Here is a 40,839-nt window from a genome sequence, read left to right on the forward strand (position 1 = left end):
GCCTCGGCGGCGGCGGCACGGTGGGCGACCTCGGACCGGCGCCGCGCCTCGGCGGTGGTTCCCGGGGGGACCATCTCGACCAGCATCGGCGGCGCGGGCGCGGGCATCACCTCGCGCCCGGTGTAGAGCGCGCTTTCCTTGTACTGCTCGGCCATGAAGCGGACGATGACGCCCACCGCGGCCCCGACCGGCACCGCGATCAGCAGGCCGAGAAACCCGAACATCACCCCGAACACCGACAGCGAGAGCATCAGCCAGACCGGGTGCAGCCCGACATGGCCGCCGACGATCTTGGGTTGCAGCACGTTGCTTTCGAGCATCTGGCCGGCGGCAAAGATCGCCGCCACCCCGCCGATCCGCGGCCAGTCGCCCCAGAAGGTGGCCACCGCCACCCCGATCGACAGCACGCCCCCGACCAGCGTGCCGACATAGGGGATGAAGGACAAGAGCGCCGCCGCCACCCCGATGACGATCCCGAAGGGCAGCCCGATCAGCATCAGCCCGGTCGAATAGAGCGTGGCGAGGATCAGGATCACCAGCGCTTCGCCGCGCACGAAGCCGGCCACGCTGTCGTCGATCTGGGCGAAGATGCGGCGGATCGTCGGCGCGTGCTGGCGCGGCAGCAGGTTGTCGATGCGCTCGATCATCCGGTCCCAGTCGAGCAGCATGTAGAAGGCCACGACCGGGGCGATGATCAGCACCATGAACACGCCCACCACGCTGCGCAGCGAGCCCATGAGCGTGCCCATCAGACCGCCCAGCGAGTTGGTCAGCGTCGTGCGGATCTGCTCGACCGCGGTGTCGATCATGCCGCCGTCGGGCATGAACTCGGGGAAGCGGTTGCGCACGATCGACTGGACGCTGTTGAGCAGGTCGGGGGTCGACTCGACCAGTTGCCCCGCCTGCCGCACCAGCAGCGGGCCGAGCCACAAGAGCAGCGCGGCCAGCGCCAGCACCACGATCAGCGTGATGAACACCACCGCCAGCGTGCGCGAGAGCCCCGCCCGCTCGAGCCGGTCGGCCACCGGGTCGAGCATGTAGGCGATCCCCATGCCGAGCACGAAGGGCAGGATCGCCCCGCCCAGAAGCCACAGCGCCAACAGCAGCACCGCCGCCGCGCCGCCCCACCAGAGCGCCTGTTTCGTCGCCGACATCTGCATCTGCGTCCCCGCCCTCGATCCCGTCCCGTGGGCCCTCGCCCAGATGCCTGCGGTGATGCAGTCCCCGCCCCCCGCGCGCAAGGGTCTTGGGCAACGCCCCCGCGCATCCGACCCCGGGCCGTCCCTTGCCGTTGCCGGGGCGGCCCCGATCCGCTAACGCAGGCGGGCAATCATCCAAGGTGCTGCCCCATGCGTCTCACGCGCTATTTCCTGCCTGTCCTGAAAGAGAACCCCTCCGAGGCGCAGATCGTCAGCCACCGGCTGATGCTCAGGGCGGGGATGATCAAGCAGCAGGCGGCGGGCATCTATTCCTGGCCCCCGCTCGGCCTCAAGGTGCTGCGCCGGATCGAGCAGATCGTGCACGAGGAACAGGGCCGCGCCGGGCACATCCCGGTGCTGATGCCCACCATGCAGTCGGCCGACCTGTGGCGCGAAAGCGGCCGCTATGACGACTACGGGCAGGAGATGCTGCGCATCAAGGACCGCCACGACCGCGACATGCTGTTCGGGCCGACCAACGAAGAGATGATCACCGACATCTTCCGCGCCCATGTGAACAGCTACAAGGACCTGCCGCTGACGCTCTACCAGATCCAGTGGAAGTTCCGCGACGAGGTCCGCCCCCGCTTCGGCGTCATGCGGGGCCGCGAGTTCCTGATGAAGGACGGCTACAACTTCGACCTGACCAAAGAGGACGCGCTGCACGCCTATAACCGCCACCTGGTGAGCTACCTGCGCACCTACGAGCGGATGGGCCTGCAGGCGATCCCGATGCGCGCCGACTCGGGGCCCATCGGCGGCGAGGACACGCACGAGTTCCTGGTCCTCGCCGAGACCGGCGAATCCGAGGTCTTCTATGACAGCGAGATCACCGATCTGCGCTTCGGCGACCGCGCCATCGACTATGACGACGCCGCCGCCTGCCGCGCGGTGCTGGACGAGTTCACCAGCCGCTACGCCCGCACCGACGAGACCCACGATCCGGCGGTGTTCGAGACCATCCCCGAGGACCGCCGCCGCTCGGCCCGCGGGATCGAGGTCGGGCAGATCTTCTATTTCGGCACCAAGTATTCCGAGCCGATGGGCGCGACCGTCGTCGGCCCGGACGGCGCGCGGGTGCCGGTCCACATGGGCAGCCACGGGATCGGCGTCAGCCGCCTGCTGGGCGCGATCATCGAGGCGAGCCACGACGACCGCGGCATCATCTGGCCCGAGGGCGTCACGCCGTTCCACGTCGGGCTGGTGAACCTCAAGCAGGGCGACGCCTCGACCGACAACGCGTGCGAGGCGCTGGAGCGCGAGCTGACCGCGCGCGGGCTCGAGGTGCTCTACGACGACCGCGACGAGCGCGCGGGCGCCAAGTTCGCCACGATGGACCTGATCGGCCTGCCGTGGCGGATCACCGTGGGCCCGCGCGGCCTGGCCGCGAACGTGGTCGAGCTGACCAGCCGCAAGACCGGCGAGTCGGTCGAGGTCTCGGCCAGCGAGGCCGTAGCCCGGCTCGCCGACATCTACGCCCCGGTGTTCGCGGCGGCGTATCGGGGCTGAGGCGACGGACCGAATGAGGGCCGGCCTGTCGACCCCCGTCGACGGGCCGGGTTGACGGGTCGCGCCGCCATGCGCATTCTCGATACACATTCCGTCCCCCGCGGGGGCGGCCAAGCCGAGGACCAAGCCCATGCGCGCCCGCGTCAACCTGACCGTTGAGGAAGACCTTGTCCGCGAGGCCCGCGACTACGACATGAACCTCTCGCGCATCGCCGAAGACGCGCTGCGCCACGCCGTCAAGCTGGAACGCAATCGGCGCTGGAACGAGGAAAACCGCGCCGCGCTCGAGGCCTATGCGCAAGAGGTGCGCGAGCACGGGCTTCCGCTCGAGAAATACCGGATGTTCTGACCTTTGGCGCAGTTCGACATCCACCGGCTCAGCGACGGGATGCACGTCGTTGTGCTGCAGTCAGACCTCATCGACCTGCGCGAATCATGTCTCGTCGCGCCCATGTTCCGGAAGGGTGCACGGGCCGAACTCGGTCGGCTGACGCCGCTCATCACTCATGACGACAAAAGCTGGCTGGTGCGCGTCCCCCAGCTGACGGCGATGCGGCCCGCGACGCTCGGCCCGCCCCGCGGGTCAGCCGCCGCATTCCGCGACGAGCTGTTCCGCGCCATCGACCTGCTGACCCACGGCTTCTAGGCCAGCACCCCCTCCAGCGAGTTCGGCGCGCTGGCGATGATGCGCACCTCCACCAGATCGCCCACCGCCGCCTCGGGCGCCTGGACGAAGACCGAATGCAGATAGTCCGACTTGCCGACCATCTGCCCGGGCATCCGCCCCGGCTTCTCGAACAGCACCCCGAGCGTGCGCCCGACCATCCCCTCCTGCGCCGCCTTCTGCTGGCGGGTGAGCAGCGCCTGCATCTCGTGCAGCCGCGCATCCGCCACCGCCTCAGGCACCAGCGCCCGCCCGGCCGCGGGCGTGCCCGGGCGCGGCGAATACTTGAAGGAGAACGCAGTGCCGAACCCCACCTCCTCGATCAGCCGCAGCGTGTCGGCGTGGTCGGCATCCGTCTCACCCGGGAAGCCCGCGATGAAATCCGAGGTCAGCAGGATGTCCGGCCGCGCCGCCCGGATGCGGTCGACGAGCCGCAGATAGTCGTCGCGCGTGTGCTTGCGGTTCATCGCCTTGAGCACCCGGTCCGACCCCGACTGCACCGGCAGATGCAGATAGGGCATGAGCTGCGGCACGTCCCGGTGCGCGGCGATCAGGTCGTCGGCCATGTCGTTGGGATGGCTGGTCGTATAGCGGATGCGGTCGAGCCCTTCGATCCCAGCGAGCTGCCGGATCAGCTCGCCCAGACCCTCGGCGCCGTCGCCATGCCAGCCGTTGACGTTCTGGCCCAACAGCGTGATCTCGCGCACCCCGCGGGCCACGAGGTCCCGCGCCTCGGACAGGATGCGCGCGGCCGGGCGGCTGACCTCGGCCCCGCGGGTATAGGGGACGACGCAGAAGGCGCAGAACTTGTCGCAGCCCTCCTGCACGGTCAGGAAGGCGGCCGGATGGCGGCGGGTCGCGCGGCGCTCGGGCAGGTGGTCGAACTTGTCCTCGGCCGGGAACTCGGTGTCCACCGCGGGCGCCTCGCCCCGCGCCATCGCAGGCAGGCGATGATAGGCCTGCGGGCCCACGACCAGATCGACGAGCGGCATCCGGCGGATGATCTCGTCGCCCTCGGCCTGCGCCACGCAGCCCGCCACGCCGATCTTGAGGTCCGGTCGCTCGGCCTTGAGCGGCTTGAGCCGCCCGAGGTCGGAATAGAGCTTCTCGGCCGCCTTCTCGCGGATGTGGCAGGTGTTGAGCAGCACCATGTCGGCGTCATCGGCGCGGTCGGTCTCGACATAGCCCTCGGCCCCCAGCGCCTCGGCCATGCGCTGGCTGTCATAGACGTTCATCTGGCACCCGTAGGTCTTGATGAACAGGCGTTTGGGGCTCTGGTCGGTCATGGGCTGACTTTCGGCAATTCTGGGTCGGACGAAACTTAGATCACGCGATGCGTTGACCGCAGAGCATAGCGGCTCGGCACTCTGCAGACCCGGCAATCGCTGGGCCAAGACGTTGGCGCCGACCCGATATCCTCTTATCGTCACCGGGTCAAAACGGACAGGCACCCGGGCCGACCATTTGCCTGACGTAAGAAGCAACGCCCCCGAAGTCCACGCTCCGCTCTCAAGGCCGGTCACGGCCGGGGAACGGCCCTTGCCCCCTGCCCCGCGGCGGGTTACGCAGCCGGGCCGCGGGAGGCGTGGCAGAGTGGTTGAATGCACCGGTCTTGAAAACCGACGTGGGGGCAACCCCACCGTGGGTTCGAATCCCACCGCCTCCGCCAGCAAGCTTGTCCCCCGCCCGCCCGGGGAGTCCCTCACCCCTCGCCCAGCCGGTCCAGCACCCCGGTCAGCCGGGCCAGCGTGCCCTCCACGTCCTTCAGCTTGTCGAGCCCGAAGAGCCCCAGCCGGAAGGTGCGGAAATCCGGCCCCTCGCCGACCTGCAGGGGCACGCCCGCGGCGATCTGCATCCCCAGCGCGGCGAAGCGGCGGCCGCTCTGGATCTCGGGGTCGGTCGTGTGGCTCACCACCACCCCCGGGGCCGCAAAGCCCGGCGCCGCGACCGAGGCGAAGCCGCGCTCGGCCAGCGCCGCGCGCACCCGCTCGCCCAGGTCCCACTGGGCCGCGCGGGCCGCCTCGAACCCCATCTCGCGCGTCTCGACCATCGCGTCGCGCAAGACCAGCAGCGAGTCGGTCGGCAGCGTGGCGTGATAGGCGTGTCCGCCGTCCTCGTAGGCCTTCATGATCGCGCGCCACTTCTTCAGGTCCAGCGCGAAGCTGTCGCTCGTCGTCGCCTCGAGCCGCGCGAGGCCTTCGGGCGAGAACATCACCAGCCCCGCGGCGGGCGGCGCGCTCCACCCCTTCTGCGGGGCCGAGATCAGCACGTCGACGCCCGTGGCGCGCATGTCGACCCAGATCGCCCCCGAGGCGATGCAGTCGAGCACCATGAGCGCGCCGACCTCGTGCGCCGCGGCCGCCAGCGCGGTGATGTAGTCGTCGGGCAGGATCAGCCCGGCCGAGGTCTCGACGTGGGGGGCGAACACCACCGCCGGGCGGCTGTCGCGGATCTCGGCCACCACGTCCTCGATCGGCGGGGGGGCGAAGGCCGGCTGGGGGTCATTGCCGGCGGGGCGGGCCATCTCGACGGCGGCCTCGCCCTCCATCGCGGCGGCCTCGTGAATCTGGGTCCAGCGGAAGCTGAACCAGCCGTTGCGCACGATCAGCGCGTCGGCGTGGCGGGCGAACTGGCGGGCCACCGCCTCCATCGCGAAGGTGCCGCCGCCGGGGACCACGGCCACCGCCTCGGCGCCGTAAGCCTCGCGCGCGATGGCCGAGATGTCGCGCATCACCGCCTGGAACTTCTGCGACATGTGGTTGAGGCTGCGGTCGGTGAAGACGACCGAGAACTCCATCAGACCGTCGGGGTCCACCACGCTCTTGCCGTCGGGGCGCAATCCGTCCATCGCCTGCTCCTCTGCTCGCCTGTGGGGCGAGACTAGACCCCCCGGCCCGGCAAGGCCAGCCGCCGCGAGAGCACCCCGGCCCCACCCCGCGGCCCCCTTGCGGCACCCCCTGCCCCGTGCCTAGGTTGGCGGTAACGGCAGACACCCCCATGCAGAGGCAATTCCCGATGCGGATCGGCATCCTCAAGACCGGCCAGTCGCCCGAGGTCATCCGCGGCGCGCTCGGCGACTATGACCAGATGTTCGAGCGGCTGCTCGGCGGGCGCGGCTTCGACTTCGACAGCTACCATGTCGAGGCGATGCAGTTCCCCCCCGACATCCACGCCGCCGACGGCTGGCTGATCACCGGCTCGCGCCACGGCGTCTACGAGGACCACCCGTTCATCCCCCCGCTCGAGGATTTCATCCGCGCGGCCTATGCCGCCGGGGTGCCGGTGGTGGGCATCTGCTTCGGCCACCAGATCATCGCCCAGGCCCTCGGCGGGCGGGTCGAGAAACACAAGGGCGGCTGGGCCGTGGGGGCACAGGACTACGACTTCGCCGGCCAGACGGTGACGCTGAACGCCTGGCACCAGGACCAGGTCGTGACCGCGCCCGAGGGGGCCGAGGTGGTCGCCACCAGCCCCTTCTGCGCCAACGCCGCGCTGCTCTACGGCAACCGCGCCTATTCGGTGCAGGCCCACCCCGAGTTTCCCGACGCCTTCATCGACGGGCTGATCGAGCATCGCGGCGGCAGCGTCCCCGAGCCGCTGATCGAGGCCGCGCGCGCCCGCCGCGGCAGCGCCGACGCGCGGCTCGTGGCCGACCGGATCGAGGCGTTCTTCCGCACCCCCCGCGCGCGGGCGCCGGTCCCGGCCGCCGAACCGGACGCAGGCGCCCGTCCCGATCGCGAGACGGCCGCCTGATGTACACGCCCCCCGCCTTCGACGAGACGCGCCCCGAGGTGCTGTTGGCGCTGATCGCCGCGCATCCGCTGGCGCTGCTGGTCACGACGGGGGACGACACCGGGCCGACCGCCAACCTCATCCCGATGACCGCCGAGGACGGCGTCCTGCGCGCCCATCTGGCCCGCGCCAACCCCCAGCTGGCCGAGCTGCGCGCGGCGCAGGCCGCCGGTCGCCCGGTCCTCGCGGTGTTTCAGGGGCCGCAGGCCTATGTCTCGCCCGGCTGGTACGCCAGCAAGGCCGAACATGGCCGGGTGGTGCCGACCTGGAACTTCCTCATGGTGCAGGTCCGGGGCGTGCCGCAGGTGATCGACGAACCCGACTGGCTCGCGGCTCAAGTCACCGACCTGACCGACCGGCTCGAGGCCGAGCGCCCCGACCCGTGGTCGGTCGCCGACGCGCCCGCCCCTTTCGTCGCGGCGCAGTTGCGCGGGATCGTCGGGCTGGAATTGCCGATGACCGCGCTGGCCGGCAAGTGGAAGGCCAGCCAGAACCGCAGCGCCGCGGACCGCGCGGGGGTGGCGCACGGCCTCGCCCGCGCCGGCCACGCGATGGCCGACCACATCCCCCTGACACCATGAACCCGATCAAGCCGGCAGCCCCGGCGGAAAGTCCCCGATGTCAGACTGGCTGACCCGATTGCCCCGCGCCGCGCAGACCTATATCGACGGCCGCCGCCTCGATGAGGTCGAGTGCATCGTCTCGGACATCGCCGGCGTCGCCCGCGGCAAGGCCATGCCCGCGTCCAAGTTCGCGCGGCAGGAAAGCTTCTACCTGCCGAACTCGATCTTCCTGCAGACCATCACCGGCGAATGGGCCGACAACCCCTCGGGCGCCTTCACCGAGCCCGACATGATCCTTGTCCCCGACTTCGAGACCGCGACCGCGGCGCCGTGGACGGCGGACGTGACGCTGCAGGTGATCCACGACGCCTATGACCAGCAGGGCAACCCGGTGCCGGTCGCGCCCCGCAACGTCCTGCGGCGCGTGGTCCAGCTTTACGCCGACAAGGGCTGGAAGCCGCTGGTCGCGCCCGAGATGGAGTTCTTCCTCGTCGCCCGCAACATCGACCCGAACCAGCCGATCCAGCCGCCGATGGGCCGCTCGGGGCGGCGGGCGGCGGCCAAGCAGGCCTATTCGCTGTCGGCGGTGGACGAATACGGCCGGGTGATCGACGACATCTACGACTTCGCCGAGGCGCAGGGATTCGAGATCGACGGCATCCTGCAAGAGGGCGGCGCGGGCCAGGTCGAGATCAACCTCGCCCACGGCGACCCGGTCAAGCTGGCCGACGAGATCTTCTTCTTCAAGCGCCTGATCCGCGAGGCGGCGCTGCGCCACGACTGTTTCGCCACCTTCATGGCCAAGCCCATCGAGGGCGAGCCGGGCAGCGCCATGCACATCCACCACTCGGTGGTCGAGGCCGAGACCGGCCGCAACATCTTTTCGGACGAGAAGGGCCGCGAGACGCCCGCCTTCCTGCATTTCATCGCCGGGATGCAGCGCCACCTGCCGGCCGCGGTCGCGCTGCTCGCACCCTACGTCAACAGCTACCGCCGCTACGTCCCCGACTTCGCGGCGCCGATCAACCTTGAGTGGGGGCGCGACAACCGCACCACCGGGCTCAGGGTGCCGATCTCGGGCCCCGACGCGCGGCGGGTGGAGAACCGCCTCGCCGGGATGGACTGCAACCCCTATCTCGGGATCGCGGCGTCGCTCGCCACCGGCTATCTGGGGCTGGTCGAGTCCGACAACCCGCGCGCCGAATGCCTGGGCGACGCCTACATGGGCGACGACGAGCTGCCCACGAACCTCGGCGACGCGCTCGACGAGATGGTCGAAAGCGCGCCGATGCGCGAGGTGCTCGGCTCCGAGTTCGTGGCCGTCTACGAATCGGTCAAGCGCAACGAATACAAGGAGTTCCTGCAGGTCATCAGCCCGTGGGAGCGTGAGCACCTGTTGCTGAACGTCTGACCCGGCGGCGCCGGGCGCGGCCCGAGCGGGCGGGGTCTTGCGGCGCGCGCCGCGCGGTGGCAAGCCCCCCGGGCAAAGAGGGGTGCCCGCCATGTCCGACCAGAAGCTTGCCATCGTCACCGGCGCCTCGCGCGGCCTCGGCGCCGCCCTCGCCGAGCGGCTCGGCGGCCGCGGCCACCACGTCGTCGCCGTCGCCCGCACCACCGGCGCGCTCGAGGAGCTCGACGACCGCATCCGCGCCCGCGGCGGCGAGGCGACGCTGGCGCCGATGGACGTGGCCAGCCCCGAGGCGATGATCCAGCTGACCCGCGCCGTGCTCGACCGCTGGGGCGGCATCGACCTGTGGGTCCACGCGGCGATCCACGCGGCCCCGCTCGCCCCCGCCCCCCATGTCGATCCGAAGGACATGGAGAAATCCATCGCCGTCAACCTTGCCGCGACCCACGGGCTGATCGCGCTGTTCGAGCCGCTGCTGCGCGCCCGCGGCGGCACCGCGCTGTTCTTCGAGGACGCCCGCGGCGGCCAGCCGTTCTTCGGCGCCTACGGCGCCACCAAGGCCGCGCAGATGGCGCTGGCGCGCAGCTGGCAGGCGGAGACCGCGCGGCTCGGCCCGCGCGTGGTCATCGCCGCGCCCGCGCCGATGCCGACCGGGGTGCGCGCCCGCTTCTACCCCGGCGAGGACCGCGCCGCGCTGACCCCCTGCGGCACCGAGGCCGACCGCATCCTCGGCGAACTCGGTCTCTGACCCCACCCCCCGCGCGGGGTGGCGGGCTGGGGAGCCTCCGGCGGGGATATTTAAGTCCAGCCCGAGGGGGGGGCGCTGCGTGCCGCCCCCGCCTCGGTGGCGTTTACAGGCCGTAGATGGCCCCGAACTTCTCTTCCAGATAGTCGAGCAGCGGCTCGGGGCTGACCGCGGCGCCGGTCGCCGTCTCGACCAGCTCGCGCGGCGGCAGCAGGCCGCCGTGGCGCTGCAGGTTCTCGCGCAGCCACTCGACCCCTGGCCCCGCCTCGCCCCGGGCCAGGCTCTCGTCGAGGTCCGGCACCGCCGCCCGCATCGCCTCGTTCAGACAGCCGGCGTAGACGTTCCCCAGCGCATAGGTCGGGAAATAGCCGAAGAGCCCGACCGACCAGTGCACGTCCTGCAGCATCCCGTTCGCCGGCCGGTCCACCGCCACGCCGAAATCCTTGAGGAAGCGCGCGTTCCACGCCTCGGGCAGGTCATCGACCGCCAGCCGCCCCGAGATCAGGTCGCGCTCGAGGTCGAAGCGCATCATGATGTGCAGGTTGTACTGCACCTCGTCGGCCTCGGTGCGGATGTAGCCCGGCTGGACCCGGTTGACGGTGCGGTAGAACGCATCCGCGTCCGCGACCGACAGCCCCCCCATCATGTCCGACATCCGCTGGTAGAGCCAGCCGGTGAAGGCCCGGCCCCGCCCCATCTGGTTCTCGTAGATGCGCGACTGGCTTTCGTGCACCCCCATCGACACCCCCCGCCCGAGCGGCGTGAAGGCGTGGTCGGGGTCGATCCCCAGCTCGTAGCTGGAATGGCCGACCTCGTGGATGGTCGAGTAGATGCAGTTGAACGGGTCCGCCTCGACCACCCTTGTCGAGATCCGGCTGTCCTGCCAGCGTCCCGACGAGAACGGATGCACCGCCATGTCCAGCCGGCCGCGGTTCCAGTCGTAGCCGAAGGCCGTGGCGCAGGCCCGCGCGAGCCGCAGCTGCATCTCCTGCGGGAACCGCCCCTCGAGCGCCGCGGGCGGGTTCTCGGCCCCCAGCACGTCCTCGCGCAGGCTGACCAGCCGCGGCCGCATCTCGCCGTAAAGCGCCTCTAGCTCGGCCTGCGTCATCCCCGGCTCGTAGTCGTCCAGCAGCGCGTCATAGGCGTCGCCGCCGCCGAACCCCGCCGCGACCAGCGCCGCCGCCTCGTCCTGCTTCAGCACCACGATCTGGTCGAGCGTCGGCAGGAAATCCCCCGGCGCGTCGTTGGCCCGCGCCTGCGCCCAGATCCCCTGCGCGAGGCTGGTCAGCCGCGCCATCTCGGTGGCGAGATCGACCGGGATCGCGCTCGCCCGCGCGAACTCGCGCCCGATCAGCTCGAGGATGCGGGCCTCGCGGTCGCTCTCGGGGGTCGCCGCGTCCAGCCATTCGCCCAGCCGCGGGTCGGTGCGGCGCTCGTGCAGCACCGCCTCCATCGCCGCCATTTCCTCGGACCGCTGTTCGGCGGCGCCGCGCGGCATCACCGTCTCCTGGTCCCAGGCCAGCCGTTCGGCCACCGCCGACAGCGCCTCGGTCTGGCGCTGAAACGCCATCAGCTCGACCATCGCAGAGGTGGAGTTGCTCATCGGATGGTCCCCCGGACACTGGTTTCAAATGGATAGCGCGCATGGTGGCGGGCGCGGATGATCAGCACGAACAGCGCCACCGCGCCAAGCTGGTGGGCCAGCGCCTCGGGCAGGGGCGCGCCATGCATGATGGTGACGATGCCCAGCACCACCTGGAACGCCACCGCGGCGAGCATCACCGTGAACGCCCCCCGCGTCACCGGATGCGGCGAGCGGCGGGCGCGCAGCCACACCACCACCGCGAAGATCGTCAGCAGATAGGCCACCATCCGGTGGGTGAATTGCACCGTCGCGGCGTTCTCGAAGAAGTTGCGCCAGCCGAGCGCGCTGTCCCAGATCGCCGCCGGCACCCACTCGCCGCCCATCTTCGGCCAGCCGGTGTATTGCCGCCCCGCGTCGATCCCCGCCACCAGCGCGCCGAGCAGGATCTGTACGAAGGCGAGGTGCATCAGCCCGGTGGACATGGAAAAGAGCTTCGGCTCGCCCGCCCGCCGCGCCCGCATCAGCGCCGCCTCGGGCCGCGACAGCTGCAGCACGTACCAGGCGATCAGCCCGAGGATGGCGAAGGCGAGCCCGAGGTGCACCGCCAGCCGGTACGAGGCGACCGAGGTCATCCCCGCCACCAGCCCCGAGCTGACCATCCACCAGCCGACGAGCCCCTGCAGCCCGCCGAGCGCCCCCAGCGTCAGCAGCCGCGGGGTCCAGCCCGGCGGGATGCGCTTCGTGAGCCAGAACCCGAGGAACCCAAGCGCCCAGACCGCGCCGACCGCGCGCCCGAGCAGCCGGTGCGCCCACTCCCACCAGTAGATGCGCTTGAACCCGGCGAGGTCCATCGTCGGGTTCTCCTGATGGAACTGCGGGATCTGCTGGTATTTCTCGAACTCGGCCGTCCAGGCGGCCTCGCCCTGCGGCGGCAGGACGCCGGTCACGGGTTTCCACTCGGTGATCGACAGGCCCGAGCCGGTCAGCCGCGTCGCGCCGCCGAGGGCGATCATCGCCGCGACCATGACGAAGAGCACCACGAGCCAGGCCCGGATGGCGCCGCGCGCGCCCTTGGGGGCGGCGTCGATCATCCCGCCTTGGGGAAGCTGCGCCGCCGGGGCGAGGTCCGAGACCTCCTGAAAGATCGGGCGCTTGGCCATGTTGAGGGTGTTCCTGGGCAGGTGTGGGGGGTCGAATTGCGGGCGCACAGTGGCCTTGGCGGGGGGAAAGGTCAATCGGAGGGGGTGAGGGCGGCTGCCGGGGCGGCGCGGCGGATAGCGTCCGGGCGGCCTCGCTTAGCGCGTCGTTCGCGTCGGGGTGGCGCGGGCTGAGGTGGCACGTGTGCCAAGATGGCAAGGGTGCGGCGCGCGGGGGTAACGCGGTGGCCGCAGGGCTGGCCGGTGTGCGGGCGGACTGGGGTGGCGGGTGGTCGGCTCCGGGGCGACGCGGGTGCGGGCGGGCGGGGGTAGCGCGCGGTTGGCGCCGGGACGGCGATTGAGCGCCGCAGGCTCAAGGGATGGGTGCGCCGGCCAGCACGGACGCCCCTTCCCGACAAAACGCAGCGCCTCCGGCAGACTGAAGGGTCCGGCTTCTTTCTGGCCCTAATACCCAAATGACGCCGGGGCCACCGCATCCGGCAGGTCCTCTGTCACTCCGGCGGGCGCCTCATACCGCTCCGCGTTTTGCCTCCAAGCGGCCGCCCGTTCTAGCCGCCCCAGACCCCGGCTTAACGTCAGCAGCCCCGCGACGCCCTCACGCCCCCGGCCCGTCTCCGTCCCGCCCGCGCCAGGTCAGTTGGCGGATCATCCCGTGGAAGATCTGCACGTCGCCCCGGGTCAGCGGCAGCCGCGACCACAGGTTGCGCAGCGTCAGCCGCATCGAGGCCGCCTTGTCCTCGGGAAAGAAGAACCGCGCCGCGGTCAGCCGCTCCTCCCAGTGATCGGCGAGCCGCTCGATCTCGAGCCGCGTCGCCGGGAGCTCGCCCGCCGGGCGGCGCCCCGCCGGCGCAGGCTCGGGCGGCAGCGCCTCGCGGCCCCACTCGTAGCCCATCAGCAGCACCGCCTGCGCGAGGTTGAGCGAGGGGAACGCGGGGTTGACCGGCACCGTCACGATGGCGCTGGCACGCGCGATGTCGTCGTTGTCGAGCCCCGCCCGCTCGGGCCCGAAGACCAGCGCCACCCGCCGCCCTTCCGCGGTCAGCGCCCGCGCCTCGGCCATGGCGGTGGCGGGGGTGTGGACGGGCTTGGTCAACTCGCGCCCCCGCGCCGTGGTGGCATAGGCGGTGTCGATGTCGGCCATCGCCTCGGCCAGCGTCGGGAATACCCGCGCCCGGTCGAGCACCTGCCCCGCCGCGCCCGAGGCCATGGCGACCGCCCGCGGGTTCGGCCACCCGTCCCGCGGCGCGACGAGCCTCAGGTCGGTCAGGGCAAAGTTCAGCATCGCGCGCGCGGCGGCGCCGATGTTCTCGCCCATCTGCGGGCGCACGAGGATGACGACGGGTTGAACGGGGGTGATGGACATGGCCGCGCGGTAGCGAAACCCGGCCGCGCGGGCAAGGGTGAGCGGCGGGTTCCGCCGGCCGTCGCCGTCCACGCCGCCCCTAAACTGGTCCCGATCGAAGGCGCCGCGTCCCCTGCTGGCACGAGCCTCTTTTCCGCCGCCCCTAGCGGACGCGCGTCGGCGAGTCAGATCGGCGTCTTGGCCGCGGCCTCGCGCCGCACATCAACGTGGCGGACCCGGCGCCCCGCACGGCATCTCCGGGTGGCGCCTCGGCGCGTGTAACGGCCCCGGGACAGCGATATTCAGAAGGCTCGTCGGCGGTGCAACCTGGTCCCGTGCATCACTCACGCCGCGGCTGCCTCGCCCCCGAAAAAGCTCCCACCTGACCGCCCCTCCGCGCGGCCCACAGCAGAGCAACAGGGATCAGCACGCGCCACCCGCGGCGGCCCCCCTCGTCGCCCCACGCGACGGCTGCAAGCTGATCGCCGGAGAGGCCGCTTTTCGGTTGTGCCCGCGTCCGACGGAGGCAGGCGGGTCATCGTCCGCATTCGCGCGACACGCCCCCGCGTGCCTAGGAAGTCTCGCCCTCACGGCGCGGAGCTTGGCGGGACTGAAGCGCCGAATCGTACGCATGAACTGTGCATGAAGATCGCATGAACGATGCACGAACGGTGAACGGGTCGTGCATAACAGATTTCTACAATATCCAATCTATTCATACGCCAATCCATGAAATCTAACCCATTTTCGAGCGTTGCGCGCCGCCCCCGTTGCCCGCTCGCCCGCCTCCACCGAACGTTGCGCGTGCCCCGTCGCCCCCGCCCCAACCAACCGGCCCTTCCCCCGCCCGCCCCGCTGCGCTATCCCCCGTCCCCAGCCCGACAGGAGAGCCGCAGATGACCGAGGACGCCCCGCAGCTTTACCTCATCGCCCCGGCCCGCCTGCCGGCCTCGGAACTCGCGCCCCGTCTGACCGCGGTGCTCGACGCACACCCCGTCGCCTGCCTCCGCCTCTCGGGCGCCGGCGATGAGGCCGAACTGGCCCGCATCGCCGACCTCGCCCGCGAGATCGCCCACGCCCGCGACGTCGCCGTGGTGATCGAGGACCACGTCGCACTCGCCGCCCGCCACGGGCTCGACGGCGTGCACCTGACCCACGGGGCGCGCGGCGTCCGCCATGCCCGCAAGGAACTCGGCGCCGATGCCATCGTCGGCGCCTTCTGCGGCGCCTCGCGCCACGAGGGCATGAACGCCGGCGAGGCGGGCGCCGATTACGTCAGCTTCGGCCCCCTCGGCCCCACCGCGCTTGGCCCGGGAACCCCCGTGGACCTCGAGCTTCTCCAGTGGTGGTCCGAGGTGATCGAGGTGCCCGTGGTCGCCGAAGGCGCCCTCGACGCGGCCCTGATCCGCGCCGTCTGGCCGGTCGCCGACTTCATCGCGCTGGGGCCCGAGATCTGGCAGGCGCCCGACCCGGCCGAGGCGCTGAGCGCGCTCTGGCCCGGCTGAGCCGGGCCTCTCGCCCGAGTTTAACCTGATCTTCACCCGCCCCGTGCCAGCCTGCACGGATGCTGTGGCTCCTGACCCTTCTGCTGATTCCCTGCGCCTGCGCGGCGGCATGGCGCGCGCACCAGCCAGCCCCTTGCCCGGCGCGGATGCGCGGCGTAACAGCGGCCCATGACCCAGCACCAGCGCCTCCTCATCATCGACTTCGGCAGCCAAGTGACGCAGCTGATCGCGCGCCGCCTGCGCGAACTGAACGTCTATTGCGAGATCCACCCGTACCAAAGCCTCGACGACGCGGCCCTGCGGGCGCTCGCGCCCCAGGCGGTGATCCTGTCGGGCGGGCCCGACAGCGTGACCCGCCCCGGCAGCCCCCGCGCCCCGCAGGCGGTGTTCGAGATGGGCGTGCCGGTGTTCGGCATCTGCTACGGCCAGCAAGTGATGATGGCGCAGCTCGGCGGCTCGGTCGAGGCCGGCCACCACGCCGAATACGGCCGCGCCTTCGTGACCCCCGCGCCGGGCCACTCGGGCGACGGGATCTTCGCCGGGCTGTTCGCCGCCGGGCGCGAGGAGGTGTGGATGAGCCACGGCGACCGCGTCACCGCGCTCGCCCCCGGCTTCGAGGTGATCGGCACCTCGCCCAACGCCCCCTTCGCCATGATCGCGGACCCGGCCCGCAGCTTCTACGCCGTGCAGTTCCACCCCGAGGTGCACCACACCCCGAACGGCCGGGTGATGCTGGAAAACTTCGTGCGCATGGCGGGCTTCACCGGCGACTGGACGATGGCCGGCTACCGCGACGAGGCGATCCGCCGCATCCGCGAGCAGGTCGGCGACGGCAAGGTGATCTGCGGCCTCTCGGGCGGCGTGGACAGCTCGGTCGCGGCGGTGCTGATTCACGAGGCGATCGGCGACCAGCTCACCTGCGTCTTCGTGGACCACGGCCTGTTGCGCCAGGGCGAGGCCGAGGAGGTCGTGGCGATGTTCCGCGACGCCTACAACATCCCGCTGGTCCACGCCGACGAGTCCGACCTGTTCCTGGGCGCGCTCGAGGGCGTCAGCGACCCCGAGGTGAAGCGCAAGACCATCGGCCGGCTCTTCATCGAGGTGTTCCAGAAGCACGCGGCCGAGGTGGGCGGGGCCGAATACCTCGCGCAAGGGACGCTCTACCCCGACGTGATCGAGAGCGTCAGCTTCACCGGCGGCCCCTCGGTGACGATCAAGTCGCACCACAACGTCGGCGGCCTGCCCGAGAAGATGGGGCTCAAGCTGGTCGAGCCGCTGCGCGAGCTCTTCAAGGACGAGGTCCGCGCGCTCGGCCGCGAGCTCGGCCTGCCCGAGAAGTTCATCGGCCGCCACCCCTTCCCCGGCCCCGGCCTCGCCATCCGCTGCCCCGGCGAGATCACCCGCGAGAAGCTCGACATCCTGCGCAAGGCCGACGCGGTGTTCATCGACCAGATCCGCCGCCACGGCCTCTACGACGAGATCTGGCAGGCGTTCGTGGCGATCCTGCCGGTCCGCACCGTGGGGGTGATGGGCGACGGGCGCACCTACGACTTTGCCTGCGCGCTGCGCGCGGTGACCTCGGTCGACGGGATGACGGCGGATTACTATCCCTTCTCCCACGCCTTCCTCGGCGAGACCGCGACGCGGATCATCAACGAGGTGAAGGGGATCAACCGGGTGACCTACGACATCACGTCGAAGCCGCCGGGCACGATCGAGTGGGAGTAGGGGCGGCTGTTCTTCACAGGGCAGCGGTCGGCGGGGGTTTGGTTCATGGCATGCGAGGCTGCGTGGCGGATAAGCTGCATCGCTGAGGAGCCGCGGGCGATGGACTTCGCGTCTAAGCGGATGCACTGCGGATAGTCTGCCCGACTCGCGCGCTGCACGGCTGACGGATGCGCGGGTAATGGATTGCACGGCTAATGGATACAGGGTTCACGGGTTCCGCGACGAAGGGCTGAGAGGATGAGAGGCTGAGGGCGTAACAAGTCGGGACCCGGTTCCAAGCGATAGTCTCGCTATGGCCTTCGGCCTGCCGCCGCATCGGTTTCGGTGACGTTGCCAACAGAGCGCGAGGCAGGCCCTACTGCCAAGCATCCCCGTCAGTGCGCGGCGGGCGGATGTCGCGCCGCCGGAATGACCGCGGCTGTGGGCATATCGCGGTTGATGGTCGTGGAGGCGGTCGTCCGAGACCGCAGCCCGCACAGACCCATCGGCGCCTATCGCCTGACTGCCATACGCCTTTATGAACCGACCCGTCCGCCTAGCGCCACTGCCACGCAGGCGGTTTCTAGGCGGGTTCTTTGCCCGACAGCATGGGGTTCCGCCCCCAACGACCCGCCTCGAACGAACCGTTCAGGCCGTTGACATCGCTGCACGCCTGGCCGTCCCGCCGCCGCGCCTCAATCATCCATCGCCGCTCCACCCGCCTCTTGGCATCGCGGCCGGGCTGGCGCATCCTCCCCCCGGTACCCGCGCGGCAGACGAGACGATGACACCCGGACCGACGCTCCTCGCCCTCACCATCGCCCTCCTCGCCGGCCTGTCGGGAACCCCTGTCGCCGCCGCCCCGCAGGCCGCGGTGTGCGAGGTCACGCTGGGTGGCGCGCGCATCGACGGGCCGTGCCGCTTCACGCCACGCAAGGGCGGCAGCTTCGACATCCGCATGGACGACGGCCGCCGCTTCGGGGGCGCCGAAAGCCTGTCGCTCGACGTCACCGGCAAGGGGCGGGGACGGCTCTCGGGCTCGGACGGCCGGGCCTGGGGCACCGCCGCGCGGCAGGCGGACGGCGCCTGCTGGGCCGCCACCGGCCTCACCGTCTGCGTCCGCGACCCGGGCGACGCTCCGGGCGCTTGCGCCAGGGGCGGCACGCCGCCGACCGAGGCGGAACGCCGCACGGCGTTTGGCGCGCGCTGCCACATGGGCGGCTGCACCTGGGTCATCCAGTCGGCCGCGCGCCAGATCGGCGAGGGCAGCGCCGCGATCCCCGGCCGGCGGGTCGAGGTCACGGCGCGCGCGGCATCGGCCGAGTATCCCGACGACTATCCCGCCCATCCCGAGGCGGGCCTCGAGTGGAGCGCGCCGTTCACCGATCAGTATTTCTGCTCGTCCCGTCGCCCGGCCTTTGCCGATGCGGACGGCAGCTGGCAGGTGCTTGACCTGCCGCAGGTCTTCGGCGCCAGCGAGGCGGTCAGCCTGCGCTATCTCAAGGCCTGCCACCCGGGCACCGGCGACGATCCCTATGCCGCCGCCGAGGCGCTGGACCTTGCGCCCAGCCCTGACGCGGGCCGCCGCTTCCCCGATTTCGCCGCTCTCATTGCGAGGTGAGCCGATGACCTGCGCCTGCGGACAGCATCACGGACCCTCGGCCAGCCACGGCCGCGCCGCCCCAACCGGTGCGCAGGTCGCGCTGTCAGGCACGCTCACCTGCGCCGATGCGGGCGAACTGATGGCGGTGCTCGCCCACGCGCCTGAGCATAGCGCGGCCAGCCGCGCCGAGCCGGGCTGCCTGCATTTCGCGCTGAGCCAGACCGACGATCCGCTGGTCTGGCAGGTCGAGGAGCTGTTCGCCGACGAGGCCGCGCTCGAGGCCCACAAGGAACGCACCACCGCCAGCCCCTGGGGCGCGGCGACGGCGGGGATCGCGCGGTCGATCCACCGCATCGACGCCGCCTGATGGCGCGCCCCGCCCGCACCGCCGACGCGCAGGGCCCGATCCGCATCGGCGTCGGCGGGTGGAGCTATGACCCGTGGAACGACACCTTCTACCCCGCGGGGCTCCGCAAGGCCGACCAGCTCGCCCACGCCGCCAGCCGCCTGACCGCGATCGAGGTCAACGGCACCTTCTACCGCACCCAGACGCCCGAGACCTTCGCCGCCTGGCGCGCGGCGGTGCCCGAGGGGTTCGTGCTGGCGCTCAAGGCGCCGCGCTACGCCGTGCAGAAGCGCAAGCTGGCCGAAGCGGGCGAGTCGATCCGCCGGTTCACCGACAGCGGCATCGACCGGCTGGGCACGGCGCTCGGCCCGATCCTGTGGCAACTCGCGCCCACCAAGGCCTATGATCCTGAGGATTTCGCGGCCTTCCTCGACCTGCTGCCGGCGCAGGCGGGCGACCAGCGGCTGCGCCACGCGGTCGAGCTGCGCCACCCCTCGTTCGCCTGCGCGGAGGTGGTCGCGGCCTGCCGTAAGCGGAGGGTGGCCATCGTGCTGGCCGCCGACAGCGATTATCCGATGATCGCCGACCAGACGGCGGATATCAGCTACCTGCGGATCATGGGGACGACCGAGCGCTACAAGGCCGGCTACGCGCCCCGGGCGCTCGATGAGTGGGCGCGCCGGGTGCGGCAACTGGCGGCGGGGCAGCAGCCCGAGGGGCTCGCGCCGCTCGGCGCGCCGCTCGCCGAAGACACCCCGCGCGAGGTGTTCCTGTTCGTGATCTCGGGGCACAAGGCGCTGAACCCCCTCGCCGCGCTCGAACTGATCCGGCGGGTGGGCTGAGCCTCACCCCGCCGGCGGATGCGGGGTGTCGGGCAGGCGCGCGCGGACCCGCTTGATGCGGCGGGCGTCGGCGTCGATCACCTCGAACTGCACGCCGCTGTCGTCGGTGACGATCTCGCCGCGCACCGGCACGTGGCCCGCGAGCATGAAGATCAGCCCGCCCAGCGTGTCGATCTCTTCCTCGTAGACGCCCGAGACGAGCTTGACGCCGATGGCCGCCTCGACCTGCTCGATCGGCGCGCGGGCGAGGATCATCCACTGGCCCGGCCGCTCCTGCACCCAGAGCCCGGCCTCGCCCTCGTCATGCTCGTCGTCGATGGCGCCGATCACCTGCTCGACCAGGTCCTCGAGCGTCACCAGCCCGTCCACCCCGCCGTATTCGTCGATCACCAGCGCCATGTGGATGCGCTTCTGCTGCATCTGCTGCAAGAGCGCGCCGATGGGCATCGAGCCGGGGACGTAGAGCAGCGGCCTGAGCAGCGGGCGCAGCGCAAAGCGCGGCACCGGGCCCTTGCCCGCGAACCCGTGCTTCATCGCCAGGTCCTTGAAGAGCACGAGCCCGAGCGGCTGGTCCAGATCGCCGCGATAGACGGGGACGCGCGAATAGCCGTGCTCGCGGAAGACCTCGACCAGTTCGGGCAGACCGACGGTGACCGGCACCGCGACGATGTCGGCCTTGGTCACGGCCACATCGTCCACCGTCTTGCGCCGCAGGTTGAGGATCGAGGGCGCCGCGGCGCTGGTCGCGGCCTCCATCATCGAATCGGGGGCCTCGTCGTCGCCGCCGTTCCCGGCCGAGGCGAAGCGCGTGAGGATGCGGCCGAGGAAGCCGCGCGACTGCGGCAGGTCGCGCCCCTCGCCGCCGATCCCGTCCGACCAGTCGGCATGGGCAGCGGAGGCGGTGACGGGCGATCGCGGCTCGGACGCGGCGTCGGGGTCTGCCGTGCCGTCGGTCGAACGTGCAGGCGGTTGCGGCAGGGAGGAGGACGGGGTCGGCACGCTCAGCTCTCGTGATAGGGGTCGGGGATGCCCAGACCGGCGAGGATCGAACGCTCGGCATCCTCCATGGTTTCCGCGTCGGCGTCGGCCTCGTGGTCGTAGCCGGCAAGGTGCAGGATCGCGTGCACCAGAAGGTGCGTGACGTGATCGGCGAAGGGCTTGCCCTGCTCGGTGGCCTCGCGCGCGCAGGTGTCGAAGCTGATGGCGATGTCGCCCAGCTCGTCGCCCTCGGGCGGCGGCGGCACCTCGCCCGGGCCGCGCGGGGGCGGCTCGGTCGAGGGCCAACTCAGCACGTTGGTGGGCACGGGCTTGCCGCGGAAATGCGCGTTCAGGGCCGCGATGCGCGCGTCGTCGCAGCCCATCACAACGATCTCGACCGCGTCGATGCCGAGATGGCGCGTCGTTGCCTCGGCCGCCCGCTCGGCCATGCCGCCCAGGTCCACGTCAAGCCAGCGCTCGTCCTCGATCACCAGATCGACCGGCGACGGGTGGTGCGCGTCCTCCGGCCCGGGCGCGTCCGGCTCGTCCATGCCGATCATGCCGGCTCTCCGCCCGGGGCGCGCCGCCACGGGTCGCGGCGCGGGGGATAGGCGCCGTAGCCCTCGGGCGGGGCCTCGGCGGCGCGGGCGGCGGCGGTCTCGTCATCGGCGTCGTAGGCGTGGATGATCCGCGCGACCAGCGGGTGGCGCACCACGTCCGAGGCGGTGAAGTAGCTGAACGAGATCCCCGGCACGCCCTTGAGGATGCGCTCGGCGTCCTTGAGCCCCGACTGCACCCCGCGCGGCAGGTCCACCTGCGTGCGGTCGCCGGTGATGACCATGCGCGAGCCCTCGCCCAGACGGGTCAGGAACATCTTCATCTGCATCGAGGTCGCGTTCTGCGCCTCGTCCAGCACCACGAAGGCATTGGCGAGCGTTCGGCCGCGCATGAAGGCCAAGGGCGCGATCTCGATCCGCTTCTCCTCGATCAGCTTGGCCATCTGCTTGGCGGGCAGGAAGTCGTTTAGCGCGTCGTAGAGCGGCTGCATGTAGGGGTCGACCTTGTCCTTCATGTCGCCGGGCAGGAAGCCCAGACGCTCGCCCGCCTCGACCGCCGGGCGCGACAGGATGATCTTGTCGACATGGCCGCCGATCAGCATCGTCACGCCGACAGCGACGGCGAGATAGGTCTTGCCGGTGCCCGCCGGGCCGATGCCGAAGGCGAGTTCGTTGGCGAAGAGCGACCGGACATAGTCCTTCTGCGCCTCGGTGCGCGGCTCGACGGTCTTCTTGCGGGTGCGCAGTTCGACCGGGCCGTGCTGGAACATCTCGAGCTGTTCGGCGGGCGTGGGGGACGGCGCGCCGTCCGGCTCTCCGCCCATCCTGAGCGCGGCCTCGACCTCGCCCATCTCGACCGGGCGGCCCTGCTCGAGCCGGGCATAGAGGCCGCGCAGCACCTGCGCCGCGTCCGCCTGGGCCTCGGCGGGGCCCACCACGGCCAGCAGGTTACCGCGGCGCAGGACATGGACGCCGAGCGCCTGCTCGATCCGGGCAAGGTGCCGGTCGTGCGGCCCGCAGAGGTCGATCAGCAGGCGGTTGTCGGGAAATTCCAGCAGGGTTTCGCCGGAATGGGCGGGGGCGGCAGTGTTCGTCGGGGTCAGACCCACGGGGGCGGTTTCCTCATCGGATGCGTCCGGTCCATCTTGCAAGCGCGTCCCGGGATGGCAAGGGAAAGCCGGCCCCGGGGGGGCCGGCGGCCTCCGGCGGGGATATTTTTGTCCAGCCCGAGGGGGCTGCCCAGCCCCGCCGCTCAGTCGCGCGGGCGGCCCTCGACGAAATCGCGCAGGCGCGGGTCGGGGGCGGCGTCCATCTCGGCCACGCCACCCGCCCAGGCGATGCGCCCGCCGGCGAGGAACGCCACCCGGTCAGCGATGGTGCGCACGCTGGTCATGTCGTGGGTGATGGTGACGGCGGTGGCGCCGGTCTCGGTCACGATGCCGCGGATGAGCGCGTTGATCGCCGCCGCCCGCTGCGGGTCGAGGCCGGTCGTCGGCTCGTCGAAGAAGATCACCCGCGGGTCGGCGGCGATGGCGCGGGCGAGGCCCACGCGCTTGCGCATCCCGCCCGAGAGTTCCGCCGGCATCCGGTCGGCCGTCTCGGGGCCGAGGCCCACGCGCGCCAGCCGCTCGACCGCGCGCGCCCGCGCGGCGGCCGCGGGCATGGTGCGGATGAGGCGGAAGGCGACGTTGCGCCAGACCGGCAGGCTGTCGAACAGCGCCGCATTCTGGAACAGCATTCCGAAGTCGCGCATGAAGGCGGCCCGGACCGCAGCCGTGCTGGCCGCGCCGTTCAGCAGGACCGCGCCCGCGTCCGGCGTCTCGAGCCCGAGGATAGTGCGCAGCAGCACCGACTTGCCGGTGCCCGAGCCGCCGATGACGACGAGACTCTCGCCACGGGGCACGGCGAGGTCGAGCCCGTCCAGCACCGGCGTGGCGCCGTAGGACTTGGCGAGGCCGCGGACCTCGATGACGGGGGGTGCGGTCATGTGAAGAACAGCCCGGTCAGGACGAAGTTGGCGGCGAGGATGCCGACCGAGGCGGCGACTACCGCGTTGGTCGTGGCCCGGCCCACGCCCTCGGCCCCGCGGCCCGCGTGCATCCCGAACCAGCAGCCCGCAAGCGCCACGATGGCCCCGAACACCGCGCCCTTGATCAACCCCGACAGCACGTCCCAGCTTTCGAGATAGGCCCAGGAGTTCGAGATATAGGCCTGCGAGGTGAACCCCAGCGCGGTCGTCCCGACCAGCCAGCCGCCCATGATCCCGATCGCGTCGCCGACCGCCACCAGCACCGGCACCGACAGGATCGCCGCCCACAGCCGCGGCGTGACCAGCCAGCCCATCGGGTCGGTCGAGAGCGTGACCAGCGCGTCGATCTGCTCACTCACCCGCATCGAGCCGATCTCGGCGGCGATGGACGAGGCGACGCGCGCCGCCACCATCAGCCCACCGAGAACGGGGCCGAGCTCGCGGACCATGCCGATGGCGACGATGGCCGGCACCACGTCGCCGGCCTGGAACCGCTCGCCGCCCGAGTTGATCTGCAGGGCCAGCGCCGCGCCGGTGAAGAGCGCCGTCAGCCCCACCACCGGCAGCGAGAGCCAGCCGATCCGCAGCAACTGGCGCGCCAGCAGCGTGGGGTGGAAGCCCGGCGCGGCCAGGCCGCGGGCGGCGAAGATCGCCACCTGCCCCACGCCGCGCACGACCCGCAGCGTGACCCGGCCGAGGGCCGCAAGCGGGTTCACGCCCCCTCGCCCACCCAGCGGCGGGCATAGCGCGCCCCGAGCGAGGTCAGGATCTCGTAGCCGATCGTGCCCGCCTTCGCGGCCAGCGCGTCCACGCCCTGACGGTCGTTCAGGATCTCGAGTTCGGCCGGCACCTCGGGCAGGTCGGTCACATCGGCGGTGATCAGGTCCATCGACACCCGCCCGACAATCGGCGCGAACCGCGCGCCGGCCCAGAGTCGCACGTCCTTCCCGGTCAGCGACCGCAGCAGCCCGTCGGCGTAACCCGCCGAGACGGTGGCGATCCGCGACCGGCGCGGCGCGGTCCAGGTGCAGCCGTAGCCCACCGCCTCGCCCGGCTCGACCCAGCGGGTCTGGATCACCTCGAGCGCCAGCCGCACCACGGGGCGAGCGTCGGTGAAGGGCTCGGCGCCGTAGAGCCCGATGCCGGGCCGCGTCACGTCGAAGTGATAGTCGGGGCCGAGCAGGATGCCGCCGGTTGCCGAGAGCGAGCGGGGCGCGGCGACCCCCTCGGTCATGCTGCGGAAGGCGGCAAGCTGCGCCGCGTTCGCGGGGTGGTCGGGTTCGTCGGCGCACATCAGGTGCGACATGACCAGCGCCGGGCCGGTGCCCTCGCCGGTCGGTGCGGCGAGCGCCTCGGCGCGGACGGCGGCCCACTCGGCCGGCTCGAACCCCAGGCGGTTCATGCCGCTGTCAAGCTGGATGCCGAAGGCGCCGCGCGGGCGCAGCGCGCGGTCGCGGAAGAACTGCTCGGGGCTGTTCAGCACCGGCACGAGGCCGGTCAGGTCCTGCCCCGGCATATGCCCCGACAGCACGAAGATGCGCGCGTCGGCCCCGAGCAGCGGCCTTATCGCCCGCCCCTCGCCCGCCTGCGCCACGAAGAAATCCCGCGCCCCTGCGGCATAAAGCGCCGGCGCCACCCGCGCGGCGCCCAAGCCGTAGGCGTCGGCCTTGACCACGGCGCCCGGGCGCGCACCCGGCGCCCGCGCGGCGAGGGCGCGCCAGTTTGCCGCGATGGCGGCCAGATCGATCGTCAGTCCCATGCCGGGGGGCATGGCCCCGCCCCGGCGCGGCGTCAAGACTTCGCCACACGGCCGGGGCGCGGCACCCGCACGCGCCACCTATACGGCTTTTCAGTTTAAGCAGCGGTTTCCCAACGTAGTTTGCAAAGTTTCCGCTTTCCGCTTTGCGGCGCATCGCGCGCGCCTTATGGTCCCGCGCAACCCGAACACAGGCATGCGAACCACAGAGGGCGGCGATGAAGGACATTCCGGGACAGCTCGAGCAACTTCGCGCCGAGGCGAGGCTTGGCGGCGGCCAGCGGCGAATCGACGCCCAGCACGCCCGCGGCAAGCTGACCGCGCGCGAACGGCTCGACATCCTGCTCGACGAGGGGTCGTTCGAAGAGTTCGACATGTTCGTCCGGCACCGCTCGACCGACTTCGGGATGCAGGACGACCGCCCCTACGGCGACGGCGTGATCACCGGCTGGGGCACGATCAACGGCCGCATGGTCTATGTGTTCAGCCAGGACTTCACCGTCTTCGGCGGCTCGCTGTCGGAAACCCACGCCCAGAAGATCTGCAAGATCATGGACATGGCGATGCAGAACGGCGCGCCGGTGATCGGGCTCAACGATTCGGGCGGGGCCCGGATCCAGGAGGGCGTGGCCAGCCTCGCGGGCTATGCCGAGGTCTTCCAGCGCAACATCATGGGCTCGGGCGTGATCCCGCAGATCAGCGTCATCATGGGACCCTGCGCGGGCGGCGCGGTCTATTCGCCGGCGATGACCGACTTCATCTTCATGGTGAAGGACACGTCCTACATGTTCGTGACCGGCCCGGACGTGGTCAAGACGGTGACCAACGAGGTGGTGACGGCTGAGCAGCTCGGCGGCGCCTCGACCCACACCAAGAAATCCTCGGTCGCGGACGGGGCCTTCGACAACGACGTCGAGGCGCTGACCGAGATCCGCCGGCTCTTCGACTTCCTGCCGCTGTCGAACCGCGACAAGGCCCCGACCCGGCCGTTCTTCGACGACCCGGCGCGGATCGAGGCGTCGCTCGACACGCTGATCCCCGACAACCCGAACCAGCCCTACGACATGAAGGAGCTGATCGCGAAAATCGCCGACGAGGGCGATTTCTACGAGATCCAGAAGGATTTCGCCGGCAACATCATCATCGGCTTCGTGCGGATCGAGGGGCAGACGGTCGGCGTCGTGGCCAACCAGCCGATGGTGCTGGCGGGCGTCCTCGACATCGACTCGAGCCGCAAGGCCGCGCGCTTCGTGCGGTTCTGCGATGCCTTCAACATCCCGATCCTGACGCTGGTGGACGTCCCCGGCTTCCTGCCCGGCACGGCGCAGGAATACGGCGGGGTCATCAAGCACGGCGCGAAACTGCTGTTCGCCTATGGCGAGGCGACCGTGCCGAAGGTCACGGTGATCACCCGCAAGGCCTATGGCGGGGCCTATGACGTCATGGCCTCGAAGCACCTGCGCGGCGATTTCAACTATGCCTGGCCCACCGCCGAGATCGCGGTGATGGGAGCCAAGGGTGCGGTCGAGATCCTCTATCGCAGCGAGCTGGGCGACAAGGACCGGATCGCCGAGCGGACCAAGGACTATGAGGACCGCTTCGCCAACCCCTTCGTGGCGGCCGAAAAGGGCTTCATCGACGAGGTGATCCAGCCCCGCTCGACCCGCCGCCGGGTGGCGCGCGCCTTCGCCAGCCTGCGCAACAAGCAGCTGACCAACCCGTGGAAGAAGCACGACAACATCCCGCTGTGACCTGACCCGCCCCGACCGCTCTCACCCGAGGCTTCCCTGCGCGCCCTGATCCCGATGACCGTGACGCTGTTTCTTGCCCAGGCGGCCGCCCCCGTGGCGGTCGGCGCCGCCGCCGACGCCGCGCATGAGCGCGTCGAGGTGCCGTCGGGCGCCGAGGTCTGGCTGCAGGAAGAGATCACCGACCGGGTGCCGGGCATGGGCCTCGTGGCGCGGTTCCGCTTCGTCATGCCGGCGCTCGAGGACGTGGTGCCGGCGGTCGATCCGGCCGACCTTGCCGACCATCTGCCGGCCGACATGGTCGAGGGGACGCAGGACACGCGCCCGCTGAGCCCGGCCGAGCAGGCCGAGCTTGACGCGGCGCTGGGGGATCTGGTCATCGAGGCAGTTCCCGACCAGGGCCACGGCGCCGGCGCCGGCGCCGGCGATCCGGCGTGGGGCGGCGCGGGGTCGAGCGGTATCTCGATCACCCCTGTCCTGCCGGGCGACGGGGGCGAGATCGACGCGCCGCTGCCGTCGGAGCTCGCAGCCCCCGACGCGGCCCTGCCGGGCGGCGACGGCGCGGCGGACGAGGCGGGCGGCGATCTGGCCGCCGTCGCGGGCGAGCCGGGGGCGATGGACGGGCCGGTGCTGCCGGCCGCACCGGACCTTCTGATGCAGGACCCAGTGCACCGCGACATCCAGTTCCTGTGCGAGAACTACGCCCTGCCGCGGCTCAAGGCGATGAACCCGCGGCCGACGCAGATCGTGATCTCGATGGCTTCGGCCCCGAGCCCGTTCGGCAGTTTCGACCCCGCCATCGTCCAGCTGTTTGAGGGGTTCAGCGTCCCCCGCGACCGCGAGGCCTGCGTGTGGGAGCCGATGTGATGCGCCCCTGCCCCACCTCCCGCGCCATCCGCGCCGACGGCCGGACCGGCGATGATGCAAGCCTGCCACAGCCAGCGCCTCGCGCGGCGTCGCCCCGCTGTCGGCGGCGGGCGGGCGCGGTTAGCATGCCGCGTCGGCCGCAGGTCGCGGTCACGACAGGCAACAGCCGGGGCACCCAAGCCCCGCATCACAGGAGCAGTCCATGTCCAAGAAACTCGTCCTTCTGCTGGCAGCCACCGCAGCCACCAGCGTCCTGGCTGCCTGCCAGCCGCAGCCCACGACCACCACGGTCGTCCAGCCGACCGCCGTCACCCCCGAGCCCGTGTTCCAGGGCAAGTACGGCCGCAACTGAGGCCGTCCGGCGCGGGCCATCGGGTCCGCGCCAACCCCACCCCCCGGCGCCGCTGCGCCCCCTCAACGAGGGCGCGCCATGCTGAAGCACCGCGGCTTTCCGGGGCGGCTGCCGTCGTCGGACCTGCAGTTCGTCATCCGCCGCGCCAACAACAAGGGCGCGACCAAGCTGATCGCGCGCGAGCGCTTCCGTGACCGCTCGCCGCTCGACCGGCGCGCCGACACGGCCTTCCTCGCCGCCCTCATCGAACATTTCGGCGACGAGCCGTTCGAGCGCGGCAACCTCGACGCGGGCCGGCTGTCCTGGCTGCTGGGGCGCGAGGTCGTCGCGGTCGGCAAGCTCGACCCGACCAGCTACGAACAGCTCCTCCGCGTCGACCTGAAGAAGGCCGAGGCGAACTTCCCCGAGCTCTTCGCCCCCGACACGCCCCCCGATTTCGGCTGGGACGACGACGATTTCGACGACGAGGACGACGCATGACCGTCGTCCCGCCCCGCGCCCCCGCCTGCCCGACGCCCGCTCACCCGACCCGCGCGGACGGGTCAATGTGCGGCTTCCCGCTGCTCGCGGTGGCTTCACCGGGTTGTCAGTTTGACGCCGGTTGCGCCCGTGACATAGTGTGCCGGAACATCAAACCGGCCCGCCAACGGGCCCAGCAGACAGGCAGATCATCATGCAGAAGTCTCTCTTCCGCCTTGCGGGCGTCGTCGTCGTGTCGGTGGCTCTCTCGGCCTGCGCCCAGCAGGGCGGCTATGGCTACAACACCGGCCTCGCGCCCGACGTGCAGCGCGCGGCGGGCGGCGCCCTCGCCGGGGCCGTCGTCGCCAAGGCCGTTGACGGCAACGTCGCGACCGGCGCGCTCATCGGCGGTGCCGCCGGTGCGCTGTGCGACGACGCCGGCGTCTGCGTCCAGTAATCGGGACGAAGCCCGCCGCGGGCTCGGCCCTGACCCTCGCGCCCGGTCCCGGTCCAGCCGGGCCGACGCGGGGGTTCACCTGATCCAACCTGCCGGTTCCGTCGCGGATGCGTTCCGCGGACCCGGCCTCGAACAGAAAGACATCTCATGTCCAAGACCCTTCTTCTCGCCGGCATCTCGGCCGCCCTGCTGGCCGGCTGCACCCAGAACATCCAGCCGACCGACATGGACCGCGCCCTCATCGGCGCCGGCACCGGTGCGGTCATCGCCGACATCTCGGGCAAATCCGTCGCCAAGGGCGCCGCGATCGGCGCTGTCGGCGGCGCGCTCTGCGACGACGTGCGGCTCTGCCAATAACACCGGCCTGCGCGCCGGCTGCCTTTGCAGCGGCGCGGCCGACCTGACCTGCGCGGCGCACGCCGTCCGCGCCCTGCCACGCCGTCCCGGTCCCAGCGACCGGGGCGGCGTCTTTCGTTCGTTCTCGCGCCATCGAGGGGCCTAGATGTTCAAGAAGATCCTGATCGCCAACCGCGGGGAAATCGCCTGCCGCGTCATCAAGACCGCGCGCAAGATGGGGATCGCCACCGTCGCCGTCTATTCCGACGCGGACCGCAATGCGCTGCACGTGCGGATGGCGGACGAGGCGGTCCACATCGGCCCCTCGCCGGCCAACCAATCGTATATCGTGATCGACAAGATCATGGACGCAATCCGCCAGACCGGCGCCGAAGCCGTCCATCCGGGATACGGTTTCCTCAGCGAAAACATGAAGTTCGCCGAGGCTCTTGAGAAAGAGGGTGTGGTCTTCATCGGCCCGCCGTCTGGCGCCATCGAGGCGATGGGCGACAAGATCACCTCGAAGAAGATCGCGCAAGAGGCCGGCGTCTCGACCGTGCCCGGCTACATGGGGCTGATCGCCGACGCCGACGAGGCGGTGCGGATCTCGACCGAGATCGGCTATCCGGTGATGATCAAGGCCTCGGCCGGCGGCGGCGGCAAGGGGATGCGGATCGCCTGGAACGACCAGGAGGCGCGCGAAGGCTTCGAGTCCTCGCGCAACGAGGCCGCGAACAGCTTCGGCGACGACCGCATCTTCATCGAGAAGTTCGTCACCCAGCCGCGCCACATCGAGATCCAGGTGCTGGCCGACACCCACGGCAACTGCGTCTACCTGCACGAGCGCGAATGCTCGATCCAGCGCCGCAACCAGAAGGTCATCGAAGAGGCGCCCTCGCCCTTCCTCGACGCCGCGACCCGCAAGGCGATGGGCGAGCAGGCCTGCGCGCTGGCCAAGGCCGTGGGCTATGCCTCGGCCGGCACGGTCGAGTTCATCGTCGACGCGAACAAGAACTTCTACTTCCTTGAAATGAATACCCGTTTGCAGGTTGAGCATCCGGTGACCGAGCTCATCACCGGGGTCGATCTGGTCGAGCAGATGATCCGTGTCGCGGCAGGCGAGCCGCTGCCCTTCACCCAGGACGACCTGACCATCACCGGCTGGGCGATCGAGAGCCGGCTCTATGCCGAGGACCCCTATCGCAACTTCCTGCCCTCGATCGGCCGTCTGACCCGCTACCGCCCGCCGGTCGAGACCGCCGCCGGCCCGCTGCAGGCGGCGGACAAGTGGGTGCCGGCCCAGCCCGGCGACGAACCGCCCGCCGCCGCCACCGGGGTCCGCAACGACACCGGCGTCTACGAGGGCGGCGAGATCTCGATGTTCTACGACCCGATGATCGCCAAGCTCTGCACCTGGGCGCCCGACCGCGGGCAGGCCATCGAGGCGATGCGCACCGCGCTCGACGGGTTCGAGGTCGAGGGGATCGGCCACAACCTGCCCTTCCTCAGCGCCGTGATGGACCATCCGCGCTTCGTCTCGGGCGACATCTCGACGGCCTTCATCGCCGAGGAATACCCCGAGGGGTTCCAGGGCGCGACGCTCTCCGAGCCCGAGCTCGAGCGGGTGGCGGCGGCCGCCGCCGCGATGCACCGCGTGGCCGAGATCCGGCGCACCCGGATCACCGGGCGGCTCGACAACCACGAACGCCACGTGGGCGAGAACTGGGTGGTGACGCTCGACGGGCGCGAGTTCCCGGTGCGGGTGACGGCGGACAAGGCCGGCTCGACCGTGCGCGTCAACGGGCGCGACCTGCGGGTGGAAAGCGACTGGCTGCCCGGGCAGTCGCTGGCCCGCATCCAGGTCGACGGCGCGCCGCTGGCGCTCAAGGTGGACCGCATCCCGGCCGGGCTGCGGCTCAGGACGCGGGGCGCCAACCTCAAGACCCATGTGCGCCGTCCGCGCACCGCCGAGCTCGCCCGGCTGATGCCTGAGAAGCTGCCGCCCGACACGTCGAAGTTCCTGCTCTGCCCGATGCCCGGGCTGGTGGTGAAGATCAACGTGGTCGAGGGCGACGAGGTGCAGGAGGGTCAGGCGCTGGCCACCGTCGAGGCGATGAAGATGGAGAACATCCTGCGCGCCGAGCGCCGCGGCACGGTCAAGTCGGTCAACGCCGCGCCGGGTGAGAGCCTCAAGGTCGATGACGTGATCATGGAGTTCGAATGATGGCGGGGATTTCTTCTTTCGAACTCAAGCCAATCGAGCGTCCATCGACGCACGAACCGGCACGGGCAACTTATAGCATCGTCGAAATCGGCGGCACGACCTTCTTGCAGATTGACACTTACGGGTCTGCCAGCCGGAAAATGCCGGACAAGGTCAGTCAGTCGATGCAGTTCGGCCCTGAGGCAATCTCCGAGTTGCGTCGCATTCTGATGATGCTTCCCTAGCGAGGGAACTGTCTTGGACGCCTCGGAGCCCATGAGCCTCGGCGCCACCCTTCTGGCGCCCCAGCCGCTGGCGGCGATGATCGCCGGCGGTTTCCTGGCGCTGGGGTGGGTGTTCACCCATGCGCTGACGCTGAGGCGCGACCGCGCCCAGCGGGCCGAGCGGGTGCGCGACGTGCAGGGCGCGCTCTATGCCGAGATCCGGGTCTATACCGACACGCTCGAATCCCAGCGGCTCGAGGTCTACGGGGCCGAGGTCGAGGCCCAGATCGTGAGCCAGCCGGGGTTCTTTCCGGTGATCCCGACCGAGAACAATGACCGCGTCTTTGCCGCCATCGTGGACGAGATCCACGTGCTGCCCTTCGCCGTGGTCGATCCGGTGGTGCGCTACTACAACCAGCTGTCGGTGATCGGCGCGATGATCGCCGACCTGCGGGCGCTCGACCTTGCGCGCGTGGGCCCTGAGCGGGCGGCGCGGATGTATCGCCACTACATCGAGATGAAGGTCGAGGCGATCGACCTCGGCAGCGCCGCCAAGCTGTTCCTGCACACCCACCTGACCAGCGGCAACGCCGCCGTGGCCGAGCTGGTCGCGGCGCGTGAAAAAGCCCGGCTCGTCGAGACGAAAGCCGGGCTGCAAGCATGGGTCGCGGCGCATGGCGCCACTGAGGCTGTCAGCGACGCGCGTAGCCCGGCATCGGGCCGGTCCGGCCGGTGATGGGCGGGGGATTGTAGGATGTGGTGTCCATCGCGAGCCTCCCTTGGTGGTCCTGCCGCAGATATAACCTGCCGGGGCGCGATTTTCAATCCGCCTCGGGCGCGGCGCGGCTGCGGCTGCGCCTACGGCATCACGCCCATGCGCCCGATCTCTTGCCGGCGCAGCGGGAACTTGTCGATGGCGCGGACGATCTCGCGCACGTCCCAGGGGCTGGGCTTGCGCTGCTTCACCTGCCCGTCCTTGTCGATCACCAACAGCGAGAAGCCGTTCGGCTTCAGCCGCTGGCGCCACACCGTCGCATCGGCGGGGTCGCTGTCGGCGACGACCACCACGTCGCGCTCGATCAGCGGGCCGGCCTGCGTCTCCAGCGCCACCATCTGCGCGGTGAAGGCCGGGTCGGCGGGGGTGTCGGCGAAGACGACCACCACCCGGCGGCGGAACAGCAGCTCTTCGGGCGTGATGTCGCGGGCGAGCAGGTATTCCAGCTCGACCGTGCGGTCGGGCAGCGGCACCCGGCGCGGCTCGGCCGTCCCGAGCGGCGCGTCATGCGCCGGCCGCGCTGGCGGCGCCCGCTCGACCTGCACCGGCGCGGGCGGGGGCGTGGGGGCGCCCATGGCCCAGGCACCCGCGCCGCACACCGCCACCCCACAGGCCAGCAGCGCCGGACCGGCCGCTGCGACACTCCGCGCGACCCTGCCGCGCCCCAGAAAATCCCGTATCATACCCCGGAATATAGCGACCGCGTTCGCAACGGAAAGGACCGAGCCATGACCCAAGCCAATCTCGACCAGTGGCGCGCGCTGGCCAGCAAGGAACTGAAGGGCGCCGATCCCGACAGCCTGAACTGGGAGACGCTGGAAGGCATCACCGTCAAACCGCTCTATACCGAGGCCGACACCGCGGACCTGCCGCACATGGGCAGCCTGCCGGGGATGGAGCCGTTCACCCGCGGGCCGCGGGCGACGATGTATGCCGGCCGGCCGTGGACGATCCGGCAGTACGCGGGCTTTTCCACCGCCGAGGAATCGAACGCCTTCTACCGCCGCAACCTTGCCGCCGGGCAGCAGGGCGTCTCGGTCGCCTTCGACCTCGCCACCCACCGCGGCTATGACAGCGACCACCCGCGGGTCGAGGGCGACGTGGGCAAGGCCGGCGTCGCCATCGACAGCGTCGAGGACATGAAGATCCTGTTCGACGGCATCCCGCTCGACAAGGTGTCGGTCTCGATGACCATGAACGGCGCGGTGATCCCGATCCTCGCCAACTTCATCGTCGCGGGCGAGGAACAGGGCCACAGCCGCGCGGTGCTGTCGGGGACCATCCAGAACGACATCCTCAAGGAGTTCATGGTCCGCAACACCTACATCTACCCGCCCGAGCCCTCGATGCGGATCATCGCCGACATCATCGGCTACACCGCGGCCGAGATGCCCAAGTTCAACTCGATCTCGATCTCGGGCTACCACATGCAGGAGGCCGGGGCGAACCTCGTGCAGGAGCTGGCCTACACGCTGGCCGACGGCCGCGAATACGTCCGCGCCGCGATTGCCGCGGGCATGGACGTGGACGCCTTTGCGGGTCGGCTGTCGTTCTTCTTCGCCATCGGCATGAACTTCTTCATGGAGATCGCCAAGCTGCGCGCCGCGCGCCTGCTGTGGCACCGCATCATGACCGAGTTCGGCGCCAAGAAGCAGTCGAGCCTGATGCTGCGCACCCACTGCCAGACCTCGGGCGTCAGCCTGACCGAGCTCGACCCGTACAACAACGTGATCCGCACGGCCTACGAGGCGATGAGCGCGGCGCTCGGCGGCACCCAGTCGCTGCACACCAACGCGCTGGACGAGGCGATTGCGCTGCCCACCGACTTCTCGGCCCGGATCGCCCGCAACACCCAGCTGATCCTGCAAGAGGAAACCGGGATCACCCATGTCGTCGATCCGCTGGCCGGGTCCTACTACATCGAATCGCTGACCGCCGAACTCGCCGACAAGGCCTGGGCGATCATCGAGGAGGTCGAGGCGATGGGCGGCATGACCAAGGCCGTCGCCACCGGCCAGCCCAAGCTGCGGATTGAGGAGACCGCAGCCCGCCGCCAGGCGATGATCGACCGCGGCGACGAGGTGATCGTGGGGGTCAACAAGTACCGCAAGGACAAGGAAGACCCGATCGACATCCTCGACATCGACAACATGAAGGTGCGGGCGTCGCAGATCGCCCGGCTCGAGACCATCCGCGCCACCCGCGACCAGGCCGCCTGCGACGCGGCGCTGGCCGAGGTCGAGCGGCGCGCCCGCGAGGGCGGCAACCTGCTGGAAGCCGCGGTCGAGGCGGCCCGCGCGCGGGCCAGCGTGGGCGAGATCAGCATGGCGATGGAGCAGGTCTTCGGTCGCCACCGCGCGGAGGTGAAGACATTGGCAGGGGTCTATGGCGCGGCCTACGAGGGCGACGAAGGCTTCGCCCACATCCAGAAGGACGTTGAGGCCTTCGCCGAGGCCGAGGGCCGTCGGCCCCGCATGATGGTCGTCAAGATGGGCCAGGACGGCCACGACCGCGGCGCCAAGGTCATCGCCACCGCCTTCGCCGACATCGGCTTCGACGTCGACGTGGGCCCGCTGTTCCAGACCCCCGAGGAAGCCGCGCAGGACGCCATCGACAACGACGTCCACATCGTCGGCATCTCGTCGCAGGCGGCCGGTCACAAGACGCTCGCCCCCAAGCTGATCGCGGCGCTGAAGGCGCAGGGGGCCGAGGACATCATCGTGATCTGCGGCGGCGTGATCCCGCAGCAGGACTACGCCTTCCTGCGCGACGCCGGCGTGGCCGCGATCTTCGGCCCCGGCACCAACATCCCCGCCGCGGCGCGCGAGATCATGGAGATCGTGCGCGCCAAACGGGCGGCGTGAGGGGCGCCGCCGTGGGCGCAGGCTTCGACATACTCGTCCACTCGGACTGGGGCGCCCTGCCCGCCGCGCGCTGGTCGGCGGTGGCGGCCCGCGCGGGTGACGGCTGGCGGGTCGTGCTGCTCGAGCCGGCCGGCGACCTCGCGGTGCGGTTGCCGGCGCTGAGCGCCACGGGGCGGGTGCTGGCCGGGTTCGACTTTCCCATCGGGGTGCCGGCCAGCTACGGCGCGCTGACGGGGCTCGACGGGTTCGAGGATCTGCTGGCCCGGATCGGCCGCGGCGCATGGGCCGACTGGGGCCTCGTCTGCCAAGAGGCCGGGCAGATCGCGATCCACCGGCCCTTCTATCCCCAGACCGGCGGCGTGAAGGGCACGGTGAAGAAAGCGCATCTGGAAACCGGCCTCGGCCTCACCCTCGCCGACCTTCGCCGCGGGTGCGAGGCGGGCGGCGGGGAGATCCTCTTCTGGACGCTTGGTCCGAAATCCGTCGGCAAGGCCGCAATCCACGGGCTCGAGTCCACGGTGCAGCCGCTCTGCGCTGAAGGCGCGCGCCTCTGGCCCTTCCACGGAACGCTCGCCGATCTGGCCTCGACCCGGCTGGTGCTGGCCGAGACCTATCCGGCGCTGTCCTATGCCTCGATCTGCGGGACGAAGATGGTCGACAAGGGCAATGCCCTGTCTCTGCGCCGGCTCACGGACAAGGTGATGGAATCCTGCGCCCGGCTCGGGGTCGAGCTGCCCGACCCGGTGGCGGCGCGCATCACCGCCGGCTTCGAGGTGAGCGCAGGCAGCGCCAAGGCCAACAGCGACGAGTTCGACGCCCTGATCGGCCTGCTCGGCATGATCGAGGCGCTCGGACGACCCGAGGTGATCACGCATGAGCCCGGCCCCGATGCGGTGCACTGGGAGGGCTGGATGTTGAACGGCGTGGCCTAGCCCGCTTGCCCCTTCCCCCCACCCCATGCCACCACTCCGCCCATGACCGCGGACGTCAAACAGATCATCTGCATCAAGTGGGGCACCAAGTTCGGCCCCGAATATCCCAACCGCCTGCGGGCGATGATCGCGCGCAACATCACGCCGCCGTTCCGGCTGATCTGCTTCACCGATGACGGCGCCGGGCTGCATCCCGACATCGCGGTGCGGCCCCTGCCCGATTTCGACTATGAGGCCCCGACCAACACCATCGGCAAATGGCCGAAGTCGCGGCTCTGGGGGGACTTGGGCGACATCACCGGGACGGTGCTGTTTCTCGACCTCGATGTGGTGATCGTGGGCTCGCTTGACGATTTCTTCCGCTTCGGCGATCCGGGCGACACCGTGCTGGCGACCAACCCCACGCGGATCAAGCCGTTCGAGACGCTGGGCCAGACCTCGGTCTACCGGATGCGGGTCGGCACCCTCGCCCCGTTGCAGCGGATCTTCGCCGCCGACCCGCAGGGAATCGCGGACGAGTACCGGTTCGAGCAGCGCTTCGTCACCCGCCGCGCGCCGGGCGGGGTGCGGTTCTGGCCCAAGGGCTGGGTCGTGCATTTCCGCAGCGACTGCGTGCCGGGGATGCCGGCGCGCTACTGGCGCGAACCGCGCATCCCCGCGGGCGCGCGGATCGTGATCTTCGCCGGCAGCCTCAACCCCCCCGACGCCATCGCCGGACGGTGGAGCGAGGAGGACACCCCCCGCGCCCCCGCCGACCACCTGCGCGCCGCCTTCGACGGGCGGCGGCGCGAGGGGCTGTCGCGCCACCTGCGCCACTACATCAGGCCAACCGGATGGGTCGAGCGGCTGTGGCGCGAATAGACGGCGATCCCTCGGTCTGGCACCCGCTGCCGCCCGACCTCGCGGCCGAACTCGGCTGGACGGTGGCGAGCTTCGGCCATCTCGAGGACATGCTGAAACGCGCAATCTTCGCGCTCGACCGCGACCGTCTGGCGGGCGGCATCCGCGAGCGCGACTTCCGCGACTGGCTGCGCCGGATGGATCATGTCGCCGCCGATTCGCTCGGCACGCTGATCGAGCGGCTCGAGCGGGTGCTGGGCCGCGGCCCCCACCCCGCGCCGCAGCGCGACCTGATCGCGCAGATGGAGGAGATCAAGGACTGGCGCAACCTGCTCTGCCACGCCGTCTGGCGCCCGGCCGCGGGCGGCTGGCAGCCGGTCTTCGCCAACACCAGGGGCGAGCTTTACGCGGGCACGATCGACACCGCCGACCTCGCCGCGATCCGCGCCATGACGCTCGACGCCGCGCGGCGGGCGGGGCGGCTGATCGAGGGGCTGGACGAGGGCAGCGGGGCGTCGGACTGATGGGGAGGGCCGGGTGATGGGGGGACTGCGCGCGCTCGACCTGCCGCCGGTGTGGCTGGCGCTCTTCGCGCTCGCGGCCTGGGGGCTGGGGCGGCTCGCCCCTTACACCGCGCTCGCCCCGATTGGCTGGGGGCTGGTCGCGCTGGGGGCGGCGCTGATGATCGCCGCCGCCTGGACGATGACCCGGCGCGGGGCGACGCTGCACCCGGGCCGCCCGCCCACGGCGCTCGTCACCCACGGGGTCTATGCCCGCTCGCGCAACCCGATCTATCTCGCCGACGCGATCATCCTTGCCGGGCTCTGCCTCATCTGGCAGCCGCTCGCCGCGCTGGTGCTGGTGCCGGCGTTCGCGGCCGTCATCACCCGCCGCTTCATCCGCCGCGAAGAGGCGTGGCTGGCCGCCCGCGACCCGGACGCCTTCGCCGCCTGGGCGGCACGCACCCGCCGCTGGCTCTGAGCCGCCACGCCTCCGGGCGGGCCGCCTCCCCTGCCCCCGATCCGCGACACGCGGCCCGATTGCCTTCCCCCCCGCGGCCGGGCTAACACCGCCCCGACCCGAAAGCAGAGGCACGCCATGTCCGACACCTCCCCCCCGGCCCCGCTGCGGCTTGGCATCGCCGGGCTCGGCACCGTCGGCATCGGCGTCGTCAAGATCATCCAGGCCCACACGGACCTGCTGTCGGCCCGCGCCGGGCGGCCGGTGGTCATCACCGCCATCTCGGCACGCGACCGGCAGAAGAACCGCGACGCGGACCTGTCGGCCTATGCCTGGGTCGACCAGGCGACCGAGCTGGCCACCCGCGACGACGTGGACGTGGTGGTGGAACTGGTCGGCGGCGAGAACGGCATCGCCAAGGAGACGATCGAGCTGGCGCTCGACAATGGCAAGGACGTGGTGACGGCCAACAAGGCGCTGCTTGCCGTCCACGGCCAGGCGCTGGCCGAGCGGGCCGAGGCGAACGGCCGGCTGATCCGCTTCGAGGCCGCGGTCGCGGGCGGCATCCCGGTGATCAAGACCATCACCGAAAGCCTCGCCGGGAACCGCATCCGCCGGGTGATGGGGGTGATGAACGGCACCTGCAACTATATCCTGACCCGGATGCAGTCCGCCGGCCTGCCCTATGAGACGGTGTTCGAGGAGGCCCGCAGCCTCGGCTATCTCGAGGCCGATCCGACGCTCGACGTGGGCGGCATCGACGCGAGCCACAAGCTCGCCATCCTCGCCACGCTGGCCTTCGGCACCCGCGTCGCCTTTGACGGGGTCGAGATCGAGGGGATCGAGCGGGTCTCGATCGACGACATCAACCGCGCCGCCGACATGGGCTATCGCATCAAGCTGCTGGGCGTCGCGCAGATGACCGGGCGCGGCCTCGAGCAGCGGATGTCGCCCTGCCTCGTCCCCTGCGACAGCCCGCTGGGCCAGCTTGAGGGCGGCACCAACATGGTGGTGATCGAGGGCGACGCCGTGGGCCAGATCGTCCTGCGCGGCGCCGGCGCGGGCGAAGGCCCGACCGCGAGCGCGGTGATGTCCGACATCATCGAGATCGCCCGCGGCGTGCGGATGCCGGTGTTCGGCCAGCCCGCCACCACGCTCGGCTCGCCCCAGCCGGCCCGCACCGCGGTTCCGGCCGCCTATTACCTGCGCCTGACGCTGGCCGACAAGCCGGGGGCGCTGGCCAAGGTGGCGAGCGTGCTGGGGGATGCAGGCATCTCGATCGACCGGATGCGCCAGTATGGCCACCACGCGGGCGAGGCGCCGGTGCTGATCGTCACCCACAAGACCACGCCCGAGGCCATCGACCACGCCATGCAGGTGCTGCCGAAAACCGGCGTCATCACCGGCGACCCGGTCGAGCTGCGCATCGAAGAGGTCTGAGCGGGCCTCAGCGCCCCTCGACCGCCGGCAGCAGGTGGCGCAGCCCCTGCGTCACGTCGGTGCGGACCGCCAGCCGCAGCCCCGGCTCGTCCCCGGCCCTCAGCGCGGCGAGGATGATGCGGTGGTGCCGCGGCGCCTCGTTGCGGCGCATCTTCTGATAGACCGCCCGCATGGTCGGGCCGAGCTGCAGCCAGATCGTCTCGAGCATCGCCAGCATCGCCGGCGCCTGCGCGCGCAGGTAGAGCGTGCGGTGAAAGTCGAGGTTGGCGCGGATATAGCCCACCGCGTCGTGACCCTGCGCCGCCTCGCCGATGGCCGCGTTGATCGCCGCCAGCCGGTCGATCAGGGCAAAATGCGCCCGCGGCAGGGCGCGGGCGGCGAGCTCCGGCTCGATCAGCGCGCGCAGCGCCGCCAGCTCCTCGATCCGCTCGACCGAGAGCTCGGGCGTGGCGACCCGCCCCGAGGCCGAGAGCGACAGCGCCCCTTCGGCGACCAGCCGCCGCACCGCCTCGCGCGCGGGGGTCATGCTGACCCGGCTTTCGGCGGCGATCCCGCGCAGCGTCAGTGGCTTGCCGGGCGGCAGCTCGCCCAGCATGATCCGGGTCCTGAGCGCGCGGTACAGGCGCTCATGCGCGGCGGGCAGGCTGGGCGTGGCGGGGGCTGAGGCCATGATCGTCGGTTGTGATCACAGCCGCGGCGCCTGTCAATCGCCCGCCGCGGGGCCGGCGCGAAACTGCCAGCGATGCAGCCCCGCGCCATTGTGCCGCAGCCAGCGCCGGTGCGTCTCATACTCCGGGCAGAGGCCCCGGACCGCCGCCCAGAACCGCGGCGAGTGGTCCATGTGGGCGAGATGGGCGACCTCGTGTGCGGCGACGTAGTCGAGCACCTCAGGCGGCGCCATCGCCAGACGCCAGCTGTACATGAGCCGCCCATCGGCCGTGCAGCTGCCCCAGCGCGAGCGGGTGTCGCGCAGCACGAGCGCGCGGAAGCCCCGCCCCAGCGCCGCCGCATGGCGGTCGCTCGCGGCGGCGAGCCGCGCCTGCGCCAGCGCCCTGAGGAACCCCGCCGCCGCCGGCCCCGCCGGCCGCGCCGCGG

Annotated in this window: 42 protein-coding genes and 1 tRNA gene; 28 read left to right on the plus strand and 15 right to left on the minus strand. The window is 71.1% G+C overall.

The annotated features are described in order from the left end of the window. Positions 1-1,160 (minus strand): AI-2E family transporter (locus ACFHYO_RS12970; RefSeq protein WP_394320934.1); only part of this gene is annotated, 1,160 nt, incomplete at its 3' end. Between the two features lie 189 nt (positions 1,161-1,349). Here ACFHYO_RS12970 and proS point away from each other — a divergent pair. From proS to ACFHYO_RS12985, 3 genes are all read left to right on the plus strand, one after another. Continuing rightward, positions 1,350-2,708, plus strand: coding sequence for a proline--tRNA ligase (gene proS, locus ACFHYO_RS12975; protein WP_394320935.1), 1,359 nt, complete (start codon positions 1,350-1,352; stop codon positions 2,706-2,708). Between the two features lie 130 nt (positions 2,709-2,838). Continuing rightward, complete coding sequence (locus ACFHYO_RS12980; RefSeq protein ID WP_394320937.1) at positions 2,839-3,057, plus strand: type II toxin-antitoxin system CcdA family antitoxin; 219 nt, start codon at positions 2,839-2,841, stop codon at positions 3,055-3,057. A gap of 3 nt (positions 3,058-3,060) precedes the next feature. Beyond that, on the plus strand, positions 3,061-3,354 hold the full coding sequence (locus ACFHYO_RS12985) for a CcdB family protein (RefSeq protein WP_036705573.1): 294 nt from the start codon (positions 3,061-3,063) through the stop codon (positions 3,352-3,354). Here the strand turns inward: ACFHYO_RS12985 and miaB are convergent. After that, positions 3,351-4,658 carry a tRNA (N6-isopentenyl adenosine(37)-C2)-methylthiotransferase MiaB gene (gene miaB, locus ACFHYO_RS12990; RefSeq protein ID WP_394320938.1) on the minus strand — a complete coding sequence of 436 codons (1,308 nt, stop codon included), beginning with the start codon at positions 4,656-4,658 and terminating at the stop codon, positions 3,351-3,353. The two genes, ACFHYO_RS12985 and miaB, sit on opposite strands and share 4 nt — an antisense overlap. A gap of 293 nt (positions 4,659-4,951) precedes the next feature. Between miaB and ACFHYO_RS12995 the strand changes: the two genes are divergently transcribed. Further along, positions 4,952-5,041: transfer RNA gene (locus ACFHYO_RS12995), tRNA-Ser, on the plus strand. 33 nt (positions 5,042-5,074) lie between these two features. Here the strand turns inward: ACFHYO_RS12995 and ACFHYO_RS13000 are convergent. After that, positions 5,075-6,220 (minus strand): aminotransferase class V-fold PLP-dependent enzyme, encoded by a 1,146-nt coding sequence (locus tag ACFHYO_RS13000; protein ID WP_036713111.1) that lies wholly within the window; start codon positions 6,218-6,220, stop codon positions 5,075-5,077. A gap of 167 nt (positions 6,221-6,387) precedes the next feature. On the opposite strand from ACFHYO_RS13000, the gene ACFHYO_RS13005 reads away from it, so the two are divergent. The 4 genes from ACFHYO_RS13005 to ACFHYO_RS13020 all read left to right on the plus strand — a co-directional run bounded on the left by ACFHYO_RS13005 (position 6,388) and on the right by ACFHYO_RS13020 (position 9,883). Next, entirely contained in the window at positions 6,388-7,125 is a 738-nt protein-coding gene (locus ACFHYO_RS13005) for a type 1 glutamine amidotransferase (RefSeq protein ID WP_394320976.1), read from the plus strand. After that, a complete protein-coding gene (locus ACFHYO_RS13010; protein ID WP_394320940.1) occupies positions 7,125-7,745 on the plus strand; it encodes an FMN-binding negative transcriptional regulator in 621 nt (206 codons plus the stop codon). Before ACFHYO_RS13005 ends, ACFHYO_RS13010 begins: the two co-directional genes overlap by 1 nt. A gap of 37 nt (positions 7,746-7,782) precedes the next feature. Further along, entirely contained in the window at positions 7,783-9,138 is a 1,356-nt protein-coding gene (locus tag ACFHYO_RS13015) for a glutamine synthetase family protein (RefSeq protein WP_036705115.1), read from the plus strand. Between the two features lie 82 nt (positions 9,139-9,220). Beyond that, positions 9,221-9,883, plus strand: coding sequence for an SDR family NAD(P)-dependent oxidoreductase (locus ACFHYO_RS13020; protein ID WP_394320942.1), 663 nt, complete (start codon positions 9,221-9,223; stop codon positions 9,881-9,883). Positions 9,884-9,986: 103 nt separating this feature from the next. On the opposite strand, the gene ACFHYO_RS13025 is transcribed toward ACFHYO_RS13020, so the two are convergent. From ACFHYO_RS13025 to ACFHYO_RS13035, 3 genes are all read right to left on the minus strand, one after another. Then, positions 9,987-11,483, minus strand: a complete 1,497-nt coding sequence (locus ACFHYO_RS13025) for a carboxypeptidase M32 (protein WP_394320944.1) — start codon at positions 11,481-11,483, stop codon at positions 9,987-9,989. Next, on the minus strand, positions 11,480-12,625 hold the full coding sequence (gene ctaA, locus ACFHYO_RS13030) for a heme A synthase (protein WP_036705109.1): 1,146 nt from the start codon (positions 12,623-12,625) through the stop codon (positions 11,480-11,482). Before ctaA ends, ACFHYO_RS13025 begins: the two co-directional genes overlap by 4 nt. A gap of 592 nt (positions 12,626-13,217) precedes the next feature. After that, positions 13,218-13,985, minus strand: coding sequence for an RNA methyltransferase (locus ACFHYO_RS13035; RefSeq protein ID WP_394320946.1), 768 nt, complete (start codon positions 13,983-13,985; stop codon positions 13,218-13,220). An 875-nt stretch (positions 13,986-14,860) separates the two neighbouring features. Between ACFHYO_RS13035 and ACFHYO_RS13040 the strand changes: the two genes are divergently transcribed. The 5 genes from ACFHYO_RS13040 to ACFHYO_RS13060 all read left to right on the plus strand — a co-directional run bounded on the left by ACFHYO_RS13040 (position 14,861) and on the right by ACFHYO_RS13060 (position 19,967). Then, entirely contained in the window at positions 14,861-15,469 is a 609-nt protein-coding gene (locus tag ACFHYO_RS13040; RefSeq protein WP_394320948.1) for a thiamine phosphate synthase, read from the plus strand. A gap of 168 nt (positions 15,470-15,637) precedes the next feature. Next, positions 15,638-17,197 carry a glutamine-hydrolyzing GMP synthase gene (guaA, locus tag ACFHYO_RS13045; protein ID WP_394320949.1) on the plus strand — a complete coding sequence of 520 codons (1,560 nt, stop codon included), beginning with the start codon at positions 15,638-15,640 and terminating at the stop codon, positions 17,195-17,197. 763 nt (positions 17,198-17,960) lie between these two features. After that, positions 17,961-18,797 carry a hypothetical protein gene (locus ACFHYO_RS13050; protein WP_394320951.1) on the plus strand — a complete coding sequence of 279 codons (837 nt, stop codon included), beginning with the start codon at positions 17,961-17,963 and terminating at the stop codon, positions 18,795-18,797. A 4-nt stretch (positions 18,798-18,801) separates the two neighbouring features. Next, a complete protein-coding gene (locus tag ACFHYO_RS13055; RefSeq protein WP_394320953.1) occupies positions 18,802-19,146 on the plus strand; it encodes a putative quinol monooxygenase in 345 nt (114 codons plus the stop codon). Beyond that, positions 19,146-19,967, plus strand: coding sequence for a DUF72 domain-containing protein (locus ACFHYO_RS13060; protein WP_394320955.1), 822 nt, complete (start codon positions 19,146-19,148; stop codon positions 19,965-19,967). Before ACFHYO_RS13055 ends, ACFHYO_RS13060 begins: the two co-directional genes overlap by 1 nt. Before the next feature lie 3 nt (positions 19,968-19,970). Here the strand turns inward: ACFHYO_RS13060 and ACFHYO_RS13065 are convergent, their stop codons facing one another. From ACFHYO_RS13065 to alr, 6 genes are all read right to left on the minus strand, one after another. Continuing rightward, entirely contained in the window at positions 19,971-20,834 is an 864-nt protein-coding gene (locus ACFHYO_RS13065; protein WP_052172014.1) for a transporter associated domain-containing protein, read from the minus strand. A gap of 134 nt (positions 20,835-20,968) precedes the next feature. After that, entirely contained in the window at positions 20,969-21,496 is a 528-nt protein-coding gene (ybeY, locus tag ACFHYO_RS13070; protein WP_052176323.1) for an rRNA maturation RNase YbeY, read from the minus strand. 5 nt (positions 21,497-21,501) lie between these two features. After that, entirely contained in the window at positions 21,502-22,611 is a 1,110-nt protein-coding gene (locus ACFHYO_RS13075) for a PhoH family protein (protein ID WP_036704497.1), read from the minus strand. A gap of 143 nt (positions 22,612-22,754) precedes the next feature. Further along, the gene (locus ACFHYO_RS13080; protein WP_036712300.1) at positions 22,755-23,489 is read right to left on the minus strand and encodes an ABC transporter ATP-binding protein; all 735 of its coding nucleotides are present in this window, start codon (positions 23,487-23,489) and stop codon (positions 22,755-22,757) included. Beyond that, positions 23,486-24,247, minus strand: a complete 762-nt coding sequence (locus ACFHYO_RS13085) for an MlaE family ABC transporter permease (RefSeq protein WP_394320957.1) — start codon at positions 24,245-24,247, stop codon at positions 23,486-23,488. The genes ACFHYO_RS13080 and ACFHYO_RS13085 overlap by 4 nt, the downstream gene beginning before the upstream one ends. Beyond that, positions 24,244-25,290 (minus strand): alanine racemase, encoded by a 1,047-nt coding sequence (gene alr, locus ACFHYO_RS13090; protein WP_394320958.1) that lies wholly within the window; start codon positions 25,288-25,290, stop codon positions 24,244-24,246. The genes ACFHYO_RS13085 and alr overlap by 4 nt, the downstream gene beginning before the upstream one ends. A 215-nt stretch (positions 25,291-25,505) precedes the next feature. On the opposite strand from alr, the gene ACFHYO_RS13095 reads away from it, so the two are divergent. The 9 genes from ACFHYO_RS13095 to ACFHYO_RS13135 all read left to right on the plus strand — a co-directional run bounded on the left by ACFHYO_RS13095 (position 25,506) and on the right by ACFHYO_RS13135 (position 32,669). Further along, a complete protein-coding gene (locus ACFHYO_RS13095) occupies positions 25,506-27,038 on the plus strand; it encodes an acyl-CoA carboxylase subunit beta (protein ID WP_168783717.1) in 1,533 nt (510 codons plus the stop codon). 54 nt (positions 27,039-27,092) lie between these two features. Continuing rightward, positions 27,093-27,902 (plus strand): DUF6497 family protein, encoded by an 810-nt coding sequence (locus tag ACFHYO_RS13100; RefSeq protein WP_394320960.1) that lies wholly within the window; start codon positions 27,093-27,095, stop codon positions 27,900-27,902. 202 nt (positions 27,903-28,104) lie between these two features. Continuing rightward, positions 28,105-28,254: a hypothetical protein gene (locus tag ACFHYO_RS13105; protein WP_168783715.1), complete on the plus strand. Its 150-nt coding sequence runs from the start codon at positions 28,105-28,107 to the stop codon at positions 28,252-28,254. A 78-nt stretch (positions 28,255-28,332) separates the two neighbouring features. Next, on the plus strand, positions 28,333-28,734 hold the full coding sequence (locus ACFHYO_RS13110; RefSeq protein ID WP_168783714.1) for a hypothetical protein: 402 nt from the start codon (positions 28,333-28,335) through the stop codon (positions 28,732-28,734). Positions 28,735-28,927: 193 nt separating this feature from the next. Continuing rightward, a complete protein-coding gene (locus tag ACFHYO_RS13115) occupies positions 28,928-29,170 on the plus strand; it encodes a hypothetical protein (RefSeq protein ID WP_036704462.1) in 243 nt (80 codons plus the stop codon). Positions 29,171-29,317: 147 nt separating this feature from the next. Next, positions 29,318-29,527, plus strand: coding sequence for a YMGG-like glycine zipper-containing protein (locus ACFHYO_RS13120; RefSeq protein ID WP_036704463.1), 210 nt, complete (start codon positions 29,318-29,320; stop codon positions 29,525-29,527). 145 nt (positions 29,528-29,672) lie between these two features. Further along, positions 29,673-31,730 (plus strand): ATP-binding protein, encoded by a 2,058-nt coding sequence (locus ACFHYO_RS13125; protein WP_394320963.1) that lies wholly within the window; start codon positions 29,673-29,675, stop codon positions 31,728-31,730. Next, positions 31,727-31,954: a hypothetical protein gene (locus ACFHYO_RS13130; RefSeq protein ID WP_394320965.1), complete on the plus strand. Its 228-nt coding sequence runs from the start codon at positions 31,727-31,729 to the stop codon at positions 31,952-31,954. The genes ACFHYO_RS13125 and ACFHYO_RS13130 overlap by 4 nt, the downstream gene beginning before the upstream one ends. A gap of 13 nt (positions 31,955-31,967) precedes the next feature. Then, a complete protein-coding gene (locus ACFHYO_RS13135) occupies positions 31,968-32,669 on the plus strand; it encodes a hypothetical protein (protein ID WP_394320967.1) in 702 nt (233 codons plus the stop codon). A gap of 122 nt (positions 32,670-32,791) precedes the next feature. Here the strand turns inward: ACFHYO_RS13135 and ACFHYO_RS13140 are convergent, their stop codons facing one another. Continuing rightward, the gene (locus ACFHYO_RS13140) at positions 32,792-33,283 is read right to left on the minus strand and encodes a DUF4174 domain-containing protein (RefSeq protein ID WP_052176567.1); all 492 of its coding nucleotides are present in this window, start codon (positions 33,281-33,283) and stop codon (positions 32,792-32,794) included. Between the two features lie 153 nt (positions 33,284-33,436). On the opposite strand from ACFHYO_RS13140, the gene scpA reads away from it, so the two are divergent. From scpA to ACFHYO_RS13170, 6 genes are all read left to right on the plus strand, one after another. Next, on the plus strand, positions 33,437-35,572 hold the full coding sequence (gene scpA / locus ACFHYO_RS13145; protein ID WP_036735711.1) for a methylmalonyl-CoA mutase: 2,136 nt from the start codon (positions 33,437-33,439) through the stop codon (positions 35,570-35,572). After that, positions 35,569-36,504: a hypothetical protein gene (locus tag ACFHYO_RS13150; protein WP_139306040.1), complete on the plus strand. Its 936-nt coding sequence runs from the start codon at positions 35,569-35,571 to the stop codon at positions 36,502-36,504. The genes scpA and ACFHYO_RS13150 overlap by 4 nt, the downstream gene beginning before the upstream one ends. A 42-nt stretch (positions 36,505-36,546) precedes the next feature. Then, positions 36,547-37,365: a glycosyl transferase gene (locus ACFHYO_RS13155; RefSeq protein ID WP_394320969.1), complete on the plus strand. Its 819-nt coding sequence runs from the start codon at positions 36,547-36,549 to the stop codon at positions 37,363-37,365. Further along, positions 37,353-37,868, plus strand: a complete 516-nt coding sequence (locus ACFHYO_RS13160; RefSeq protein WP_394320970.1) for a hypothetical protein — start codon at positions 37,353-37,355, stop codon at positions 37,866-37,868. Before ACFHYO_RS13155 ends, ACFHYO_RS13160 begins: the two co-directional genes overlap by 13 nt. Positions 37,869-37,884: 16 nt before the next feature. Beyond that, positions 37,885-38,325 carry a methyltransferase family protein gene (locus tag ACFHYO_RS13165; RefSeq protein ID WP_394320972.1) on the plus strand — a complete coding sequence of 147 codons (441 nt, stop codon included), beginning with the start codon at positions 37,885-37,887 and terminating at the stop codon, positions 38,323-38,325. 117 nt (positions 38,326-38,442) lie between these two features. Beyond that, positions 38,443-39,744: a homoserine dehydrogenase gene (locus tag ACFHYO_RS13170; RefSeq protein ID WP_036703498.1), complete on the plus strand. Its 1,302-nt coding sequence runs from the start codon at positions 38,443-38,445 to the stop codon at positions 39,742-39,744. A gap of 7 nt (positions 39,745-39,751) precedes the next feature. On the opposite strand, the gene ACFHYO_RS13175 is transcribed toward ACFHYO_RS13170, so the two are convergent. Together ACFHYO_RS13175 and ACFHYO_RS13180 are read right to left on the minus strand one after the other, a co-directional pair. Next, on the minus strand, positions 39,752-40,414 hold the full coding sequence (locus tag ACFHYO_RS13175) for a GntR family transcriptional regulator (RefSeq protein ID WP_036703497.1): 663 nt from the start codon (positions 40,412-40,414) through the stop codon (positions 39,752-39,754). A 33-nt stretch (positions 40,415-40,447) separates the two neighbouring features. Continuing rightward, positions 40,448-40,839: M48 family metallopeptidase (locus tag ACFHYO_RS13180; protein WP_394320974.1), on the minus strand; the 392-nt coding region annotated here is incomplete at its 5' end.

Source organism: Paracoccus panacisoli, assembly GCF_042435015.1.
Lineage (GTDB): Bacteria > Pseudomonadota > Alphaproteobacteria > Rhodobacterales > Rhodobacteraceae > Paracoccus > Paracoccus panacisoli.

Excerpts from the sequence above, each read along its gene's own strand:
- proS (WP_394320935.1), top strand. The coding sequence starts at position 1,350 with ATGCGTCTCACGCGCTATTTCCTGCCTGTCCTGAAAGAGAACCCCTCC.
- ACFHYO_RS12980 (WP_394320937.1), top strand. The coding sequence starts at position 2,839 with ATGCGCGCCCGCGTCAACCTGACCGTTGAGGAAGACCTTGTCCGCGAG.
- miaB (WP_394320938.1), bottom strand. The coding sequence starts at position 4,658 with ATGACCGACCAGAGCCCCAAACGCCTGTTCATCAAGACCTACGGGTGC.
- ACFHYO_RS13000 (WP_036713111.1), bottom strand. The coding sequence starts at position 6,220 with ATGGACGGATTGCGCCCCGACGGCAAGAGCGTGGTGGACCCCGACGGT.
- ACFHYO_RS13005 (WP_394320976.1), top strand. The coding sequence starts at position 6,388 with ATGCGGATCGGCATCCTCAAGACCGGCCAGTCGCCCGAGGTCATCCGC.
- ACFHYO_RS13010 (WP_394320940.1), top strand. The coding sequence starts at position 7,125 with ATGTACACGCCCCCCGCCTTCGACGAGACGCGCCCCGAGGTGCTGTTG.
- ACFHYO_RS13015 (WP_036705115.1), top strand. The coding sequence starts at position 7,783 with ATGTCAGACTGGCTGACCCGATTGCCCCGCGCCGCGCAGACCTATATC.
- ACFHYO_RS13025 (WP_394320944.1), bottom strand. The coding sequence starts at position 11,483 with ATGAGCAACTCCACCTCTGCGATGGTCGAGCTGATGGCGTTTCAGCGC.
- ctaA (WP_036705109.1), bottom strand. The coding sequence starts at position 12,625 with ATGGCCAAGCGCCCGATCTTTCAGGAGGTCTCGGACCTCGCCCCGGCG.
- ACFHYO_RS13035 (WP_394320946.1), bottom strand. The coding sequence starts at position 13,985 with ATGTCCATCACCCCCGTTCAACCCGTCGTCATCCTCGTGCGCCCGCAG.
- ACFHYO_RS13040 (WP_394320948.1), top strand. The coding sequence starts at position 14,861 with ATGACCGAGGACGCCCCGCAGCTTTACCTCATCGCCCCGGCCCGCCTG.
- guaA (WP_394320949.1), top strand. The coding sequence starts at position 15,638 with ATGACCCAGCACCAGCGCCTCCTCATCATCGACTTCGGCAGCCAAGTG.
- ACFHYO_RS13050 (WP_394320951.1), top strand. The coding sequence starts at position 17,961 with ATGACACCCGGACCGACGCTCCTCGCCCTCACCATCGCCCTCCTCGCC.
- ACFHYO_RS13055 (WP_394320953.1), top strand. The coding sequence starts at position 18,802 with ATGACCTGCGCCTGCGGACAGCATCACGGACCCTCGGCCAGCCACGGC.
- ACFHYO_RS13060 (WP_394320955.1), top strand. The coding sequence starts at position 19,146 with ATGGCGCGCCCCGCCCGCACCGCCGACGCGCAGGGCCCGATCCGCATC.
- ybeY (WP_052176323.1), bottom strand. The coding sequence starts at position 21,496 with ATGGACGAGCCGGACGCGCCCGGGCCGGAGGACGCGCACCACCCGTCG.
- ACFHYO_RS13080 (WP_036712300.1), bottom strand. The coding sequence starts at position 23,489 with ATGACCGCACCCCCCGTCATCGAGGTCCGCGGCCTCGCCAAGTCCTAC.
- alr (WP_394320958.1), bottom strand. The coding sequence starts at position 25,290 with ATGGGACTGACGATCGATCTGGCCGCCATCGCGGCAAACTGGCGCGCC.
- ACFHYO_RS13095 (WP_168783717.1), top strand. The coding sequence starts at position 25,506 with ATGAAGGACATTCCGGGACAGCTCGAGCAACTTCGCGCCGAGGCGAGG.
- ACFHYO_RS13100 (WP_394320960.1), top strand. The coding sequence starts at position 27,093 with ATGACCGTGACGCTGTTTCTTGCCCAGGCGGCCGCCCCCGTGGCGGTC.
- ACFHYO_RS13105 (WP_168783715.1), top strand. The coding sequence starts at position 28,105 with ATGTCCAAGAAACTCGTCCTTCTGCTGGCAGCCACCGCAGCCACCAGC.
- ACFHYO_RS13110 (WP_168783714.1), top strand. The coding sequence starts at position 28,333 with ATGCTGAAGCACCGCGGCTTTCCGGGGCGGCTGCCGTCGTCGGACCTG.
- ACFHYO_RS13115 (WP_036704462.1), top strand. The coding sequence starts at position 28,928 with ATGCAGAAGTCTCTCTTCCGCCTTGCGGGCGTCGTCGTCGTGTCGGTG.
- ACFHYO_RS13120 (WP_036704463.1), top strand. The coding sequence starts at position 29,318 with ATGTCCAAGACCCTTCTTCTCGCCGGCATCTCGGCCGCCCTGCTGGCC.
- ACFHYO_RS13125 (WP_394320963.1), top strand. The coding sequence starts at position 29,673 with ATGTTCAAGAAGATCCTGATCGCCAACCGCGGGGAAATCGCCTGCCGC.
- ACFHYO_RS13130 (WP_394320965.1), top strand. The coding sequence starts at position 31,727 with ATGATGGCGGGGATTTCTTCTTTCGAACTCAAGCCAATCGAGCGTCCA.
- ACFHYO_RS13140 (WP_052176567.1), bottom strand. The coding sequence starts at position 33,283 with ATGGGCGCCCCCACGCCCCCGCCCGCGCCGGTGCAGGTCGAGCGGGCG.
- scpA (WP_036735711.1), top strand. The coding sequence starts at position 33,437 with ATGACCCAAGCCAATCTCGACCAGTGGCGCGCGCTGGCCAGCAAGGAA.
- ACFHYO_RS13155 (WP_394320969.1), top strand. The coding sequence starts at position 36,547 with ATGACCGCGGACGTCAAACAGATCATCTGCATCAAGTGGGGCACCAAG.
- ACFHYO_RS13165 (WP_394320972.1), top strand. The coding sequence starts at position 37,885 with ATGGGGGGACTGCGCGCGCTCGACCTGCCGCCGGTGTGGCTGGCGCTC.
- ACFHYO_RS13170 (WP_036703498.1), top strand. The coding sequence starts at position 38,443 with ATGTCCGACACCTCCCCCCCGGCCCCGCTGCGGCTTGGCATCGCCGGG.
- ACFHYO_RS13175 (WP_036703497.1), bottom strand. The coding sequence starts at position 40,414 with ATGGCCTCAGCCCCCGCCACGCCCAGCCTGCCCGCCGCGCATGAGCGC.